A 57671-nucleotide genomic window follows, 5' to 3' on the forward strand; every position below is an offset into this window, starting at 1 on the left:
TTATTTTAAATTGAGGGCGAAATGTTTCTAAATCAGAAGATTTTTTCTGCGCTTGTATTAAAAGGGCAGAAAATTATAGGTTTATTCAAAAAGCATTCAAGCAAAACATTTACCTTTTTATTTGCTGTTAGTCTCAGTTTGAGTTTGATAATTTCTGCTTGCTCTCCAAATCTTTCGGTAATTTCTGCATCTATGCCATCATTTAGCATAGGTCAAGATCCAGAAAAGGTAGTTCGTATTGGTCATCAGAAGTTTGGCTCTCTCAGTCTTTTAAGGGCAAAGGGAGATTTGGAGAAAAACTTAAAATCAATGGGTTTATCGGTGCGATGGAATCAATTTTCAGCTGGGCCACAACTATTAGAAGCTTTAAATGCTGGTCGGCTTGACTTTGGTCATGCAGGAGAAACGCCTCCCATATCTGCTCAAGCAGCTGGCGCACCTCTGCTTTATGTTGCCAGTTCACCTCCTAATCCCAAAGGTGAAGCAATTCTAGTGCCAAAAAATTCTCCAATTCGCAATCTTGCTGATTTAAAAGGCAAAAAAATAGCCTTAAATAAAGGCTCAAATGTCCATTATTTAGTTGTACAGGCATTGGCAAAAGCTAATTTGAAATATACCGATATTGAACCAGTGTTTATTCCTCCAGCTGATGCTAGAGCAGCATTTGAACAAAAAAAGGTTGATGCCTGGGCGATTTGGGACCCATACTTTGCTGCTGCTGAACAAGCTACAGGGGCGCGAATACTTACAGATGCTACAAATATAGTCGAAAATCGGGAGTTCCTTTTTGCTTCTCAAACCTTTGCCCAGAAGCATCCTGACCGCCTGAAAATCGTTTTAGAGGAAATCAAAAAAGTAGATGAATGGGCAAAACCTAGACCAAAAGAAGTTGCACAAATACTCTCACCTTTAATTGGAATTGATGCAGGTGTTTTAGAGCAGGTAGCAAAAAGAAGAGCTTATGGCTTAGAACTTATTACCCAGGAAGTTGTTGCTTATCAACAAAGGCTTGCTGATACTTTTTATGGTCTGAAATTGGTTCCTAAAAAAATTGATGTCAGTCAAGTAGCTATGGTGTCCGATCGCAAGCCTAATTAAAACTGTTTACAAGCTACATAAGCGATGGGCTAGGCTCCGCCGTAGGCGATCGCATTCTTACAGTTATAGCTAAAACACTCAAGGAGTTGAGTATCAATGGAACTATTTTGGTTTATTCCAACCTACAGTGATGGGCGCTATCTCGGAACAGCAACAGGAGGGCGTGCTGCTACCTATCCATACTTGCGTCAAATTGCTCAAGCTGTGGATCATCTAGGCTACACGGGTGCTTTACTTCCCACAGGACGCTCATGTGAAGACGCTTGGATTATCGCATCATCCTTAATATCAGTAACTCAACAGATGCGTTTTTTAGTGGCGATTCGCCCTGGTTTGTCGTCTCCTGGCATGGCAGCACGGATGGCGGCTACACTTGACCGCGTATCCAATGGACGCTTGCTGATAAACGTTGTGACGGGGGGCGATCCGGTGGAATTGGCTGGTGATGGAGTTCATCTCAACCACACAGCCCGCTATGAGTTGACAGATGAGTTTTTATCGATTTGGCGAGCAATTATGACTGGTGAAGAAGCCAACTTCAGTGGTGAATATTTCCAAATCAAAGGCGGCAAGCTACTTTTTCCTCCTGTACAAACGCCCTATCCTCCTTTATGGTTTGGCGGTTCATCACCGATCGCCCAGCAAATTGCAGCTAACCACATTGATGTGTATCTGACTTGGGGAGAACCACCGCAACAGGTAGCTGAGAAGATTAACGCAGTTCGGAAATTAGCTGCCGAACAAGGTAGAACTTTACATTTTGGGATTCGTTTGCATGTGATTGTGCGTGAAACCGAGAGCGAAGCTTGGGATGCTGCCAATGATTTAATTAAGTATGTTGATGAAGAAGCGATCGCCAAAGCTCAAAAAGTTTATGCTCGTTTAGATTCCGTTGGGCAACGCCGCATGACGCAACTGCACAGTGGCAGTCGTGAAGGATTGGAAGTCAGTCCTAATCTCTGGGCAGGAGTCGGACTGGTGCGAGGTGGCGCAGGTACAGCCTTAGTTGGAGACGCTGATACTGTCACCGCACGGATGTTGGAATACGCCGAATTGGGAATTGAAACTTTCATCCTTTCGGGATATCCGCATTTAGAAGAAGCTTATCGAGTAGCTGAATTACTTTTTCCCCGCTTACCACTTCAGATACCTACTACAGCACAACAGCAAGTATTAAGTCCTTTTGGTGAAATTGTCGCCAACCAGGATTTTCCTAAGCAACAACGTACCGCAGAAGGAGCTTCAAAATGAAAAAAAATCGATTTTATCAACTAGGGTTTCGGCAGCTAAAACCTTGGATTTTGCCGATTGTTCTAATTATTCTTTGGCAATTACTAGTGAAATCTGGCTGGCTTTCTACAAGAGTATTGCCTGCCCCTTCAGATGTAATACTTGCAGGATTTCGTTTAGCCCGTTCCGGGGAACTATGGCGAAACTTGATTATCAGTACAATCCGGGCTGTGATTGGGTTCTTGCTGGGAGGTAGTATTGGCTTTGGCTTAGGATTACTTAATGGATTGGCTCGTCCAGCAGAGGAGTATTTGGACACCTCAGTACAGATGATTCGGAATATTCCTCACTTAGCGTTAATCCCACTCGTAATTTTGTGGTTTGGCATTGGCGAAGAAGCTAAGATTTTTCTTGTGGCATTGGGAGTATTCTTTCCCATCTATCTCAATACCTTTCACGGAGTTCGCACAGTTGATCCAGAATTGATTGAAATGGCGAAATCTTATGGCTTACGCGGCTGGTCTTTATTTAAGCGAGTCATCTTCCCAGGCGCATTAGGTTCAATTATTGTTGGTCTGCGTTATGCCTTGGGAATTATGTGGCTAACCTTGATTGTTGCTGAAACTATCACACTCGACTCTGGCATTGGGTATATGGCAATGAACGCTCGTGAGTTTATGCAAACTGATGTGGTTGTCTTGAGCATTTTGCTTTATGCCTTGTTGGGCAAGTTAGCAGATGTCGCTGCCAAAGCTTTAGAAGAAAAATGGTTAAGGTGGGATTCTAACTACCAAGCTACTTAAAGTTTAGCTGGCTGTAACAAGGCAAAAGTTTGGAAGCAAAAATTTAATATCCCCTACTCATTTTTCATTCTTTGTTCATAACGGTTACTTATTATTCAAAATTCTGTTGTAGTTTTTAAAGAGGTTTGTGAAGATGGCACCCTTACAAGGCGCAGAGGTAAAAGTTATGGGTCTGACAAAGACCTATGGTAATAATCAGGTATTGCAGAGTCTCGATTTAGAGATAGCACCAGGAGAGTTTATTGCGATCGTTGGACGCAGTGGTGGCGGTAAAAGTACACTTTTACGGATGATAGCTGGGTTTGAAAGCCCTAGTGACGGTGGAGTTTTAATTGACGGGGAGCCATTGCGTGGGCGTAATCGCAACGCACGAACAATGTTTCAAAATGCTCGCCTATTACCGTGGGACAATGTTTTAAGGAATGTGGGATTAGGATTGAACAAAAAAGACTGGCAGCAAAAGGCAGAGAAGGCACTAGAGCAAGTAGGTTTAAAAGAACGAGCTAAGGATTGGCCATCTGTCCTTTCGGGAGGACAAAAGCAAAGGGTGGCACTTGCTAGGGCTTTAGTGAGAGAGCCGCGCTTACTAATGTTGGATGAACCCCTTGGTGCTTTGGATGCGATGACTCGCATTGAAATGCAGCGATTAATTGAAAAAATCTGGCAGGAACAAAAATTTTCGGCGTTCTTGATTACTCATGATGTGGATGAAGCAGTAACGTTAGCCGATCGCATCATTCTTATTGAAGATGGTCGAGTCACAATGGATCAGCGCATATCGTTACCACGTCCTCGCAAACGCAAAGACCCAGAATTCCTCACTCTGGCAGAAGAAATCTTAGAGCGCGTTATGGGTGATGAAGTAGGTCTAATTAATGGGGAAACAGAAAAAGTTCAACAGCTAGCTAGCACACACTAAGGAATGCGATCGCAACCGGAAATTGCACGATTAAATCCACCCTATCTAACTTAAAAGAACCTATGAGCCAGTCAAAGAGTTCAGCAAATAATAAGAATTCAACTGCTACCAACAACACAACATCAGCAGAATCTCGCAAGACAAAACAAGCAGCAGCAAAAATTACAACTGAGTATGCCGAGGAAATGGCACCTGAAAAAATCGTTGTAGATGAGCCACCGCCTAAACCAGACTATCCTCGCTACCGAGTTCATCCCGGACAGCCCATCACCTTGGCTAATTTCGATCCAAATGCCTCTGAGGACTATAAGAAAAAGAAGCATATCGAGGAAGAACTGGAAAAGCAGCGTCAACGGTTGCAAAATTTGCAAGAACGGTTATACGCTGAACACCAACGTAGTTTGCTAATTGTGCTGCAAGCGATGGACACCGGGGGTAAAGACGGTACTATCAAACATGTATTCGGTGGTCTTAACCCACAAGGCTGTCAGGTTTGGTCATTCAAAAAGCCCAGCGATGAAGAATTAAGCCATGATTTTCTTTGGCGCTACCACCAGAGGGCGCCACAACGGGGGATGATTAGCATCTTCAATCGCTCTCATTATGAAGATGTGTTAATTGTACGAGTCAAACAGCTAGTACCGGAGGATATTTGGCGCGATCGCTATCAATTAATCAATGAGTTTGAGCATATGCTGACACTCAATAACATTGCTGTTATCAAGTTTTTCCTTCACATTTCTAAAGACGAACAAAAGCGACGCTTGGAAAGTCGGTTACAAGACCCAGATAAGCATTGGAAGTTTTCCAGCAACGACTTAAAAGAGCGGGTACTCTGGGATGACTACCAAGCGGCATTTGAAGACATGATTAACAATTGCTCGACTGCTCATGCTCCTTGGTATGTCATACCTGCAAACAATAAGTGGTATCGTAACTTAGTAGTAGCTCGAACGATCGCAGACACTATAGAGGCAATAAACCCACAATTTCCATTAGCAGAAAAGGGTTTAGAAAATATTGTGGTTCCAGATTAAGCATGAGAGCGATTTTTTTCGGGGGAGATGGGGCAAGAATTAACCAAGGGGTTTAAATATTAATCATCCCAAAAACCTTGAAACTTGGTAGATGCAAGTTCGGTGTAACGAACAGTATGCTGAATATTTTTATGCCTCACATAACTCTGAACTGTTCGGCTATCAATAACTCGAACTCGATTCCCCAGATAATAAATAACCTGTTCCATGCCCATATACTGCGGCATGGAACAGATAAGCTCGCAATTTTTGGAGCTTGCATTTAGTGCTGATGAAACATTAATAGCGATCGCTACATAGCTAAACTAAAATCAGCCATTATCGTCTAATAGACTCGGTGCTGTTTCGTCGGAAAGAGTAGTAATGATGTCTCTCAATGGGCGATCGCGATCACACTCTTCTGGTGTCTCCTTACCCAAAGAGGTATCTTTCACCAAGCGGTAAACATCAGCTGCGCCGTAAAAAATCCGTTCAGTCAGACCTAACTCTTGAAAAGTTTCGGCAATCTCTTCCATTTCCCCTATCCAACGATGTGCTTTTGGTGTCATGGATGGAATAGAACGGGTGAGAATTGCAGCAAGTTCTGGTTGGCTACTAGATACTTCGTTCCATAGTTGCTCATCCAAGCCTAAGCGATGGGCAGCAATCAATAATTCTGTACTAATCGCTGTTAGTCCTTTGGTGAGGGCGGCGTAAGACATTTTCAATCCAGAAGCCTGACCAATTTCATCGCCAATTACTCGGATATCCAATCCATAATTTTGCAATTGTTGCAATTCATCGGCCTGTTTTCCTGACGCATAGATGCGCGTGCGACCGGGAACTCTGGGAGGTGGGCCAATGATTGAAGCATCTACAAAAGTTGCCCCAGATGATTCGATAATTTGGGCAATACGTTTTACCTTTTGGGGTGCGATCGCATTACCATCAACATAAAGAATCTGTTTACCCACATTACTTATCACCTCAGCTACAAGATTCGCTATCTCTGCTGCGGCGGCAGGGACTAAAACTGATAACACCAGATCAGATTCAATTACCAATTGTGTGAGGGAACCCACATCTTGGATATTAGCTGCGGCTGCTAATTGCCGAGTTCGTTCACTGCGATCATCTAGGGCGGCAATAGTCTTCAATCCATTTTGATTGAGAACAGATGCGATCGCCTGCCCCATGTCACCTGGACTTAAAATACCAACTGTTTGGATTTGCATGGAAAGCTTGATTGTTATCTGATATGAAGCTTTTAACTAAATACGCTGATTTTGGTGATCGAGTTATCCGAAAAATACAGTAAGTTGGTAGAGTTATCGTACTTGTCTAAATAGCAACTTATCACAAATCATTCCAAGGAAGCAAGCTACCCGATGACTCAAAAAGCAAATGTATTTCGATTTGTCCTAGCTTTCGTTGCTGGATTTGTGGCTGTGCTGGTATTTCACCAAGGCTTGCTGGCATTGCTTCATGCAATTAACTTTGCACCTCGTGCACCTTATCAAACCACTCCGACACTACCCTTTGGTATACCGCAATTTCTATCAGGTGCTTTCTGGGGAGGAGTTTGGGGTTTAATTTGGGCTACTATTACACTGCGCTGGCAAATAAATAAAAGTTATTGGTTAACTGCGCTGCTTTTTGGCGCTGTTGCACCCACATTGGTAGCTTGGTTTGTAGTTGCACCATTGAAGGGTTTACCCATAGCCGGAGGTTGGAAGCTACCAGCGATGATTACAGCTTTATTAGTTAACGGTGCTTGGGGACTAGGAACAGCTTTATTATTTAGTTGGTTTAGGAGAAAGCAAGTATTGCAGTGAAAGCAGTAATCAGACTTGTCAATGAAAACGATGTTCTACAAATGCTGGCAATTTATGAGCCAATCGTGCGGGAAACGGCAATTTCCTTTGAAGTAGAACCACCCACTCAAACAGAGTTTCAACAGCGGATTAAGAGTTATCAACAGCAGATGCCTTGGCTCGTTTGCGAAATTAATCAAGAAGTTGTAGGCTACGCCTATGCTAGACCCTACCATACCCGTACTGCTTACCAATGGTCTGTGGAATCATCTGTGTACGTCAGTGCAAATTATCGCAGAAAAGGAATTGCTAAAGCCTTATATACTTCTTTGTTTAAATTGCTGCGACTCCAAGGATTTTATAACGTTGTGGCCGCGTTGGCGTAGCCCGCCGTAGGCATCGCTTTACCCAATCAACCCAGTGTGGCTGTACATGAAGCTGTTGGGTTTTCAACTGTAGGTGTCCTACGTCGAGTTGGGTATAAATTTAGTCGGTGGCACGATGTTGGATATTGGCAATTATCTCTCCAATCAGAGCAATCTTTTTTGACTGATGGCGAATCTATAAATCCACCTCTTTATGTGTCAGAAATACAGAAATCGCCTTTGTGGGATGAAGCATTAACAAATGAACTATTGCTGCTGCGAGTTTAACTGATACAGCTTTTAAGACGTTAAATATCACGTTATTGAATTGGATAAAGCAATTTTTTTTAGCAAGGTTAAATTAATGGGAAGTTTTCTAAAACGCTCTGAAACCGAAATAGCAAAGCAAATTTATACAGTTTCACATCTAGTTGGGTCGTTTCAACTTCGCTCTGGACGAATATCAAACGAATACTTTGATAAGTATCAATTCGAGGCAGATCCAATTTTACTTAATGCTATTGTTAAGCAGATGCTTACTCTTATTCCAAGTGATATCAAAGTACTTGCAGGTCTCGAACTTGGTGGCATTTCGATAGTGACACTCTTATCTCACTACTCTGGTTTACCTACTGCTTTTGTGAGAAAAGAAGCGAAAAAATATGGAACTTCCCGATTAGCTGAAGGTGTAGAGATTAATAATCAGAAGGTGCTGATTGTAGAGGATGTAGTAACTTCTGGTGGTCAAATCATTATCTCAGCCAATCAACTGCGTCAACTTGGCGCTCAAATTGATTACGTACTCTGCGTTATCGACCGCGAGGAAGGTGCTATTGATAAACTCTTAGCGGAAGGTATTACACTGCTTTCTCTACTCAAGCGGAGTGATTTTCCTAATTAATATTTAGGTCATACAAAAAGTGCTGTTACTGTTACCGAAAGAGGAGTTATGACTCAAGAATTATGGACAGAAGTTGATCGTTACATCACTGATTTGCTTGTGCCTGCCGATCCCGTACTGGATGAGGCGCTTCAGGCTAGTGATGCAGCTGATTTACCACCACATCATGTTTCGCCGAACCAAGGTAAACTGCTCATGCTATTAGCCTTAATCCATAAGGCACGCACTATTCTGGAAATTGGTACGTTAGGTGGCTACAGCACAATCTGGCTTGCTAGGGCATTACCTACCGATGGTCGTTTAATCACCCTAGAGTCTAATCCGCAGCACGCTGAAGTTGCCCGCGAGAATATAAACCGTGCTGATCTGGCTCATCTTGTCGAGGTGCGCGTTGGCCGGGCAATAGAGACACTGCCGCAACTAGCTAACGAGGGATACAATCCATTTGACCTGATTTTCATTGACGCAGACAAGCCAAGCAACCCAGAATATTTTGCGTGGGCGTTAAAGCTTTCCCGGCGGGGCAGCCTGATTATCGCTGATAACGTTGTACGCAATGGATCTGTAATTGAGGCGAACAACGATGATCCTAGTGTTCAAGGAGTACGTCGTTTTAATGAGTTACTCGCATCTGAACCGCGTGTGAGTGCAACAGCCATCCAGACTGTGGGTAGCAAAGGCTATGACGGTTTTGCGATCGCACTTGTGACATCTGACAATTAGCAACCTTCTCCAAACTGCTTAACTAAGCCGTAGTTTCAATAAATCTATTCAAACCGAAATATGTCAGACATTGCTGATTTTTCTGCTTCTCAACTGTTATCGCTATATCACGATCGCCAGTTATCACCAGTTGCAGCAACCAAAGCTGCCCTAGAACGGATCAATACTTACAATAGCTCAGTTAACGCCTTTGCGATCGTAGATGAAAACACTGCTTTGGCTGAAGCCCAAGCCTCAGAAGTGCGTTGGTTAAATGGAAATCCCCGTGGCTTAGTGGATGGTATACCTTTTACCGTCAAGGATTTACTATTAACCAAAGGTTTACCAACGCGCCGAGGGAGTAAAGCGACAATCTCCCATCAACCTTGGGAAGAAAATGCACCTGCGGTGGCTCGTCTGCGGGAACAAGGAGCAGTTTTGTTAGGAAAAACCACAACCTCTGAATTTGGTTGGAAAGGTGTCACCGATAGTCCACTGACTGGTATCACCCGCAATCCTTGGAATACAGATTTGACTCCCGGAGGAAGTAGCGGTGGTGCTGCTGTTGCTGCTGCATTGGGCATGGGAACACTGCATCTCGCTACAGATGGTGGTGGATCATCAAGAACACCGGCTGCGTTAACAGGTGTGTTTGGTTTCAAACCGACTTTTGGACGTGTTTCTGGCTACCCATCAGCCCATACTGGATCATTGTTTCATGTTGGCGTTTTGGTTCGTACCGTCACTGATGCCGCACTCACATTAAATGTTGTCGCCCATTCTGATGTGCGTGATTGGTATGCTTTACCAAATGACAAACAAGACTATACTTCTGATTTAGACAAGGGTGTAGCCGGATTGAGAATTGCTTACAGTCACAACTTTGGCTATGCTGAGGTTGATGCAGAAGTAGCTGCTTTAGTTAAAGCCGCAGTTGATGTTTTTGCTAAACTCGGTGCGATTGTCGAAGAGGTCGATCCAGGTTTTGTAAATCCTCGCCCTATTTTTCAAACATTTTGGCAAGCTGGTGCAGCTAAGTTATTGCGTGGCTTTAGTCCAGAACAACAAGCTTTAATTGAAGAAGGTTTGCAAGCTATAGCCAAAGAAGGCGATCGCCTCACCTTAGTAGAATATCTCAGCGCCCAAGATGCTCGTGAAGCATTGGGACGTCACATGCAAATATTTCATCAAAACTATGACTTATTACTTACTCCCACCTTACCGATAGTTGCTTTTCCTGTTGGACAAAATCGGCCTCAATCATCTATTGATCATCAGCACCGAGATTGGACACCTTTTACATATCCTTTCAACCTTACACAACAACCTGCTGCATCTTTACCTTGTGGCTTCACCAAAAACGGTTTGCCTGTTGGTATACAAATTGTCGCTGCAAAATATAAAGATTTACTGGTATTGCAAGCAGCTAAAGCTTATGAAAGTGTTTTTCCTTTCATCATGCCGTTAAGAGCAAGTCATCTTGCAAAAGTCGGGGTAAAGGGGAAGGTGGGGCCCGTCTGGGGATAAGGGGTAGGGGAAAAGGGTAAAGAAACTCAAAATCCTTTCCCTTTAACATGCATCCTTTTCCCTAAGAGTGCAAAAATATATTTTTGCAAGAGACTCCATGAGCTGCGCTCACAAGGAACAATGAAAATGATCTTGGAACGATTTTGCGTTGTTTCAACCTCTATTTTCAAGGCAGGTCTAATGTATTGTCAATTTTTTCAGGCTTAATGTTCACTGCAAATGCTCAGGGCTTGATTTCTGCCGGGAGTATAGCAGCATATTCTTCAGGAGTAAGTGTTACATCCTTGACATTAATCTTTTTAGTGATGAATTTTTGCTTATAGAACAAGTCAGATATCTCTTGCTGTCCTGCTATAACCTTATCGGTAATCGGTCTAATGCCAAAACGCCGACGCTTGACTATTGTTTCTAAGGTTGGTAAATCAAGCTTGGTATCACGCCCGACAATTTCGGCAACTTCTCGCGTATTTGCTTTAGACCATTTGCCTAATTTGTGGACTTCTTCAAGGAGAATTTTTATTACTTCAGGGTTCTCTTTCACAAAGCTACGTGCAGCTATCCAATAACCTCCTTGGGTTGAAAGTCCTTTAGCATTACGAATAATCCGAACTTTTTCCGTTTTCTGAAATATAGCCAGGTGGGGGTCACCTAGCACAGCTGCATCAATGCTCTTACGCGATAATGCTGCGCGAGTTTCTGGTGCTATCAGATTGAGATGTTTGACATCTTTTAGCTCTAGTCCTCCTTCTTGTAAAGCTTTAACCACAAAGTATTGACTAGCAGTAGCTCTTTGGAAGGCAATTCCCTTACCTTTTAAATCAGCTATAGTTTTGATCGGGGAGTCTTCCCGTACTACGATCGCCGAACCTTCACCAGTACCTGGTATAGTATTAGCAAGAAGAACAAAAGGAATACCAGTGGCTTGGGCAAATATGGGTGGAGTTTCACCAACAGCACCGACATCCAAACTGCCCACATTGATTGCTTCTAAAAGCTGTGGCCCAGCTGTAAATTGCGCCCACTGCACTTGAATACCCAAGGGATTCAAGCGTTTCTCTAAAACTTGTCTACTTTTGGTGATATCCGCAGCAGTAAAATAGCCAATTCTTAACACTTTTGTCTTAATGCCACTAGGAGCTGCAACTGCTGCCTTCTCTCGTGTATCTGGTGCTTTACAACTTACTAAAGTTGTGGAGAGAGTAAATACTCCAGCTACTAATAAAATTAGAAAGTTGCGTTTTCTAGATATTGCTACCATGATGTATTACCAATTTTCTGGGGTTTAAAATACAGGCTTTAATTAAAAAACTGATTTTGGAATGATGTAAAAGTTGAAGACGGGAAATTTTTTATTTTGCGGTTAGACTCTGTTTACTAACTCTCTTATCTAAAAAATCTACTGTAAGTCAGTCGACTTACAGTAGATTGCGATTGCACGGACTTTACCACAAGCTAATTTAAAAATCAAGTAGCAAGGATGACGGTACTATTGATGCAAGTGGTAAAAAGAAAGAAACAATAGGTGTGATACTAGCGATCGCAGTTTACACCAGACTAGTTTGGAAGAAGCGATTAGCAGGGCGCGCGAGACCGAGATTTTCACGCAGCGTTGTACCCTCATACTCTTTGCGGAAAATCCCACGACGTTGGAGTTCTGGCACAACCTTGTCAACGAAATCGTTCAACCCTTCAGGAAGAAAAGGGAACATGATGTTGAAGCCATCAGAGCCTTCCTCAAACAGCCATTTTTCCATCTCATCGGCGATGGTTTGGGGTGTGCCCACAAAAGCCAACCCGCCGTAACTGCCAACGCGTTGAGCTAGTTGTCGAATAGTCAAGTTCTCACGTTGGGCTAAAGCTATTACTCTTTCTCGTGAAGAGTGACCAGCGTTAGTCAGTGGGATTTCTGGCAAGGGGCCATCGGGATCAAAACCCGAAACATCGTAGCCAAGGGCACTATTGAGGCTAGCGATCCCACTGTCATAATGTACTAGGCTGTCTAAATACACACGCTTGGCCTGTGCCTCAGCGAGGGTTTCCCCCACAACGACTAAAGCACCGGGAAGGATTTTTATGCTGTCTGGGTCACGTCCGATCGACTGCGCCCGTCCTTTGATGTCTGCAAATAAAGCTTTGCCGGCTTCCAAATTACCAGCAGGTGCAAACACAGCCTCGGCGGTTTCGGCAGCTAATTGCCGTCCGGCTTCGGATGCACCTGCCTGAACGATTACCGGCCAGCCTTGGACAGGTCTGGCAATGTTCAATGGCCCTCGCACCGAGAGATATTTTCCCTGATGATTCAGAACGTGAAGCTTTTCGGGGTCGAAATAAATCCCTGCTTCTACGTCCCGAATAAACGCATCGTCAGCAAAGGAATCCCAAAGACCCGTGACAACATCATAAAATTCTCTAGCCCGCCGATAGCGTTCATCATGCTCTATCTCTTCTTCTAATCCAAAGTTGAGCGCTGCGTCTGGATTGGCTGTGGTGACGATGTTCCAGCCAGCGCGACCGCCACTAATATGGTCGAGAGACGCGAAGCGACGAGCGATGTGGTAAGGCTGGTCGTATGTTGTGGAAGCAGTGGCTACCAGCCCAATATGTTCGGTGACACTGGCGAGGGCAGAAAGTAGGGTGAAAGGTTCAAAGGATGTGACAGTATGGCTGCGCTTCAGTGCGTTGATTGGCATATTCAGCACCGCTAAGTGGTCAGCCATGAAGAATGCGTCAAACTTGCCTTGCTCTAGTTTCTGGATGAATTGTTTTAATGCCGGGAAATTGAAATTAGCGTCAGGCAAAGCGCCAGGATAGCGCCAAGCGCCTGTATGTATGCTTACCGGGCGCATGAAAGCACCTAGTTTTAATTGCTTCGATTTGCTCATTAGTCCTCCGTATCAAGTTTAAAATTAACTTGAACCGTATTGAATTAATTGCACCAGATGTTTATTGCTTAATTTTGGATTTTAGATGTCTCTAAAATCCAAAATCTAAAATTATTACAGTTGCCGCACTAATGGCTGACCATCTTTGACTTCACCAATTAAAACTAAATCGACACAGTTAACAAAGATGCCATTTTCCAGAACGCCAGGAATGTTATTCAATGTCTTTTCTAGGCTGACTGGATCTTCAATAGAGTCAAATCTGACATCTAAGACAAAGTTCCCTTGGTCAGTGATTACTGGCCCAGCTTTTTTTACACCCATACGGAGTTCTGGTTTGCCACCGAGTTTTTTGATGGCATTGGTAACAGGAGTAATTGCCATTGGAATCACTTCCACAGGCACAGCGAAACTAGAACCTAAGCGGTCTACTAACTTGCCACTGTCTACTACGACGATGAACTGTTCTGCTAGGTAGTCTACGACTTTTTCGCGGGTATGTGCTGCACCACCGCCTTTAATCAAATTCTTCTGCGGATCGACTTCATCTGCGCCATCAATGGCAATATCAATGTGGTCAATAGCATCTAAGGTGGCGAGAGGGACACCATACTGCTTCGCCAGCACTTCTGACTGAAAGGAGGTAGGTATACCAATGATATCTTTGAGTTCACCAGACTTGAGGCGATCGCCCAAAAACTGAATCGTATATGCTGTAGTTGACCCCGTACCCAACCCGACAATGGAACCCGACTTTACTAGGGCGGCGGCGGCTTTGCCAACTTCTTGCTTCATCAACTTTACGGGATCTGCTGCTGTCATTCCCAAAACTCCTGAAAAACTGACTATAGTCCATAGTAGTGGGCGGATAACGCCAAAACATCAAAGGTAAAAAACAAGTTTTTGCTGATTTCTACTCTCTTGATGATGGAAACCAGCTAACGCACTACCTAGCGGGAGCAACATTGCCTAGCCCAAATCCGTCATTAATTAACTGAGATTAAATTTTGCGTTAACCTCAATAACGTAGTTTTTTTAATTCACGTTAGTAGTTAAAAGTGCTTATCATGATGCGTCAGCTTTCAATTACTCTCTCTTTAATGGCACTCCTGCATAGCTTGCCAGCAATTGCTCAAGTACCAGAATCTACTTCTGAAATACCAGCTGATTCCATTCAACAGGTAACTGCTGTCAAATGGATGACAAACTTTCCCGATGGTAAATTTTATCCAGAAAGGTTATTGAGTCGGGCAGAATTAGCTTCGATTATGGTAAAAGCATTTCGCCTAGATAAAAGAGAAGCTGTTACCAAAGAAAATTTAACTATTCCAGATGTTCCTCGTTCTTATTGGGCATTTAATGATATACAGACAGTTCTAAAAACTGACATTATGAAAGGCTATCGAGGCAATGAATTCTTCCCTAATCAAAAGGTAACAAGGGCAGAAGCGCTGGCTATTTTCGCTCAGGCTTATGGTGTATTTCAATTTCCTGATGCCGCTGTGAATGAGATTCTGGCTTCACATCCAGATGAAAAGTCTATCCCAACTTGGGCTAGAAAAGCGATCGCTACAGTGGCTACTGAGGGATTTCTAAATACAGATCCTCAAGGCAATATTTCTCCATTAAAACCCGTAACCCGTGGGGATATGGCTTATGTATTGAGTAAATATTTGCAACGACAACAGCAACAACCCGAAACACCAGAAGTTCCGATAATTCCAAATAGCCCACAATCTCCTTAGCTAGACTTTATCAAGCCAACGTACTCAAAATCAGTTTTGGCCAGGATTCCTATACTTGTCTCGAAGTTGACGAAGATATACGGAATTAGACTGTGTTGGTTGCTGCAACACATTATTCCCATAATTAGTTTGTGGTAGTTGGGTCGGTTGCTGCAAGCCATAATTCCCATAATTAGTTTGTGGTAGCTGGGTCGGTTGCTGCAAGCCATAATTCCCATAATTAGTTTGTGGTAGTTGGGTCGGTTGCTGCAAGCCATAATTCCCATAATTAGTTTGTGGCAGTTGGGTCGGTTGCTGCAAGCCATAATTCCCATACCCTACAGGGTTTGTGGGTGTGACAACACTTTGACTTGGACTCTGGCTAGAGTAAGGTACAGTATTACTTGGTGCTGCATTAGGCACTACTTGACCGTTATTTAAATTAGTGTAGGTATTGTAGGGATTTTGCGGTAAGTTCGTACCCGTAGTTAACCCATTATTAGGAACTACTTGACCGTTATTTAAATTAGTGTAGGGATTTTGTGTTAAGTTCCTACCCGTTGACGTGTTGCCTGTCCCAGCAGTTACTCCAGTGTTTGGTAGAGAATTCTGACTGGTTAAGCTATTGATGGGTGGCATTAAGGTTGTTCCTGGAGTGGAGACTTGCCCTAAAGCATTTGTCTGAGTTGCAGTGTTACTACTGAAGCTAGACAATTTCTGGTTTGTCGATTGATTAAGCGCTGCTTGCAAAGGGTTGATAGAGAGAGAATTTTGATTCTTATTAGTTTGATTAGTGAATCCAACACCCAGGCTAGAAGATGTTTGGTCTGCCCCTGTTGGTTCAGACACCGTATTAAAGGTTTTAAGACCTAGAAACGGGTTACTACTATCAACTGTTCCAGTACGCAATAAATTGTCTGCTTGTTGGACAAAGGGATTTTTCGCGGTTGGGGAGGTGTCGCCGTTAACACCTAAACCAGGATTTAATTTGGTATTATTAGCAGACTTTTGTTTGTTAATTACATCATCTAATGAGCCTTTGGTCTTTTTTGCGTCAGTCTTTTCTTCAGGCGCATTTGCGTTTAATGAGAGAGTTGCTTGCTCAAAGTCATTAAATAAAACCGGTAGGTTATCAATATCTGCTGCAATAGCTTTGTTTTCTTCAGACAGGGAGGAATCAGCAGACTTTTGTAAAACGACTGGTTTTTTTTGCTTATAAACGAAAATATCTGGGTTTGACCAGTATTCCCAGGTTGCTAGCCCAACTACAGATAAAAAAATCGCAGTTCCCCAAAAACCAGGTCGCCCTAGATTCCATAACCTGGCTTTGAGATAGCGTAAGTAGGCGGGAGGATAATGACGATGTGGCATGGGATTTGGTTGGTAAGTGAGATTTACTATAAATTGGTAGAATTTGACAGAAGAGGCATTACTGTTTGATGCTTTTATTGCCTGGGAAGGAAACGTCTCAACTAAAGTTCGATTGTGATTTCATCGTAACTTCTCAAGAAATTATTAGTCATTAGTAAGTCAAAAATTAACTAATGACTATTTTAAACTAAACGGTTTAGTCTAAAAAGTAATTTATTTTGAGTATTTTAGCTGCGATCGCGCCAGTTTCCATTTTTGTTATCTTGATTTTCTACAGGACTAGCCGACAGATTAGCAGAGGTGGCATCTCTGCGGTGGCTGGTCGAAGCTCCAAGCTTCGTCCGATGCTGTCTTTTTTCCTACACCCTATACCCCACATCCCACACCCAACTTCATGACCGCTAATGACTAAAGCGATCGCCAAGTCTATTTTTTATACCTGATAAAACTTGATTTATCAGGTATAACTGTACAGACGGGCGATGACGCTCTTTGAACTCCTTCTTTGAATTATGATATACAAACTCCCTCAACAAAGGCTGTTGAGATGGATTGCATTGTTCTTAATTGGAACATTTTTGCAATTTTTGTTTTACATCCCGACACCAGTCTTATCTCAAAATTCCAATAGCTGTAGCAATATTACAACCCCGCTTACATCTGAAGAACAAACTTATGCTCGTGCATCTTGGCAGTATTTTGTCAAAAATTATCAGCCAGCAACGGGATTTACCAATTCTACTGGGGGTTATCCTTCAGGTACACTCTGGGATATGGGTAACTACCTGATGGCATTGAATGCTGCACGATGGTTGAATCTTACCGATCAAGCAGACTTTGATTCCCGCCTCAATAAGTTTTTGACGACTCTTAGCAGTCTGAAGTTATTTGAAGATGCCTTGCCCAATAAAGTCTATAATGCAGCCACAGGACAGATGGTTGATTATGGCAACAATCCACTAGAGCGAGGTATTGGTTGGTCTGCTTTGGATGTTGGGCGAATACTGGCTGCGTTTGATGTCATCCGTACCTGTCATCCTCAATATAATGACTGGCTCAAAGGAATTGTAGCGAAGTGGCAGGTGGCGCGATCGCTCAAAGATGGACAACTTTTTGGCGCTACTGTTCTCTCTGACAACAAAACCTTACTAGTGCAAGAAGGACGACTCGGTTACGAAGAATACGGCGCTAGAGGTTATCAACTTTGGGGTTTCTCAGCACCCAAAGCTATTGCTTTAGAACCGTTTAAGTTAGTTGAAATTAACGGTGTGCAAATCCCTGTTGATAGCCGTGACTTTCAAAACACCAACGCTAATAATTACGTTGTGAGTGAGTCGTATATCCTTGATGGGATTGAATTTGGCTTGCAAGGTGAATTAGCTGAATTTGCTGCCAGGGTTTTAGATGTACAAAAACGGCGTTTTGATACCACAGGTCAATTAACTGCGGTAACAGAAGATAATATCGACCAAGCACCTTATTTTCTCTACAACACCGTTTACGCCAACGGTACAAACTGGGCAACTATTACCGATGCCAATCAACCTTATCCACAGTTTCGCAGCCTCAGTACAAAAGCTGCTTTTGGCTGGCGCTATCTGTTTCCAGAGAATGCTTATGCGCAAAAAGTTTTTGATGCAGTCAAGGATCTTCGCAGTCCTGAAGATAGCGGTTACTATGCTGGGATCTATGAAGAATCAAAACAACCCAACAAAGCTTTGACAGGTAATACTAATGGGTTAATTTTGGAGATTTTATACTACAAAGCTAAGGGAAATCACCCGTTAATTGCTTCCACTTCTGCGAGTGTGTCTAGTAGCAAGCCTAGTGAAAATGCTTCTTCAGCAACACCCTCAAATCAACCTAATACTACAGGCAATCCGAGTGAAAATGCCTCTGGTGCAACACCTGCAAATCAACCGAATTCTACTGTTACGACTCCAACTGCAACCCCTGCGGATACTTCTAAACCTACAGAAGTAGCTGTTGCACCTATTCCACCAGTGGATAGTCCCCAGCCATCATCTAAACTGAAACTAGATCGATCGCTAACGCCTATTGAACGGCGCTATGCAGATGCGGCTTGGCGATACTTTCAAGCGAATTATCACGCCAAGAGTGGGCTGATAGACGATCGCAGTGATTTTAAAGGTGCAACCCTCTGGGGATTGGGAGATTATCTCGCAGCACTCCATGCGGCGCGATCGCTCGATACAATTACTCCCAAAGAATTTGACCAGCGCACCCGGCATCTCTTAGCAGCCTTGACAAAGTTACCGTTATTTGCTGGAGAATTGCCGAGTCGGAGTTATGATACCAGAACTCTCCAACCAGTCGATTATGGTGGTAATCCAGTTCCCGAAGGAAATGGTTGGTCAGCTTTAGATTTGGGTAGAATGCTGGCAGCGCTTTACAACTTAAAAAGCTGTCATCCAGAATACACGGCTGCTGTAGATAAAATTGTCCTGGATTGGTCATACTTGCGTGTGGTGCGCGAAGGTATTCTTTCTAGTGCCAACGTTACCAAAGAGCAAGATGGGCGATATCTCACCCGCGTTAACCCCGAAACCCGCTTGGGTTATGAGGAATATGCCGCTCGTGCTTTTCAATTATGGGGGTTTAATCTTGATCGTTCTGCTGTTGGGGGTGAATATCGAACTGCCTCAGTGGAGGGATTGAAAGTTCCAATTCAACGCCATCGCACAGATACTAATTCCAAAAACCAATACACAGTTAGCAATCCTTTTGTACTCTATGGATTGGAGTTTGGATTAGATCCAAAAATGCGATCGCTCTTTGAACCAATTTTCCAAGCACAAGCTGAACGTTACCGTCGCATCGGCACCCTCACAGCCTCAGCCACCACCTTAATTGATCGTAAACCTTACACTGTCCACAGTACAATTACTGGACAAGGGGAGTCTTGGGTAGCTTTAGGAGATGATGGTCAACCAGTACCAAAGGGGCGATTGGTAAGTACAGCAGTAGCTTTTGCCTATAATGCCCTGCTTCCAGACAATAAGTATAGTCAACAGTTACAGGAAGGAACGACTGACTTATATAATCCACTAATTGGATTTTATGAGGGCTTCTATGAAACCACTGGCAAAACAGCAGTTGGTTTCACCAGCAGCACCAACAGTATGATTTTGCAATCCTTGCTATACAATGTGACAAATCGACAACCCTTAATTCGTCCGATTACCACTATGAAATCTCTTTGGTGGCAGACAGTTACCAAGGGAAATTCTGGGCGAGGTCTACCAAACAGCGCCACACAACAAACCAAGTTAACTTCTGATAGTTCTGGAAGTTACTGGGTTTCAAGTGGTCAAAATACTCACCTAGTAACTGGCACAAAATAACATAACCGGAACCCTGATTTTCAGATAGGGGCAATTCATAAAACATTGGTGTCAACTTAAGCTCAAACGCTTATCTCACAAGCGTTTTACCCCCTTATAAAGGCTACGGTGTACACACAAGTCGAATTACCCCCCTCAATCCCCCCGATGTATTGGGGGGAAGCCGAAAATCGAGTTCCCTCCCCAATACATACGGGGAGGGTTAGGGTAGGGTAACGCAGATCGTGATGGGAAGCCAGAGAACTGAATATCACGTTTTGACAAGGGTTTTACGTTAAGTTGACACCAATGTTCATAAAATTGCCCATACAGTGTGTAGTTTTGCATAAGTCCTAGTAATACCAAAATCCTTGTAGAGACATAGCACTGCTACGTCTTTACATCCAGATTCATAACTCAAATCAGCAACACCAATTTTGGTTTGGTTGAGCAAAAGTTGTTAATCGCAAATTTAACTAGGGAATACTTATTTTGATGAGGATGCAGATACATTAACTATTGGTACAAAGATGACTTCAGTTTCTCTAACAAACTTTCCTGGTAACAGCCGCTCATTACTCAAAAAAAGAACGCTGTTATTTCGTTATTTAGCAGAAATCAATTTAATTTTTGGTATTTGGTATTTGCAATGGCGCATCACCCATTCGATCAATTTTGATGCCCTCTGGATTTCTATTCCTTTGCTGATAGCAGAGATTTACAGCTATTTCGGTGGCGTAATGTTTGTAATTGGGTTATGGCGACCTTTAGTTAGACAAGTTAAATCTCTCGACCAGATGACCCCACCCATACCCAGAGCCGACTGGCCAACAGTGGATGTGTTTATAACCTGCTATAATGAGCCGCCGGAAATTGTCGAAGAAACTGCCAAAGCTGCTCTGGCAATGGATTATCCGCCAATCAAGTTACGCGTTTATGTGCTAGATGATGGGAACTCGGCTGATATGCGAGCGATGACAGAGAGATTGTGTATTGAAGATTTGCAGTCAGCACAATTACAGCTAGAAGCGGAACGGATTGATGCAGAACATTCTGGTTTGTTGGAACGCTTGAAGCAGCTGGAAAATCTGACATCTAATACTCAAGCTGCCGAACAATGGCTGCAAACATCAGAATCAGTGGTGAACCAGCCTGCGGCTGGATTTGTACAAAGTTTGCGATCGCTGATTCTTTGGCTACCTCCGACTCATCAAAATATTCGCGATCGCTTAATTACCGAAGGGAAAGCCTTAGAAGAAGCGATTCGTAAAAAAGAACTAGAACTAGTTGAACTCGCTCGTTTTCGCTACATTGCTCGTCCCAAAACGCCTGGCGTCGCACATCATGCGAAAGCAGGCAATATCAATTACGCAATTTTTTCTGGAGAAACGGCAGGAAATTTTATTGTTACTCTAGATGCTGACCACATTCCCAAGCGAAATTTTATCAAGCGAGTTCTGCCTTATTTCTATACCTATAATCTTTCAACAGGAAAATACGACCAGAATCAAATTGCTTTTGTACAGACCCGCCAGGATTTTTACAATATTCCTCCAGGCGATCCTTTTGGACATCGAGCAAATTTATTTTACGGGCCACTTCAACAAGGTAAAGATGGCATGAACGCTGCGTTTTATACTGGCACAAATGCGATCCTCAGACGTGAAGCATTAGTTAGTGTAGGACTGCAAAATTTTGCTGATGAATTTGCCAAAGATAAAAAACGTTTAGATGAATTTGATTTAGTTGGTGGGGTATCCAGTAATAGCATTACGGAAGATATGAATACAGCCATGCGTCTGCATAGTGCTGGCTGGAAATCTATTTATCACAATGAACTTTTGGCAGAAGGTTTAGCCCCAGACGATCTCAGTTCTACTCTTAAGCAGCGGCTACGCTGGGCACAAGGGACTATTCAAGTGCTAGTGAGGGAAAATCCATTGACAAAATCAGGGCTAACCTTTTGGCAAAGGTTGCAGTATTTTAAGACAATGTATAGTTATTTTTCTGGTTTTGCAACTCTGGTTTTTATTTCTTGTCCAATTATCTATTTTTTTACGGATATTGTTCCAGTTAGAAGCTACGGCCCTGACTTTGCTGTACACTTTTTCCCAGCTTTTATTATTAACCGTCTAACTTTCCTTGCAGCTACTTGGGGCATTCCAGCTAGAGAAGTTTGGCGCTCCGAACAATATGCGATCGCTTTATTTCCTTTATTAATCCAAGCTGTATGGAGTGTGTTTACAGGACAAAAACTCAATTTTCAAGTCACACCTAAACAACGACAATCTGGGATTTATCTCCGGCTTGTTTGGCCACAGTTGCTTGTTTTTATCCTTACCATCTTGGGGATGTTATGGAGCCTTTATCAATTCGCAATTGGTCATTTAAATAATCCTGAAGTTCACCTGCTTAATGGTGCATGGGCTATCTATAATTTATTACTTTTGTGGGCTATTATCGGTGCATCTGTTTGGCAGCCTCCAAAAGAGGTTTAAGAGGTAAATAGGAGGAGTGAGCAGAGGCAACAAGGAGAATAACTACTAACTTATAAATCCAGTCTAGAAAGAAAACAGCTATGAACACTTATTCAGACTCAAAAAACTTTGGTCAGCGAACTGTCTTAACAATTTATGCTCATGCTGATGATGAAGTTCTACCTGCTGCTGGTACTCTCAGTCTGATGTCCAAGGCTGGATGGAATGTTCGTTGCTTAATTTTGACTGATGGCGGTCTTTCGAGTTCGCCTGTTAAGGGTACACGTCATCAAGAAGCAGATGCGGCTGGTAAAATCATCGGTGCAACTTACGAGTTTCATGCTCTTGAGGAGTGTAATTTCTCAACACAAGCAGTGATTAAAGTTACTGAAGAAGCTCTTGGGCGTTGGCAACCGGATCTGATTATTACTCACGCACCACAACCTGAAAAATATGGACATAGAGATCATGAAGTGTGTGCGATCGCAGTTTCTAATGTTGCTACCCGCAAAAATATACCCTTGTGGTATTCAGCACCACCTGTTTTTTTGCGGGGTTTTGAACCCAACTTTTTTGTGGATATTACGTCTGTAATTGAAGAAAAAGTTGCAGCTATAGGTTGTTATGAATCGGAGTTAAATAAAGCATTTATGCAACTTGATGCCATACTTGTTCTGTCTCGCTTTTGGGCACGAGAGTTAGGTCAAAAAGATGGTTATTTTGAAGCTTTTGAAATTTCTCGGCAGTGGGTTGATGCAAGCTTTTTTACGGCGATCGCAAATAATACTAATCAGCAAATAGTAAAACAAAGCTAATTGCAGACTTTATCTATTGCGGTTTGCATTAAGTCAATGCCAAAATATAACCACATAGTTTTCAAGCCAAATAATCGGAAAATAAAACCATGCATTTGAATGTAAAAGTACTAGAATTATCTGGAATTTTAGATGGCATTAGAGGTAATCAGCTACGTCGTGAAGTTAGCGATATTCTGGCAGATGGAGCCGATATTTTGTTGCTCGATATGAAAGAAGTAAAGTTTATTGATAGCTCTGGCTTAGGTGCTTTAGTATCAGCAATGCAAATGGCACGAACTTCTAATGCTAAACTCTTTGTTTGTTCTATAAGCGATCAAGTCAGGATGTTATTTGAACTGACTAAAATGGATAGAATTTTTCAAAGCTTTGCCGATCAAGATGAATTTAATCGTCAAGTATTGGCAATACAATAAGCTATTAAACAATCCAAAATTAAAGATGCATTTTTGACTCTTCTAACCAAAGTTAACTTTGACTAAAGATAAGTCATCATCAAGATTATCTTGAGTATTTAAGGTAAGAATCTTCGCTAATAGTTGATTGAGGTTACAGGTATTCTGATTATATTTGGTTAGTAAGTCAATGAAAGCATCAATCCCCCAAATTTTACCATTTGACTGATTAATTTCATAAGCACCATCACTAAAGATGTATAAAGTGCTGTTTTCTTCGACCTCAAAAACAGCATCCTCAAATTGAACTTCAGGCAAAAAGCCAATTGGTAAATCTAAAGAATTTAGCTGTTTAATTTCGATGCTGTTTATGGAGGTATTAGATAATAGTAAAGCGGGTGGATGTCCCGCGTTGGCATAAATGAGTTGACGTTTAAGGCGGTGATAAACTCCATACCAGATTGTAAAGTATTTATCACCGTGCTTACTCATTTGAAAGGCATGATTGAGTGCTATTAGGACTTCACTTGGTTGACAAAAATTAGTGTTTGGTAGAGATTGCGATCGCAAAACATTTTGTACGGATACCGATAGGAGGGCTGAACCCACCCCATGACCAGATACATCTAACAAATAAATTGCCAAATGATCCTCGTCAATCCAATAATGGTCGAAGCAATCACCCCCTAGCTGCGCTGAGGGAATAAACAGATTTTCTGTAGTTACTGCTCCTACAAGCGGTGAGGGTAAAAGCGATCGCACATAATCAGCAGCCTCAGCTAATTCTGCTTCCAAAATTTGCTTTTGAGTTTGCAAATCCTGATTTAGTGTCTCCAAAGCTTGCTTTTGACTTTGTAAATCCTGATTTAGCTGGTGTAACCTTAGCCCTGCTCTTACTCGTGCTTTCAATTCATTCATCTCTATTGGTTTGGAGATAAACTCATCCGCTCCAGCATCAAGTCCCTTAACTCTATCTTCCTCCTCTCCTCGAGCTGCTCCCCTAGCCGTCAATAAAATAAAAAAAGTAGTTGCTAATTCTGGATCTGTTTTAATTCGGCGACACACTTCTAGCCCATCTACCTGGGACATCATCCAGTCACAGATAATCAAAGCCGGATGTAGTAGTTGTGCTTGTCTAATTCCTTCTTCGCCATTGCTTGCTACAGTAGTCTCATAACCCTGCTTTTGGAGTGTACTTTTTAGTACAGCTCGTACTGTTGGGTCATCATCAATAACCAGAATTTTAAACATAAATACAATTTATTAAGTAAAATGTTCGGTAAATAGTTGCTTTAATTTAAGTTATATGCAATTTAGTTTTTAATGTATAGTAAAAATACTCAAATTAAATAAAGAATTAACGAATATGATAATTTAAAAATATTTTCTTATTTAAAAAGTGAATCATAAAATTTATCTCAAAGTCAATACAGACCTGACAGCTTCACCTCAAGTTTTGTCTTGGTTCGAGCAGATGAATCAACCACCTATTCCCCATCAAGAAATTTGGTGGCAGTGTCAAACACTTTTGATAGAAGGCTTTACTAACATTGTTGAACACGCCCACAAAAATTTGCCTATTGAAACTCCTATTGAGATAGAAGCTGTGCGGTTAGATGAATATATAGAAATTCGCATCTGGTCTCAAGGACAGCCTTTTGACTTAGAGCATAAATTACGGCAAACATCTGAATTTGAGAATAACGATCGAGAACGCGGACGTGGTTTAAAAATCATGTCCACCATTGCTGACAAGTTAAGTTATGAGGCGACAGCAGATAATCGTTACTGTTTATTTATGATTAAATATTATTAATTATTTCAATGATAAAAGTGGGAAATTAAGAGTTAGGAGTTTGCATTAAAAACTCTTGGATGCGTTTAACAAAGTCTTCTAACTCCAAGATTAAGTTACTAGTACCTCGACGCTCTTGGTTGTAAGCTAATTGTTCCAGTTTTTCTGCTACCAGATGCATGGTTGTAATTCCCATATTGGCACTAGAACCTTTAATCTGATGACCTTGGAGTACTATTTGCTCAAAGTCATGATCTGCGATCGCTATTTTAATTAACTCTAGACGAGGTTGAATATCCTCAACAAATATTTGCAGTAGTTCCAATTCAAATTCTGGGTTATTTTCTGAGAGTTGGTGCAAGCGTTCCCAATCAATTGGGAGGTTAACTGAACCTACATCTGTTGTACAAACTGTTTGCTCTGTGGCAGGTGTTTCTTTTGCTTCTAATATCACATTTCCCCAACGCTCTAGCGTCGCCGCCAAATTTTCTTTGATTACTGGCTTGCTCAAATAGTCATCCATTCCAGCATCTAGACACATTTGTTGGTCTTCTCTCATCGCATTAGCTGTCATTGCAATTACCACCGGACGATAACCACTGGCAAAGTAGTTTTCTTGCCAACGATGAATTTCTTTTGTGGTTTCTAAACCATCGAGAACTGGCATTTGGCAATCCATCAGAATTAAATCGTAGGGAATTTTTTCTAATAGCTGCAAAACTTCTTGCCCATTCCCAGCAACATCAGCACTATAACCCAGGCTTTTGAGTTGCTTCAAAGCGACTTTCTGATTCACCAAATTATCTTCGGCTAAGAGAATTCTTAATTTGTGGGAGTTAGGAAGTGGAAGCTGCGAACTAGAATAATAGTTGCGGTTGTTTTCAGAATTTTTCAGTTTTAAATCCTGACTTCTAACTTCTAACTCCTGAATTTTGACTTCAGACTCCTCTTCCATCTGTGTTCCTAAAATAGTCATGATGGTATCGAGGAGCCGCGATGGCTTAACAGGTTTGACTAAATAAGCTGCAAATCCTATTTTTAGCGATCGCTGGATTTCATCGCGTTGATCGGTAGAGGTAAGCATAATCAAAGGTAGCCCCGCGATTGCTGAATTTGCTTTAATTTGTTCTCCTAAAGTCATGCCATCTACTTCTGGCATGTGCATATCAATTACAGCTATGTCATAGAAATTTTTTTGCTTGGCAGCCTCCTGAATAGCTTTGAGAGCAGTAGTAGCCGAAGCAGCCTGATCCACCAGCATCCCCCAACGGGTAGCTTGATGGTAGATAATTTTGCGATTTGTAGCATTATCATCCACCACTAACAAGCGCCGATTGAGCAAAAGTTCGCGTTCGCCTTCTAAGGAAATAGAGTCAATTTGTTTGGCGAGAGTTACTTCAAACCAAAACTTAGATCCTTTTCCCAACCGACTTTCTACACCCATTTCTCCTCCCATCAAGCTTACCAGTTGCTTGCAGATGGCTAATCCCAAACCTGTCCCCCCATATTTACGGGTGGTGGAAGCATCTACTTGGGTAAATGGCTTAAAGAGTTTGGATTGATCTTCTGGGGTAATGCCAAGACCGGTATCTACGATCGCAAAATAGATGGTGGCTGTAGTCAGAGAAAGCGATCGCAATTCTGCTCGTAATACTACCTCTCCCTTGCTGGTGAACTTGATCGCATTGCTAATCAGGTTCATAAGAATTTGTCGCAGACGGCCAGCATCGCCTTGGAGCTGGGTAGGGACGTTGCTATAGATTAATCCTGCAATTTCTAATCCCTTATGATGAGCTGAGGGAGCCAATAATTCCAACACCTCTTCTACACAGGTAGATAAGTTAAAGTCTAAAGTTTCTAGTGCCATTTCCCCAGCCTCTAGTTTGGACAGATCCAAAATTTCGTTGATCAGGCTTAACAGAGCATCGCCACTAATGCGAATTGTCTCCATAAAATCCCGTTGCTCGGAATTTAGAGGAGTTTCTAACATTAAGCCTGTCATGCCCAATACAGCATTCATTGGAGTCCGAATTTCATGGCTCATGTTGGCCAAAAAGGCACTTTTGGTTTGAGAAGCTAATTCAGCTTGGTGACGAGCAATTTCGAGTTCTCGTCGTTGTTGAGTTTCTGCATCTAACATTTGGGCTTGGGCTAAGGCAATACCTACTTGGTCAGCTATTTGCCGTAAAAGATGAGTTTCAAAGCTAGACCATTGGCGAGAGCCGCCGCACTGATGGACAATCAGTAAACCGCAGAGTTCTTCTTTGACGAGAATGGGTATGACTAAATTACACTGGACTCCAAATTGTTGCAGTAATTCGAGATGGTTTTTTTGGACTTCAGCTATATCCAAGTCTGCAAGCCCCAGATTCGGTTTTTGACGGTACTGTTGTAGATAGTACTGCTGGATATATTCGGCTTGAAAGTAAGCATTGACTAGCTCTTTCTCTTTAATTGCTAGCCAGCCAGAAATTACTGCCTCAACCACGGTAGCTCCAGAGCCATCTGCCTTTGGCTGATAAATCAAAACTCGGTCACTATGGAGAATTTTTTGAACCTCGGTGACAGTGATTTGGAGAATTTCTTTGATTTGCAAAGACTGACGAATTTTGAGGGTGATTTCAGTAAATAGTTGCGATCGCAAGTTTTGGCGTTGGAGTTGTTCTTCTGCCTGCTTGCGCTCAATAAACTGCCCTACTTGCTCACCAATCAAATTCATGACTTTTGCCAAATCTGGGTCAGCTTGCTGGATTTCATGACTAAAGCAGGTAATGACACCGATGATTTTTTTACCACTACAGATCGGAAAACCAAAAGCTCCGTGCAGTTCTGCTTCGGCAGCGATTTGAGAGCGAGTGAAACTCCGATCTTTAACGACATCAGCGATCCAAACAGGTTCAAGACTAGCCCAGACACGGCCAGGCAGCCCTATTCCTAGTGCAAATGTGGTCTGCCGACTGAGGATGTCAAATTCTTGCATCTCAAAGGAGATTTTGTACCATGTATTTAGCAAGGACAGTAGATTTGCTCGTTGATCTAGCATCCAAAATTCACTAAAATCCCATCCCAAACTTTCGCAGATTCCTTGCAATATTTGGGGCATGGCTTCATTGATTGTGGTTGACTCTGCTAAAATCCGGGTTGTAACATACTCTGCTTTTAGATGCTGTTCAGTTCGTTGACGTAAGCGAAGTTCTTCGTAGACATCGCTGATGTCAATACCTGTGGCAACGATGTATTCAACGTTGCCCTCATAGTCTTGCAAGGTAGTGTTAGTCCAGGCAATCAGCCGCCGACTGCCATCCTTAGTTACCCAATAGTTTTCGTATTCTTTGGGCGCTTCACCAGATCGCAACTGCTCAAAAACTGCTTTAACTGGCTCGATTTCTTCAGGAAGTAGAAACAGATTCCAGAAATGCCTTCCTTTCACCTCATCAAATGAATAACCAGTAATTTGTTCACAAGCTTGATTGAAGCGAACAATTTGCCCTTTATGGTCAAGAACTATTACCAAAGCGCTGGTTGTATCAAGGACTGCTGAGATAAAGTTGCGTTCTTGATTCAGTGTTTCCTCTGTTAATTTACGTTCCTTTCCCTCACGATAAATAAAGTAGTAGACCATAGCCAGAATCAGAAAACTTAGGCAAATAGCGATCGCAATTGTCAAAATCGCGTTTTTAGCACTGGTTTTTGCAGCTTGTGACTGCTGTTGAAGCAACCTTTTATCCTCATTCTTTATCTCATTGATGATCTTGCGGATATCATCCATGAGATGTTTTCCTTGATTTGTCTGGATTACCTGCAACGCCGCCTCGAATCCCTGGTTTTGACGCAGGTATATAGTTTGCTTAAGTATGGCAAGTTTTGCAGCTATCAGCGGTTCAAGGGTTGCGAGCTGCTTTTGTTGATTAGGTTGATCTGCGATTAAATTCTTCAGTTTTATAATTTTTTGATCGATGTTTTCAACTACTGCTTGATAAGGTTCTAGATAACTTTCTTGTCCAGTGAGGATGTAACCGCGTTGTCCAGTCTCAGCATCTTTCATCTCGGACAGTAATTCTTCTAGTTGATTGATTTTCTCTTGGGTTCTTTGTACCTGATTATTTGTATCAATCAATATGCGTGTATTTTGATAAGAAATAACGCCAATCAAAACTAAAATTGCCGATGCTAACCCAAACCCTCCGGCTATTCTTTGAAAAAATTGTTTGCGCGTTTTCTGTGCCTGTTTACGTGTATCATTTGCCAATACCAAACTTGCCAAACTGCGCCGCATTTCTAGTTGCTTGATTACGTGGCGACCGAGAATCCGTAATGCTTCAACTTGTTCTGGAGAGAGGTTTCTTGGTACACGGTCAATTACACAAAGTGTTCCTAGTGCATATCCTTCAGGGTTAGTCAGCGGTACACCAGCATAAAACCGAATATTTGGGTCAGAAGTGACTAACGGGTTTGTCGCAAACCTTTCGTCAACTGTTGCATTAGGTACAACAAAAACTTCAGGTTGCAGAATAGCATGGGCGCAGAATGCCAAATCGCGGGGTGTTTGTAGGGCATCCAGACCAACTTTTGACTTGAACCACTGACGATTAGTATCAATTAAGCTGATTAAGGCAATGGGAGTTCCACAAATATATGAGGCTAAACGGGTAAGATCATCAAATGCTGCTTCCGGACGAGTATCGAGTATTTTATACTCCAAAAGAGATTCGATTCGCTGTGTTTCGTTATTAGGTAATGGTGCTTTCATTCTTCAGGGTTATACCATTTTGGATTTAAAAAAAGAATTTAAAATTCAGAATTCAGGAGTCAGAATTCAGAAGACAATTGATACAGCGGTTCTCAGTTGAGTGAGGTACAAGAACCCCACCCCCAACCCCCTCCCCGCAAGCGAGGAGGGGAATATGATGTACCTCATGTGATTAGTAAACGCTATAGTCAAAGTTTATAATTTGAAGAAAATAAAAAAATCAAAAATATATAGCAGGCTTGATTGTAGATTCATTTTGAATTCTGCATCCTGCCCCCTGCCTCCTAAAATTTGACCCGCAACTGTCCTGTGAAGGAATTACCACCGTAGGCGCTTCCCCCGGTTTCTTGATTGCGGACATTACTAAAGCTATAGCCCAAGTCTGCTTCTATACTGGGCGAGAGTTTTACAGTACAGCGCGTTTGATAGGTATTGGCGTTGTCAAATTCTCCTTTAAGCCGCTGCCGGCCTAAATTGGCAGCGAGGCGACAGCGTAAGAAATTAGCAATATTTCCCTCCCAAGCTACCTCACCGTTATAAACTAGAAAATCTGGTGGAGAAAAATAGCCGCTTGTGCGTTCTAAATCGCGATCGTAACTCCAAGTGAATAAGTTAGCTGCCAAAGAAAATTGTCCGAACTTGCGCTCTAACCTACTAAAAGACTGCACCTCGGAATTACCATCGTTGTAACTACCCAAACGCAATGATGAAAATAAGCTGGTGTCACGATCAATCTGCCAGTATAAATCAGGCCCAAATCGCCAAGCAGTAATTTGATTGTCTAAAGTTCGAGCATTGGATTTATAAGGCCCTTGTTCTAAATTACCTGATATTATTACTGCCGATAGCAATCGACCTGATGACGAAACTCGTGGCGGCGAAATGGGAGCATCCACCTTAACATTGAGATTGATAGCTGTGGGTAGACGATTGAACACATCGACTCCGGCTGCTGTTTGTAGAGTCACTTGTCCAATTTTTCCTTGCCATCCAACTTGCAAGGGAAAATTGGTAATTGATTCAACACCGCGTTGCTCAAAGAAGTTAAAACCTGTCTTGAAAAATATTTTATTGCCATTTCTCAATCGAAACTGAACTGTTGGCTCAAGGAAAAAATTAGTTTGACCAAAGTTGTCTGTGTCATAGCGATAGTCCGTATGAATACTTTCCAGAACTGCATCCGGCGTTTTTGCTTCGGTGGGTGTTTTTGGTGGGTTAGAATTCTGCTGCGGTGGTTCGGGTAGCGATGGTGGGCTAGAATTCTGCTGTGGTGGTTTGGGTAGCGATGGTGGTAATCGCAAATCAGGATTGAAGTTTTCGGGCGCCGCCAGCAAAATAGGTTTTGGCTTTAATCGATAGGGGATTGGTTTTGAGTATTGTGCTGACTCAGGATTTACTTTGGTAACTTGCTCAGTCAATCCTAAAGGTGATTTCCAGGTCTGATGTGCTTGGGCTGCTTGTAATTTAGCTTCTGATAATATCCAAATACCTACGCTACAGATTACTCCCAATTGAATCTGTAGGCATCCCAAAAAAAATACAGCATACAAACTATATTGAGAAACAAAGAGATAAGGTCTAAAACTATTTGCCATCGGTCGATACTACATTTATAAATGAAAAACTTGCTGCCAAATAGTTTTCTGGCTGCTAGCTGATGTATTCGAACTGGGATTATGATGCCCATAATCGATGCTTGTTAAGACATAGGAAAGGCAAAAGGTGTAAAGACGTTAATTTGGCGGGATATAGAAGTTCCCAAGTGCATAAAGTACATATCAAAACCTCACCCCAAACCCCTCTCCTTGGTGAAAAGAGGGGTTGGAGGTGAGGTTAAGCTGTAGCTGATTCTGATTAGGGAACGCTAGACATCTTGCAAAATTTACTTTTGCAAGATATTGGGGAAAGGTTAAAGGTAAAGGGAAAATTCCATCCTTTTCCCTTTACCCCTTCCCCTTTACCCCACTTCTGCAAGAAGTCTGCTATATTCGAGTGGATATTTACTGTGATTTTGACAAACTACCAACAGTCATTGTTGAGTCTGCTGTTCCCATCTCAGAGTTTTCAGTATTGTCAACCTCAAGACTTCGGAGCAATTCTCGAATTACATCTGTTGCTGGTCTTCCTGTGAGAGTACAGTATTGTTCAAGTTTCTTCATTTCCTCAGTTGTGAGATTTACTGTAAGTCGTTTAACAGCCCATTTTTTCTTCATAATCCTCTTTTATCTTGAATATGTTGCTTTTCTCGAAATCACCAAGTCATTACGATTACTCCCGTAGTGCATAGCCTACACCACGGGCTGTATGAATCAAACGTTTTTCATTATTTTCTTCTAACTTAAGCCGCAAATAACGAATATATACTTCAATAATATTAGAATCACCCATGAAGTCGTAACTCCAAACTTTCTCTAAAATTTGATCTCTAGTAAATACTTGACGGGGATGTGAAAGGAGATATTCTAATAAGTCAAATTCTTTTGCTGTTAACTGAATGCTTCGTTTTTCCCGAAATACTTCATGAGTGCGCCTATTTAAGCTTAAATCTTCAAATTGCAACAAATCCTCGTCTGTTTCTTGCGTGCGCCGGAGATAAGCGCGAATTCTAGCTAATAGTTCCTCAATACTGAAGAGCTTAACTACATAATCATCGGCTTTGCATCTAATCCGGCGACGCGATCGCAAGTTGAAAATAAGCAGACGAAATCGACACTATTAATTAACCACAAACAGCGAAGGGGACTAATGCTAACTTCAACCTATTGGTTGATAGCCTCTAGATATGGCCGCGGTTGGTGAAAACCCTGAAGTGAAGCATCGACGATCAGGCAAACTTCGATATGCATACCATCAGGATCGGAAAATGACAAGTTAAGTACTGGCCCAAGATCGGCGATCGCGCCATCAGTCACGCCCCGATCTATGAGTTTGCGGCGGATAATCTGGAATGCTGATTCTGTTGGGGCATTCAAAGCTAGGTGGTCGATGTGTCCTCGTCCAAACATATCCGGCAATCCAGAACTATGAATATTATTAGATATCTCTGCTGCGTGAAGCACACTCTGCGATCCAGCTAGCAGAAGTGCGTGACGAAAGGCTGGGGTCGTCTCTTGGAAGATTACTGGCATCTCGAATACATCAGTATAGAAGTCGATAAAGCGGTCGATGTCTGCTGTCACCACTGCAACATGGTGGATACCTGATACAAGGCTCATGGTGTTACTCCAGTTAGATTGTGCAATTTCCTTTCTATGAATAGGGGGCGATAACTTCTCTACGAGACGCCTTAGTGAAGCGTTCGCGATCGTGCGGTTGGTCAAAATCAACGATCGGCCCCTTCGGCACAATTTGATTTGGATTAATATCAGTCATGCTCATGTAATAGCCGCGCTTGGTATAGTCTAAATTGCAAGTCGCTTTGAACTCAGGACGCTGATATAGGTCTAGTAGATAATTCCAGAGATTTGGATAGTCGATAATTCGCCGCAAGTTACACTTAAAGTGACCGTAATACACCGAGTCGAACCGATACAGAGTAACAAACATACAAATATCGGCTTCGGTGAGTTGATTGCCACATAAATATCGTTGCTGGCTCAGAATGGCTTCCCATCGATCTAAACTCTCGAAGAGTTCAGTTACCGCATCTTCGTAGGCTGCTTGTGAAGTCGCAAAACCAGCGCGATATACACCAGCATTGATTGGCAGATAAACTGCATCAATCGTTTCATCAATCTGATGCTGTAAGTCGCGTGGGTATAAGTCTATTTTTTGTGTTGCCAATTCCCCAAACTCTACGTCAAACATCCGCATGATTTCGCGAGATTCGTTATTGATGATTGTTTGAGTTTGCTTATCCCACAACACCGGAACGGTAACTCGTCCTGTGTATTTGGGAGTGGCTTTCAGATAAATCTCTTGCAAATATTGAGTGTGATTCACCCAGTCAGGAATAGCTCCCGGTGCTTCAGAAAACATCCATCCCTTGTCGCTCATAATCGGATCGACGATAGAGACTGAGATGGCATCATTCAAACCTTTGATTTCTCGCATAATTAAGGTGCGATGCGCCCACGGACACGCCAAGGAAACGTAGAGGTGATAGCGCCCTGCTTCTGCCTTAAACCCACTAGAACCATCAGCAGTGACGCGATCGCGAAACGTTGTTGGCGTTTCCTTGAACTTACCGCTAGGATCTGATTTATTCCCATCGGTTGTCCATTTGCCTTCGATCATCATTCCTGACGGCATAACTTCCTCCTAACACTAAAGCGTGTCTATAAACTTTTGAGGATTACTTCAGCATTACGTCTTTCCTTTTCTGAAAGATTTTAATTTCTTAAAAATTCTTGACAAAATCGACTTTGTAGATAGATCACGGTTTCCCGTATCAACTCGCTGTCGCCAACCAAGCACGCAAAACCTCTGCCACTGTCCAAGCTTGGGCAATGCATCCCCGTGGAGTCATCGGGGCATCACCATCAAAAATTTCGCTGAGATTACCAACACCATGCGCGTTAAGATGATTAGCCATTGGTTCCAAAAATTGACGAGCCTGTTCGGGATTTTTGTAGACGCGCAGGTGTGCTAAGACGAACGGCCCTAATAACCAACCCCAAACGGTTCCCTGGTGGTAAGCTCCATCACGTTGATACTGATTGCCGCCGTATTTACCCTGAAATTGAGGACGATCGGGGGCAAGCGATCGCAACCCATAAGAAGTCAGCAGCGATCGCCCGCAAGCTTCCACCACACCCCTTTGCTGGGTAGGTGTGAGCGGACTTTCTGGTAATGACACAGCAAATATTTGATTAGGACGCAACGCTGAATCATCACCATCAGGACTGTCTAGAACGTCATAGCAATAACCTGTCTCATCATTCCAGAAGCGAGAAAATCTATACTTTGCCCGGTCTGCCATTGCCTCATATTCTTGGTGTGGTTTACCAAGCTGACGGGCAAACTTTGCCATTGTCCGTAAAGCATTGTACCAGAGGGCATTAACTTCAATCGGTTTGCCAATTCGCGGCGTAACTACCCAATCGTCAACTTTGGCATCCATCCAGGTCAGTTGTACGCCTGCAACACCTGCATAAAGTAAGCCATCGGCGGCATCGAGGTGGATGTTGTAGCGTGTACCGCGACAGTGCCAATCAATGATGTCTGCAAGTATGGGAAAGAGTTCACCAAGCAAGGTATCATCGTCTGTAGCGCTATAGTAGGCGCGGACTGCCTCAAAGTACCAGAGAGTGGCATCGACTGTATTATATTCTGGTTGCTCACCTGCATCAGGAAAGCGATTAGGCAGCATTCCCTGGTCTACGTATCTGGCAAAGGTGCGAAGAATTGAGCGTGCTACCTCTGGGCGACCAGTGGAAATTGTCAAACCAGGTAGACTAATCATCGTGTCGCGTCCCCAGTCGCTAAACCAGTGATAACCAGCGATGATGGTTTTGCCGTAGGGGTCTTCTGGCAATGAGCGATCGACAATAAACTGGTCAGCCGCTAGTACTAGGTGGTTGATCCAATTAGGTGATTCCTTAGTTTTCAGGGGTCGATTAGTTTTCCAAAATCCTGTTAACTTCTGCTCTTGAACGCGACGTAACTTTAGTGCCGCTTCACCATTGAGATTTGGTTGTTTTTCTGTGCTGGCTACAAAGGCGTAGGCGTAGCCCGTCGTAGACATCGCTTCCCCAGGATTCAGTGTAACTTCAAAGGTGGCAGCGTGGAGGTGGTCTTCTTTATCTCTCAATCCCCGATAGCGTTCAACTGCTAAGTCAAAGCCATGGTACCAATCGTGGACGACAGATACACTAACACCTGAAACGCTGCGTAGCTTGCCGCCGTAGGCATCGCCTTTAGGTGAATCACTCAGTAAATATAGTGGTACAGCACCCGGATAAGCAGTTACACAAATCCCCTGTTCCACCTCCTCAACAGACATCTGCCAACCATTGCTTTGAGTGTCGCTGTGATAATCGCGGTAGTTGACTATTGCTTTGAGCGTCAACTTTAGCGGTTGGGTGGCACGACGCAAAGTATACTGGACATAAGTTGTGTTCGCGCCTTGTTGCATCCACACGCGTTTTTCTAATAAGGCATCGGCAACAGCAAAACACCATACAGGAATTGTACCTTCCAGAGAAAAACGTTCAATATGCTGATAACCGTGGGGACTGACAATACCATCTGCCCAACGATTGGTGTCTAGAGAATAAGAGCGATCGCCATACAATACAGTTTCATCTAGTTTTGTCAGCATTAAGGTACGACCCAGAGGTGGTTTCAATGCTGCTACCAGTAGTCCGTGATAGCGGCGAGTCAATAAACCAGCCACAGTCCCAGAGGCGTAACCACCAATACCGTTAGTAACTAACCACTCCCGCGATTCTGCAATGTCAAGATTGCCGCAGATTTCCCGCCCAAATTCTATACACATAAGTCACGCCACTTTGCTCTAAATTCAAAATTAACGATCGCCATCATGCTTTTCTCTCTGCGTTCTCTGTGCCCCTACGGTTTAAAAGTAATTTCTTAAACCACAGAGGCGCAGAGAACACGGAGAAAGGAGGAATTATTATCCCAAAATTTTACCCAGCTTGAAAGGGTTACTCTAACTTTTATTAGATTGGAGATTGATCCTCAGTTATTTGAGATTCATTTACTAGAGGGTTGAGGACAACTTCATTAGCAACACTATCAGGTTTACGAGCACGAATTGCTGGACGCGATCGCCTGTAACCTGCTCTTTCAGCTTTTTGATGTTCGTAATCAATCAATCTGCCATAATATTCATGCTTGCTTAAATTCATCGATAAGAAAATATGCTGGCGAATATTACCAAAACCTTTGCGGTTAAAAAACTTTAATGCTGAAGTATTGGTGGGATCGGTATCTACCAGCATAAACCGCGCCCCATCTTCAATCATCCGCGCGACGACTTTATCAACCAACTTATCTGCAACTCCCCGCCGCTGGAACTTTGGACTAACTCCCAACCATAAAATGTATCCATAAGTCCAGGATGCTTTGGTAATGATCGTTCCCAAAATGAATCCCGCTAATTCTCCGTCTGTTTCAGCCACAAGGCAATATTCTGGATCGGTGTTGTAAAGTCCAATCACCTCCCATTCATCCCAGGTGCGGTATAAATAAGGATATAAATCGCTGGTAAATAACCCTTCTCCCAAGTGGTAAATGGGAGCAATGTCATCAATTCCTAATTCGCGCACATAAATGGCTTCAGTTTCGTCAAAGCTTGACATAAATTTAGAAGTTGTAATTTCTGGCGTTGCATAATGGAGGGATGAATCGAGGTGTTCTACTGTGTATTGTCCATACTGTGAGTCTACTGAGATTAGAAAAAACGGTAAACGAAGAGGTAAGCAAAATCACATTTGTGTAAGCTGTGGTCGTCAATTTATCGATGTCTATAGTCCACCAAAAGGATACTCAGATGAGATCAAACAAGACTGTTTAAGGTCATACGTCTCTTGTCTTGGGATTTCGAGCGATCGAGCGTGACAAGGGAGTTCATCATACAACCGTAATTTATTGGCTAAAACTTATTGGCGAAAAACTTCCAGATGCACCGCCAATTAAAGAGATACCATCCGTTGGAGAGTTAGATGAACTGGAAACCTTTGTAGGTTCAAAAAAAACAAAATTTGGTTGTGGACGGCAGTAAATCACTTTTGTGAAGGAATTTTAGCTTGGGTTTTAGGAGACCATAGTGCAGAAACATTTAAACCTTTGTGGGATATTGTTTGCTGCTGGCAGTGCTATTTTTATGTTACCGATGGATGGAAAGTTTACCCCAGTTTTATTGAGCCAGGCGATCATATCGTTAGTAAAACATATATTACCAGAGTAGAAGGTGAAAATACACGTTTACGTCACTATTTAGCACGCCTACATCGAAAAACACTTTGCTATTCCAAATCAGTGGATATGCTTAAGTACTCCATTCGTTTATTACTACATTATTTAGAGTATAGAGAAGTACCTGTATTTGCCTAAATCATCCCGCATTTATGCAACGCCTATTTTTTATTAAAATATAAAAATTTTTATTCAATATCTCTTAACTTTCTTAACTTTCCTTGCGTATTTATTAACATTTAAAAAAAAATATAAATATGTATATGTTTACTGGTAATATACGCTAATAGCGAAATTTACAAAATTAAAAAGGTGCAATAAATCATGGCTGGATACTCACGGATTACTCACAGAGAAAATGGTAATGTGCTTGATGGTAAAGGTTCTGATGACACAGTATACCTAAATGCGTGGAATGGAGGTGATTATCAACAGTGGAATTTTGAAGAATTAGGAGGTGAATGGTATAGAATTACACATAAAGAAAGTGGACGTGTACTTGATGGTAAAGGTTCTGATGACACAGTATACCTAAATGAGTGGAATGAAGGTGATTATCAACAGTGGAGCTTTGAAAAATTAAATGATAATTGTGTAAAAATTATACACAAAGTAGATAGACGTGTGCTTGATGGTAAGGAAGACGGCATTATATACCTAAATGACTGGAATGGTGGTACTTATCAACAATGGTTCATCGATCCTCTAGAATAACGAACCTATTGTTAGTCATAAGTTAAAAGTGAGTTATCCATTAATGCACACGACTGGATTTATGATAAATTAATATCCAATTGTGTGTATTAATGGATAGTTATTTTATGCTTAAATACTCAATTCGCTTGCTACTGCATTGCTTGAAGTATAGAGAAATACCTGTATTTAGTTAATTCATCCCGCATTTATGCAACGCCTAATTTCTTTATACCCCTATTGGATTTTACAAACATCCTCTAATGTATAGGGTTGAGTGAGACTTCTTGAATGCTATCAAAATTTGGCAATGAGTCTTTTACTGCTTCTTCAGGAGCTTGTGTGCGCTCGCACCGTTTGGCAAACTGACAATAATCACAGGTTTTACTACCCTCCACTACTTGAGGAAACTGCTGGTTATTTTGGTAATTTTCCAGCCAATTAGTTAACTGGCTTAATAGTTGATTAAGTTTCTTTGCTGTTAGTGTGTGTTGAGCAGTATTGTAATTAAATTTAATATTTTGCGGTTTGCCCTCAGATTGGACAAACCAGTAAGTCATGGAAATCTTTTCTGGCAAATAGTCGCTAGTTTCTGCCAATACATACAGATAAAGGCGTGTTTGCCAGTTGGATTCTAACTTGCGTTTATTGGGTGGTTTAGGATAAGTTTTCCAGTCGAGGATCTGCGCTTGTTGGTTATCTGCAATCAATAAATCATAGACAACCGTCAGCAAATAATCCTGAACTTGCAGAGTTCGGTAGTGTTCGCTTTCACGGAAAGTTTGATTATCAGATGCAGCCGTTAAAATTTCTGGCGCTGCATCAGCAAAACCTAGCATCCAGCTTTGCAGTTTAGCATCTGCTTGCAGGAAACTATCAATTGGCAAACCCATTTCTCGCTGCTGCATTAGCAGGTGAAAACGACTACCCAAAGTTTGCCGTTCTTCTTGTTCTGGATTTGAGGGCGAATTGAGTTGTTCTAAGTAGGTATGTTGAAATTTACGCGGACAAGCTTCTAGTAAGTTAAGTTGTCCTTGAGACAGTCGCAGTAGTTGAGTGGGAGTTGACAGCATTCTTCTATTTTAGAAGTAAATTATAATCTGCAACTCACCGAAATAGTGCTGAGTGCTGAGTAACGAGTGCTGAGTAAAAAAAGAATTAGGTAATGCATATTTAATTTTCACCAGATGTTTAGTACTCAGCACTCCTGAAAGATAGTTCTCACATCTGCTATTTCAACTCGTCTTTATCTACCTCATCCTGGCGATCGGAATGTTTACTTTTTCCTTGGGACTTGATTGAGCCAAAGCTATAGGCTATAGCTATTTTAACGATGTCAAAATATGCCGGGTGATTAGCTTTATTAACGATCGCCAAAGAAATTGACCCTGCCACTAAGATTACTAAAAGTGGCGAAAATGTTTCTACCCCAGAGCCGTTGTTGTTAGACATGATACGATCTCCAAGTGAAAAGTTACGAAGCCTTTGGCTGACCTTCACTCAGCTAAAGGCTATTTATGGTCAGTATGAGTCTTAACCCCAAGACTCGAACATCATGGCGATCGCAAATAGACAGACTAGGAAAATCGCTATCTTCGCAACCCATGACCGTAGACTTGCGGATAAAAGCATCCCAACGATCGCATTTACCCCAAAAGTGTGAGACACAACAAAGGCTATTCCCAGCCCCAGCAGCCCCAGCAGAAAATATTTGAGTCCTATACAAAACCACTTGAACAACAGATTATCGTTATCTTTGAGACTGGGTTTCATAGTTTTTTCCTGTTTTGATTGAATCTAGGTAGCAGTTTGCGCTCCCCCGACCACACTAAGGAAACAGCGAATCTCCACAGTTTTGCTCCCACCAAGTCAAGGTTGACAAAAGTCCTACTCCTGAATGGAGTGGGAATATCAACAAAAGTGGTTTTGATATTTGCGGCTTATGAAAAATTAAGCTCTTTGATGAATTACCAGGGCAATCTGGATATCAAAAATTAGGCGTTCAATGCGCGTAACATCACAGAACGCGCACTACGCGCATTGAACCCTCGAAATTCCTACAGGCAATTTGTATACTTGCCTTTTTCAGAATTTGCAGTTCCAGTCTTTGCCTTTATGTCTTACTCACTAAGTTTCTTTAATTCACCCGTAACCTTACTAAGTCACCGTGGTTTCTACTGTTAAACTCACTATAAAGTAACTTAGTTACTTAGGTCAAGGTAAACTATAAAGAAAATTATCTAAATAACATAAGATACGATAAAAATCCCTGAAATATCTAGCTAAAGAGGGAAAAGGAAATCAGAAAAACTGTCCCCTATTCCCTGTCCTTTGTCCCCTTCGTCAATGAATGCTCACTTTTTGCAGGAATCTTGACTCACATAGTGAGATAACATTGGTGTGTAGTCTGTCTTTGTGTGAGTATGAGTGTCATTCCCGAAAAGGTTCTTTTGGCTTTAGCCGAAAAACGGTGCTTGTCTAACAGCGAGATCGAGGTGTTTTTACACGCTGTTCATGGACAATCGCCAAATGCGATCGCGAAAAAATTGGCAATCAGTGCCGAAGCAGTACGCAAAAGATTGAGCGAAGTTTACAAAAAATTTCATGTTACTGGTAGCGGCCCAGGTAAGCTCACTAAGTTACAGCAAGTTATAGAATTTGAGTATCAAGCATCTTCACAGACTGAGAAATCCATTATCCAAAACCGTCAAGATTGGGGTGAAGCGCCTGGTGTCTGCTTTTTTCAGGGAAGGATAGCAGAATTATCTCAGCTAACGCAGTGGCTCATTAAGGATAACTGCCAACTAGTGGCAATATTGGGAATGGGTGGAATCGGCAAAACTGCTTTATCTGTGAAACTGGCGAAGGAAGTTCAGGAAAATTTTGAGTACTTGATTTGGCGAAGTCTCCGCAATGCGCCACCTGTTGCAGAGATGTTAGCGAACTTGATTAGATTTTTATCTGATGACAAGGAAACAGATTTGCCAGAAACAATAGATGCGAGAGTAACACTGCTGATTCATTATTTACGAGAGCATCGTTGTCTTGTGGTATTTGATAATACAGAGACAATTTTACAATCAGGCGATCGCGCCGGACAATATAAACAAGAATACGAAGATTATGGTCAACTACTTAGTCGAGTAGGGGAAGAACCACATCAAAGCTGTTTAGTGCTGACATCTCGTGAAAAACCAAAAGAATTTGCTTCTTTAGAAGGAGAAGCATCACCAGTCAGAACATTATCGTTAATTGGCTTAGGAGAAACAGAAGGGCAAGAAATTCTCCAAGATAAAGGATTATTTGGCTCACCACAGGAATGGGCCAAGCTAGTTGAAAAATATTCAGGTAATCCTTTGGCGTTAAAACTAGTTTCTGAGCCAATTCGGGAGTTATTTGGTGGTGATATTGCTGCTTTTCTAGCTGAAGGAGAGATAATTTTTGGTGATACCCGGAATCTACTAGACCAGCAATTTGAGCGCTTGTCAGAGATCGAAAAAGAAATAATTTATTGGTTAGCAATCAAGCGCGAGTTAGTTTCTCTAGACGAATTGCTCAATGATATTGTGCGTCCTTTGACCAAAAGGGAAGTGATGGAAGCGCTGGAATCTCTACGGAGGCGATCGCTAATTGAACAAAGAACAGCACTTTTCACCCTCCAGTCTGTGGTAATGGAATACATAACCGACCAACTTATTGAACAAGTTTGTCATGAAATTACCACTAATAATATTAGACTATTTATGAGCCATGCTTTAATGGCAGCTACGGCCAAAGATTATATTAGAAATACTCAGATTACCCTGATTATCAAACCAATAATAGATAGATTATTAATTATTTTTAGATATGCTAAAAATATTGAACATCATCTATATCAAATTTTATTGTCCCTGCGACAAACTCCCCAAACAGCAGGATATGCAGGTGGAAATCTATTAAATATTCTTTGTCAATTACAAACTGATTTTAGCGGCTATGATTTTTCTAATCTGACCATTTGGCAAGCATATTTACAAAGTGTGAATTTGCATCGGGTGAATTTTGCCAATGCTGATTTAGCTAAATGCGTTTTTGCCGAAACATTAGTTAGTATTTCGTCAGTCGCATTTAGCCCGAATGGAAAACTTTTGGCTACGGGTGATGCTGATGGCAAAACTTACTTGTGGCAAGTTGATGATGGAAAGCTACTTTTTACCTGTATTGGACATAGCAGCTGGGTAAAATCAGTTGCCTTCAGTCCTGATGGTCAAATTTTAGCTAGTGGCAGTGATGACCAAACAGTGAAATTATGGGATATTCATGATGGTAAATGCCTGAAAACCTTGCACGGACATAGCAATTGGGTCAGGTCAGTTGCCTTTAGTCCCGATGGTCAAACTTTAGCTAGTGGCAGTGAAGACCAAACAGTGAAGTTATGGAATGTCCACATCGGCAAATGTCTGATAACTTTGCAGGAGAACACCAATCGAATTATGTCAGTTGCTTTTAGTCCCGATGGTCAAACTTTAGCTAGTTGCAGTGAAAAGCAAACAGTAAAGTTATGGGATGTTGGTGATGGTAAATGCCTGAAAATTTTGCAAGGACATAGTAGTTGGGTAAGGTCAGTTGCTTTTAGTCCTGATGGTGAAATTTTAGCTACTGGCAGTGACGACCAGACGGTGAAATTATGGGATGTTCGTGATGGTAAATGCGTGAAAACCTTACAGGGACATACCAATCGCGTCTGGTCGGTTGCCTTTAGTGCCGATGGTCAAACTTTAGCTAGCGGTGGTGACGACCAAACGGTGAAATTATGGGATATCCGTAATGGTAAATGCCTGAAAACCTTCCAAGGGCATACCAATCGAGTAAGGTCAGTTGCTTTCAGTCCTGATGGTCAAACTTTAGCTAGTGGTAGTGAAAACCAAACAGTGAAGTTATGGAATGTCCAGGATGGTAAATCCTTGACAACCTTGCAGGGACATAGCAATCGCGTAAGATCAGTTGCCTTCAGTCCCGATGGTCAAATTTTAGCTAGCGGCAGTGAAAAGCAAACAGTGAAATTATGGGATGTCCGTAACGATAAATTTCTTAAAATTTTGGAAGGGCATAACAGTTGGGTACGTTCGATTGCCTTCAGTCCTGATGGTCAAATTTTAGCTAGTGGCAGTGAAAAGCAAACAATTAAATTATGGGATGTTCACACAGGGAAATGCCTCAAAAAATTGCAGGAACATACCAATCGAATTAGGTCAGTTGCTTTTAGTCCTAATGGTCAAATTTTAGCTAGCGGCAGTGACGACCAAACGGTGAAGTTATGGGATGTCTACACCGGAAAATGTCTCCAAACCTTGAAAGGGCATACCAGTTGGGTAAGATCGGTTGCCTTTAGTCCCGATGGTCAAACTTTAGCTAGTGGCAGTGAAAACCAAAGAGTCAGGTTATGGGATATTTATACAGGAGAATGTCTCCATATTTTGGAGGGACATAGCAATCGGATCAGGTCAGTTACTTTCAGCCCAGATGGTCAGACTTTAGCTAGTGGTAGTGATGACCAAACCGTGAAGTTATGGGATGTTTTCATGGGCAAGTGCTTCACAACCTTGCAAGAACATACTAATCGAATCTGGTCAGTTGCCTTTAGTCCCGATGGTCAGACTTTAGCTAGTGCTAGTGAAGACCAAACGATAAAATTATGGGATGTCTATAATGGCAAGTGCCTTAAAACTTTGCAGGGAGCTAATTGGGTAAAGTCAGTTGCCTTTAGTCCCGATGGTCAAACTCTGATTTGTGGTAGCCAAGATGAGACAATTAAGCTTTGGGATGTATCGACGGGTGATTGCCTAAGAATACTGCGATCGCCACGACCCTACGAAAAAATGAATATCACTGGGGTTACAGGGTTAACCGCAGCGCAGTTAGTGACGCTCAAAGCTTTAGGGGCAGTGGAAAATCCAGAGCAAAAATAAAAGGTAAAAGAATGAATTTTGCCTTTTCCTTCATCCCTTTACCTTTTTTATGTACCTGATGCTTATTTCATGTTAGCCCTTGCGTCCTTAACTGCGGCAAAGAAAAATAATCCTGTAAGTGGAATGCTTAATACCAGGATAATTGCCGTGGCTGTGAAACCAAAATCTGGTTGTCCGTAACCGAGTTCAAAAATCGAACCGACGGCTGCGATCGCACTTACACAAGAACCGCCCAGAAATAAACTGCTTTTTGGAGTTAAATACACTACTGCCCCCCTATGCTATTGGTTTCACCGCTTGATACGAGAAGCCATTCTTAGATAGCTCCTGGGCTAAAGTCAAGGAGTTTTCTACACGGTCTACAAATACCACGCCGTTAAGGTGATCCATCTCGTGCTGAATGCAGCGTCCCAGAAGGTCATTAGCCTTCAATGTCCGGGGACGACCGTACTCGTCTTTATAAGCGATTTCCACGACTTCGGGGCGCTTTACGTCTAAATATACGTTGGGAATACTCAAGCATCCTTCTTGGGCAACAGAGAGGTCGCGGCTGACTTGTTTAATAGTGGGGTTAATCAACACCAAAGGCTGATTAGCTGCGTTCTCTGGTTCCAGATCGATGACAACTAGTTGTTTGTGAATTCCCACTTGGGGTGCAGCCAAACCAATGCCATCTTTGCTGTACATAGTTTGCAGCATTTCGCGCACTATTTGGCGAAGTTCGTCATCAACTTTAGAAATCCGCTTTGCAGCTTGACGCAGCACGCGATCGCCTAAATAATGAAGTTCCAAAGGTGGATTTTTTAACTTTTTTTTCTCGACAGCAATTTCAGAGGGCATGAGTCTTGATAGCTAGATGGTGAAAATTCCTACTATTTTCATTCTATCAATCTCAGTTAGAGGATGTTTAAAAAGTCCTGGAGTATACCAAAAACCCATCTGCCATTTCTCTTTTTGCTTGCCTAACGGCAGGCTGATGCCAAGAGTGAGAGGCTGGGAAAACCTTATTTTATCGTCAGGAAGGTTTGCTAGGGGGTTATGTCTCCGAGGTTGTATTGTTAGCAATAATACTTTTTAAATATCCCCTTAGACGTAGTACCAATCTCCAAAATAATTATTGTGAAGTCACGTTGCACCATACTTGGAGCGATCCTTTTATCGAGGCTGACATCATTAAACAGTACTTTTAAATGTGAAATCGATTGTCAGTCGTTTACCAGCCTATTTCTGATTCTTATCTGATTGCAACTAGGATTTCTATACAATTTTTGTTAGTAAAAAGATTTATCCAATCAATTTGTTATTGATGGAAACCTATATTTAGCAATATTTTCTAGCATCTTCACCACATTCATTGACTAAATATAATAAACACTTAAAACGAAGAGTAACTATCTGTTCGTAAAGAGGGTTCAATTTACATAAAGGTGGAATCTGAAACAGAGTCCGACCGAAAACTTTAACAGTTCTTGCAAAAGGGCAATTGGAAGGAATTATTTTGCACAATAGTCTGGCTAGATTAGAATTATGTATTTCTACGGACTCAAGCTGATAGCGGATCTGGTTTAAGAAGCTATTGTTCAAATTGGCTTTATTTAAGAAGTTCATGGTTCAACTTTCCTTTCATCAATCTGTTTCTCCCTATCAAATTACTACGATATCCAGAGAAAAACATAGTATAAATACCAAACTATTTTCCTACTTTTTTGAGGTCAGTTTAAAGAACCGTAGAATTGCTGATAAACCAGAAGAGCTAGCCAATTATTATCAATAACTGTTAGAGGCAATAGTGAGTATATCTGTGGCAAATGGCATAAAGAGCGAGTAAATGGTCAAGGCAGCAAGAAGACAGAAGAAGGAAGTAGCAATAGATAAAAGCTGATATATTGGCAAACTTTACACCATTGACTATAAATAGTGGTGTTATTGACGTAAAAACGCAAAAGCTGAACTTAATGCTTTGGCGTTAAGTTCAAATTTTGAGGTGATGTGTGTTTAAATCTTTCACGAAACTTGACTATCTGCTGAAAGAAACTTTCCTCGGTTTATTGCGGGGAGGTTGGATGAATTGGGCCGCTGTCAGTACTGTGACGGTGTTACTGTTTTTATTCGGTTTGAGTTTGCAAACCTCTTGGCAAGTCGAAAAACTTCTCTATCAGTTTGGTAGCCAATTAGAAGTGTCAGTTTATCTCGAACCAGATACACAAATCGAAAGTATTGAGCCACTCATCGCCAAAATGCCAGAAGTTGCGGCGATAAAAACCATTACTAAAGAACAAGCTTGGACTAAGTTAGTTAAGGAAATGAGAATTTCTGATATTGAGGGTGCTACCCAGCAACTAGGTGAGAATCCTCTGGTTGATGAGATGAAGGTGAAAGCACGTAATTCTCAAGTTGTACCAACCTTAGCAACACAGTTGGCTAAATTACGAGGAGTTGAGACGGTGCAGTATGTCGATGAAGCAGTTAAACGCATTGCCCAGTTGCACCGAGGACTGAACTGGATTACTTTAACAATTACGATTATTCTGACTTTAACAGCGATCGCAGTGACTACCACCACAATTAGGCTGATTGTCATGGCGCGTCGCCAGGAAATTGAAATTATGCAACTAGTGGGAGCGACTTCTGTTTGGATTTACCTCCCGTTTATTTTACAAGGAATTGCCTTTGGTTTGGTTGGTGGTGCGATCGCTTGGAGTTTCATTTCTGTGATTCAACAGTTTCTCGGTAAGTTGCTAGTCAATCAACCTGAGTTTATCCAAGTCATCACCAACAGAGTGCAACTCACTCCAGCAGAAATTTTATTATTGCCCCTGATTCTTTTAGGTTTCGGTGCAGCTGTAGGATTAATGGGGAGCTTATTTGCTGTCCGACGTTTTGCTAAAGGATAGTCATTGACAAATGACAAATGACAAATGACAAAATCACAATGGGAATGTTTTTTGCAGAATCTCGGTGTTTGGGAAGGTTCATTTACGAATTTTTCTCCCCAAGGAACATTTTTGAATGATACTCCTAGTTGTCTTTCCCTAGAACATTTGAACAATAGCCAGAAAGTGCGCCTAACTCTGAGCCGTTCGGGACAAGATATAATCAGAGACTTTAATACCGTGGGAGGGGGTCTGCTGTTTTTTGAAAACGGTTCATTTTCTGAAGGTTTAATCCAGCTAGGGCCATTTTCCGAATTTGGTGGAGAACTCGCTTTTGTTCATGAAAATCGCCGCTTACGTTTGGTACAACTGTTTGATAGTACCGGTCAGCTAAAGGAATTAATTTTAATTCGAGAACATCTCGCTGGAACCCCAGCAACAGAACGTCCAACTTTGCAGATAAATGATTTGTTGGGAGAATGGCAAGGTCAAGCAGTAACCATATATCCAGATTGGCGATCGCCTGATACTTACTCTACAACCTTGAAATTACAACTTGATGATGCTGGGCGATTAATCCAAAGTAGCTCTTTTGCAGAACGCACAATTACCTCAACTGCTTCCATCAAAGGCCCGATTGTTCTCTTTGACCAAAACCCAGAAAAGCAGGTGCAAGTATTATTTTTACCAGATGGCGCTTCTGCTACATCACCTGTAAAAGTGCAGTTACGCCAACCATTTTTTATGGAAGCAGGTTGGTTAATCCAGCCAAACCTACGCCAAAGGATGATTCGCAGCTACAACGAGAAAGGTGAATGGGTTAGTTTGACTTTAGTTACTGAAGAAAAAAAGCTTTGATCTAGCGGCTTGTCGTCAGAAATCGCTCTATTCTAACTAAATTTTGCGATATAAAGTTGTACTCAATTAACATTAGCCTCAGAAATAACAGTCACACAGGCATTTACTAAGGGTAACAACGGCCCTAGTTGCTCTTGTCCATTCACTGCTAAATCGCTGTGACACAAATAAACTCTCTCAGATACACGAGAGAGCAAATCTGTCAAAATTCTTTGCAATCGTTGTTCTTCTGCCAATTTTTCATCTTCTGCTGTCCAAGGTTCGCCTAATCTATCTCGGAGAAAAAATGGCGCACCAAACAAAGTCGCTGCACCACCTTTCGCCCATAGAGGTGAACCAGCATCCAGCCAAAAATGCCACTGGTGCGATCGCCTACTAGATCGATATTGAAATATAGTTGCTAAGGTAACAGCCTTTCTCGCTCCACCAATGGGGCGCACTGGGTAAGGGTTGGCGGTAATCGTACCCCGTCGCAGTAATTGAATGAATTCAATAATAGTTGTATGAGGCGTTGTTTCAACTGGGGCAATTTGTCGTAACCTGGTGTCAATTTCCCAGTAGTGTTGGGCGGTTTCTAATAATTCCCGTAATGCTGCTAGTTGTTCGTAGGGAAGATTACTACCATTCCACAAAAAGCGCTGAATTGCTCTGTCTAAAAGAGAAATGGGACTGGGAATTAACCGCAGTTCTTGCTGCGATCGCTGCTGTTCTAACCACTCTAATATTTCACTATAGGCTGTAGTCGCTGCATAGCCGATTCGATCCCAGCGCTCGAAGGCTGACACTGGTAGCAAGTTGGGGCGATCGGGATGGGGTACAAAGCAGTAATCTGCAATCAAACCAGCACGTACCGGGTCAATGTGAGTGCTGAGTTGGGAGTGCTGAGTGCTGTTAGCGGTAGCGGGGCGTTCAGCCCGTGAGGAGTTAGGAGTTAGGAGTGTGGCGTTTTCTGGTGGTTGTTGTTTTCTGCTCAATACAACCAGCATTTCTGCGACGGCATCCCGGTCTACGAGGCGACCCAAGCCGGGATAAACTAGTGCCAGCATGGTGAGTAAGGCGCGAATCACGGGCGAACTAATTAGGGGACGTTGGTCATTGAGCGATTCTACCTGGATATTTTGCTTGACGAGGATTTCTACTAGAGTATAACGAGCGATCGCATCTAAACCTGGTGCAATAATCGCCACTTCTTCTGGTTGCACTTGCTGTGATTGGATGGCATTAGCAATTACCTCTGCTGTTTGTCGCAATAATTGGGCGCGGGAGGTGGTTTGAATTGAATGCACTGTTTTTGGTAAACTCAACATTACCATCGGTTCTGTAACCAATTCCACCATCTGTTTAGTCAGTTGCTCGCTCAGAGACTCTGGAGGCGGCCCATTCAAAATTTCTACCCGACAACGTTCTGCTAACCCCTCTAGGTAGTTAGGATCTGCTCCCAATCCCAATCGCACCGCACCGTCAGGATTGTAACTAAATGCGCCAACTGCACCTCGATCTAATAGCAATTCAAACAAAAGACGCGCTACGCTGGGATATTCATCAACATCATCCGCCAATACTGCCTGATAGCGTTTAGTTAGGTGCTGCTGATAATTGCGATCGCTTAATAAGTGCTGACTATAAAGTTCGGTAATAATCCCATAAGTAAGTAACCCCCTCTCTAAACACCAATTACGCCAATCTAGCAGCAAAGATGCCAAAAATTCCGACTCTAAAGTTGTAGTATTTTCCCCCAAACCTTTGGCCAAAATCTGGGCAATATCTTCGCAAGGTATACCACTGTAAGCTGCTAATTGTAATAAGTCCAAGATGCGACGCACCAAGCGAGATTCATTCACTCCTGCAAGACGTAAAATTTCTTCGTCTAATTGCGGACGCCAAAGTTTGGTTGCTAACTCTTGCTCAGTTTCTGGTCGCAATCTTACCGGAAACTGTGCTTTCAGCTTCAACGAGTTAATCAGCAACGGCCAAAATAAAATGACTTCATCCTGAAAAAAACCTAGTGGCGTCTTGGCACGAACCGGATATTTACCCAAAGTGGAGGTAACAATTATATCTCCTAACTCTCGACGATTATCATCATTGGCAGCTAAAACTAAAACTCCCGGCTCTGTTTGTTTAAGATATAAAAATTCGGGTACATGACCAGTTTTTTTACGTCCTGTTTTTTTCGTATAAAATGATTCAGTATATTGTTTTTCTGATGTTACCCAATTACAAAATTGCTCTACTAAGCGAGCTGTCTTACCACTGCGGCTAGTGCCAACAATCCAAACCGAATGAGAAACCACAAACTTTCTCCTTGTAGATTTGTTAGTATACCTCGTGCGTTAACTTAAGGTTAATAGTCACCAAATAATGCTGAATGATTATCTGCAATGAAAAACTCTGTTTTTAGTCAAAAAATTTATTCTTTCTTACTTGCTGCTTATCGATGGTACTTACAGACTCCTGAACGTTCTTTAGATGAAGCTTATGATGCAGCATTAAAGATTCAGGAAATAGAAGATAAGCATTTCAATGGTAATAAAATAGACATTGACTCAGCCATGTACAGTAACAGCGTGATGGATTATTTTGAGTCAGACCTCAACAAGCTATTAAAAATTGCCAGGATGCGGCTGACGGAGTTTAGAGGAAGCCGCTGGTTTTTAAATGAAGAGAATCAAAAAGCTGCCCAAAAAGCAGGTATAGAGTATCTAAATCCTTCTTTAGTTTTAGAAAAGCTAAACTTTATCGATCAAGTTATATCTAAATACACAACTAGCTCCGATAAAACACCTTCCAAAGCTTTAGTAGTACAACCTCCAAATTTACCAGTTAACTCTGTCACATCTGACGAAAAATCTTTGCTTGTCAATACTCCACCATTACCACCCAAAATACCAAATCAAGACTTAAAAAATAAACCCAAAGTCAAGAGTAAAACCGATACAATGGGTGTTTTACCTCGCTCTATTTTAAGTACTATCAGTCGTCTGCAAGTTGAATTAGACCCCAATTCGGAAGAAGAAGTAATTCAGAGCTTTCGTCAAACTCAGAAAAGAACAATAATATCTATCAGGTTTATTTTACTATTAATTATCATACCACTTTTAACGCATCAAATAGCAAAAGCTTTTGTAGTCGGCCCAATTATTGACAGATTCAGAAGTACTCAGGAAATGCAGATATTTATCAATTCCGAAATGGAAGAGGAAGCCCTTGTAGAATTACAAAGATTTGAAGAAAAACTCAAGTTTGAAAATCTCATTATCAAAGCCCCTCCACTGTTACCTGAGCAGATAGAGACTGAAATGAAAAATAAGGCAAAAGAGATTGCTGAAGAATTTCGTCACGAAAGCTCTGGTGCTATCAAAAATGTTTTTGCAGATATGTTCTCGGTGGTTGCTTTTATCTGGCTTTTGTTAGTCAGTAAGCCTTCTATTGCTGTAGTCAAAGTTTTCTTTGATAATATTGTCTATGGACTTAGTGACAGTGCGAAGGCATTTATCATTATTTTGTTTACTGATATCTTTGTAGGATTCCACTCTCCTCATGGCTGGGAAGTACTTTTAGAAGGAGTATCACGCCATTGGGGATTACCGGCAAATAGAGATTTTATCTTCTTATTTATCGCTACATTCCCAGTGATTTTAGATACTATATTTAAGTATTGGATCTTCCGCTATTTGAACCGGATATCGCCTTCTGCTGTTGCCACTTACCGTAATATGAATGAATAGGGAATAGGGAATAGGGCATTGGGCATTGGGTAAAATTTTTGGTGTTTGATTTTAGAATTTGAGCGAGGTGGAATCATCTTAAAAATTTTTAGTTTTAATGAAAAAGACACTTACTGGATTAGGAAAGTTTAACAAAATTATCGCCATCAGTTTACCTGTAGTTTTGTCAATTTTACTGGTGCGGATGCAATCTTTGACTGATCGAGAAGTCATTTCACCAGAATGTCAGGTGATAAAGTGGAATATTCCAGTGTCCTTGACTGCTGAAAATCAAGATGCATTTCCACAAAAGCAAAAATTACCATTAATCCAAAGACTACCAATTACTTGTTGTGAAAGTGATACCTCTTGTTTGGATGAAGTAATTTATGGAAAAATACCAGAGAAAAAGGCACTGATCGGTGCGATCGCTCGCAGTCTCCAATATCTGCAAACAGCTAATGCTGCGGCTGCTTATCAAAACTATCCGGTGGCGGGAATTACGCGCGATCGCGTCATCAAAAGCTTGCAAAGATTCCGCGAACTCCTATTAAAAACCAATTCTGCCACAGAATTACATCAAGCCATCGAGCGGGAATTTGTTCTTTACCAGTCAGTCGGTAAAGATAACCAAGGTTCCGTTTTATTCACCGCCTATTATGAGCCACTTTACGCAGCCAGTCGCGTCCCGACAACAGAATATCGCTATCCTGTTTATCGCTTACCCCCTGATTTCAACTCTTGGACTAAGCCTCATCCCACACGCGAGGAGTTAGAAGGAGCAGATGGTTTACAAAGTGCAAAAGGGAAATTACGAGGATTAGAGTTGTTTTGGTTTCGCGATCGCCTCGAACCATATTTAGCTCAAATTCAAGGTTCAGCGAAACTTCAGCTTCCCGATGGTACTCAAACCACAATCGGCTATGCGGGTAATACTGCTTATAACTACAAAAGTATTGGGCGAGAATTAATAGATGATGGCAAATTACCGCAAGAAGGTGTAACTATGCCAACTATTCTCGATTATTTCCAAAAGCATCCCCAAGAATTAAATATTTATATTCCGCGCGATCGCAGCTTTGTTTTTTTTCAAGAAAATCACGGAAAGCCAGCTCAAGGTTCGATCAACGTACCATTAACAGCAGAGCGTTCTATTGCTACAGATAAATCTCTCATGCCTCCTGGTGCTTTAGCGTTGATTCGCGCTTCTATTCCCTTTGTTAATCCTACCGGAAAAATGCAGGAGCGCATTATTAGCCGCTATGTTCTTGACCAAGATACCGGAGGTGCAATTAAAGGTGCAGGTAGAGTGGATTATTTTTTAGGTACTGGAAAAATCGCAGGCGATCGCGCTGGTGTTACAGTCAGCAATGGACAATTATTTTATCTCTTACTTAAGTCCAAAAATTAAACACACTCGCATTTTAATACTAAAATTCCCGACTTTTTTAGATAAGTCAGGAATTTTAGGCTTTTGGCGTAAATGAAACACCCCTGACGCAGGAGCGTCATTACGAATTACGAATTACGAATTACGCTACTAGGCTTCCAAATCCATTTCACCATCATCATCGTCATGATCGTAAGGGATATCATCAAGGTCTATCATTTCGGAAATTTCTTCTACTTCAGTTAGATACTCAGATTCTTGATGTTCGCGTTCGATTAGACGACCAGTTGACTTCAGCCATTCCAAGAGAATAAATTCATTACTTGTACGAATTACAGGCGCTCGCTGGTTACGAGGTTCTTCACGCAGAGGACTTATAGGCATAAGAAAAACTCACTTTAAACTACAGGTTAGCGTACAAAAACGTCAAAATTGTACATTAGGGTTAAAAGTCTTGTATGACAAGTCTTTTTTCAACAGACAAAATATGACCCATTGAAGTTTTGTCTCAAGTCCATTTAGCTACTTACCATTAAAATGTCACAGTGTCAGTTTTAATAATAAATATTTCAGTGGATGCAATATATATTACAAAGCATTTGGTACCTTAATGAGAGTTTCATACATATCAGAGGGTAATGCAGACAGTCTATTCGCTACAGCGACTGCATCAGCTAAGTTACTAAATTGACACCGGACTATTTCTTGTCCATTTCCTGAAGGAAATCGTTTCCTAGCTTTATTAGATACAGCACAAATAATCGCTAAAGCTTTGGCGAACCCGTCTTTTGTCAATATTCTTTCTTGAGCGAACCCTTCAACAGGGATAAGACAAACCTCAAATCGATAGCCCGGTCTAGGAGAAACAGCTATGTCGATATATGGTTTATCTTCTTTTCTGATTCGGCGTAAATATTTGGCTGTTAAATTAGTGTCATGCAAATCAGTCCCAAGGGCGTAAGTAAAAAAGCAATCTTCTGTGAGGGATTCAGGACGAGTAATTATATCCGTAGGCATAAGTTCTAGTAGTATCGGTATGTTGTCTGCATGTGTAACACACTATACTTGTCCGTTCTTCTTAGCACATTTTTTGACAGTTAGATGTATCAGTGTCAAGCGAGACATTGAAATACATTTTGACTAAAATTTCATTTTTTGAAATACTTGTGACATCAAACACCTTCAGAATCAAAGGGTGTAGAGATTTAGATTCGGAGAGGGGTCTATATAGTCAGTTACATAACCGAAAATATTTCTCAACATAATAGAATCATAACATAGGTGACGCCAAATCCTGCGATCGCTTCTCCTGACAGCATCGGTGAATCCCTAAAAGCGATCGCGATCGCAAACTATCTGAATATTTATTTATACTTATCTACTTATAAACTGAGTAAGAACTGCTACATTAACGTAATTATGGAGAAGCTTAAATATATTTTGGGAATTTAGAGCTGTTTGAAAAACGATTTTTATGGCAATTTTATTTCTTTTTTTAAAGAAAAATCTGAAGCTTTCACTTAATATTTAGTTTTGATTATTAAGACTTTTTAGAGGTTTTAATCAGTAATTAATATACTTTATTAATTACTTGACAAACTGCACACTATTAAAACTTAGTCTGAATTTATAGTTTGCGGCTATTTATCTCAAAGTTGTGGATTTTTCAGCGTTTTTTGTGTTTGTCACGACATCAAAAAAAATAAATAGTGGTTTATGCTACCTAACGAAATCATTAATCGTGCCATGCACGTTATTGACTCAGTGCTACTACGGTTTTCGTAGTGTAGGTAGTAAAAATAGACTTTCTGAGTCCTTTTCAAATAGGGCTATACCAACCAATATTTCCGGCATTTTCTCACTGGTGTTTAAGTTAACAACTTATACCAGTCTTAGATAAAACTGCGCTCAACACATAAGTTAAAGCGTAGTAATATCTCGTAGGTTAAGGAGTAAAAACTAACACATATAAGATGTTGGAATCTTGGATTGCGTCCTTCAAACGCCACTTGCTTCTCCCTTGGAGTCAAAGGAGGGTCTGGCGTAGCTTGCTTAAACGCAGAAAAGCTGGAAAACCCTTATACATCTGTGGTTTTCAAGCCGAGATGTGTAGTAGCAATCACTTTTTAGATTGGTATTAGCCATGAGTAACAGCGATCGCAAAACCCGTTAGAACGAGCTACGATTCCGTCTCTACTAAACTTTTTTGAGGTATTCAATGAACAAGATTAATCTGTACAAACAACACCAGACCAAAAATCAGGTATTGATTTTTACTTCTTTGACTGTTTTGGCTTCTTCATTATTACTACCCTTCCAACAAGCCTTTGCTGCAACATTGACTACTGTTGTAAATTTCAACGGCACCAACGGAGCTAGGCCAGAAGCTGGTGTACTTAAAGGTAACGGTACTGACAACAATCTTTATGGAACTACTTCTGCTGGTGGCACTTCTGGCAAAGGAACTGCATTCAAGTTAACTCCTACTGCTTACACTACTCTGACCACACTGATAAACTTCACTGGAACCTCTGGAACCAACAAAGGGACTAATCCAGTTGCTAGATTATTCCAAGCAGCCGATGGCAATTTATATGGGGCAACCTTTGTAGGTGGTACAAGTGACCTCGGTAGTGTGTTTAAGTTGGCAAAAACAGCTTTTACAACCCTGACAACTCTTGCAAATTTCACAGGTACTAATGGGGCTAACCCAGCAGGCCGACTGATTACAGGTACTGATGGCAATTTGTGGGGGACAAGCTCTACAGGTGGGGCCAATAATAAAGGAACTATATTCAAGGTTTCGCCTACTACCGGGGCACTCACCACCGTCGCAACCTTTAGCGGTACTAATGGAGCAAATCCATTAGCAAGATTGCAACTGGCTAGTGATGGAAACTACTATGGCACTACCTCTACCGGGGGAGCAAGTGGTAACGGAGTTGTGTACAAGTTAACTCCCGCAGGAGTACTGACTCCATATAGCTTTAGTGGTGCTAATGGGGCAAATTCGCAGTCTGCATTAATTGAATCTAGCGGATTCCTCTACGGCACTTCTAAACTGGGTGGAGCCAACAATAAAGGAGCTGTATTCAGGGTTCCACTCGGTGGCGGTACACCCGTTTTAGTTGCTAGTTTTAATGGCACTAATGGGGCCAATCCAACGGCTGCACTCATCAAAGCAAGCAATGGTAACTTCTATGGCACAGCTTCTGCTGGTGGGGCAAATAACAAAGGAGTTATCTATCAGCTGACTGGGGCAACCATCACCGGCTTAATTAGTTTCAATGGCACTAATGGGGCAACGCCAGAGTCCACGCTAATTCAACTCTCGAATGGTGATTTTTACGGTACTGCCTCTTTTGGCGGTACTTCTAATCTAGGAACTGTGTTTAAGTTTGTAATCTAGTTCCAAATCTAATCGGCGTGTAGAAAATGGTAAAACGTACATTTGAACGTTTACCATTTTTCTACAATCGATCTAAACTTTTCAAGACAGGTTATTTGAATTTCGGTGACTCAATAAGCTAACGCCCCTACATATTGCACTATTTTCCGTGTAGACCGTAATTAGTCATTAGACCTCTTGCAAAAATATATTTTTGCACTCTTAGGGAAAAGGGAAAAGGTTAAAGGGAAAGGATTTTGAGTTTTTTACCCTTTTCCCCTGCCCCTTATCCCCAGAGGGGGCCCCACCTTCCCCTTTACCCCAACAAATGCCAAGAAGTCTATTAGTCATTTGTGTTTACCAATTGGACTTTGGACAAATGACTTAGGACAACCTCACCAGTTGATGTGCAATCTTATTTGCGTAACAGCTTACTGTTTCATATCATGTTCGCTCTGAAGAAGCCTAAAGAGCCAAAACTATGCTTGGTCTGCCCTAAGAGCAAGTCTACGGTCTACATACAAGTCTGAAATATTTATAGTAGCTCGCTCAGATACTTGTGAGGTAAAAAAAGTCAAGGCTTTGAAGTTGGTTGCTTGAGGCTATCTGTATGAGAAGATTGATACAATTCTCAAAGTCGAGAGGACTATACCAGTTCAATCTCGATATTTGCAATCCAGCTTCTTAAATCAGAGAAATTTGGTTTTAGATAAATCTTAATATCATGTTAACTTAACTTTAGAATACTGATGTAGAATATAGAACTTTACTACAGGTTTATAATTTAATTAATAATGAATGATGTTAAAGCATGTTGAATTAGATTGGCTGTAAAATTCTATACAATAATTAGTTATAGTACACATAGGAAAATTAGCAAATGTTTAGACAAAGTTCTCACAAGAGAAACTTTTTCAAAGCTTTAATTGGTAGTGCGGCGAAAGAATCTCACAAGGTAAGACAGGCATTTAAATCCTGTCTGACCATTCTGCTTGAATCTGT

50 protein-coding genes and 2 pseudogenes (1 of these 52 running past the window's edge) are annotated in these 57671 nt (G+C 41.7%); 27 read left to right on the forward strand and 25 right to left on the reverse strand.

The window, feature by feature from the left end; genetic code table 11:
* Positions 1-32: 32 nt before the first annotated feature.
* Positions 33-209 carry a hypothetical protein gene (locus tag RMY16_RS11220; RefSeq protein ID WP_322736423.1) on the reverse strand — a complete coding sequence of 59 codons (177 nt, stop codon included), beginning with the start codon at positions 207-209 and terminating at the stop codon, positions 33-35.
* On the opposite strand from RMY16_RS11220, the gene RMY16_RS11225 reads away from it, so the two are divergent.
* The 5 genes from RMY16_RS11225 (at position 193) to RMY16_RS11245 (ending at position 5087) form a co-directional block, all read left to right on the forward strand.
* The gene (locus RMY16_RS11225) at positions 193-1098 is read left to right on the forward strand and encodes a sulfonate ABC transporter substrate-binding protein (protein WP_322736424.1); all 906 of its coding nucleotides are present in this window, start codon (positions 193-195) and stop codon (positions 1096-1098) included. The genes RMY16_RS11220 and RMY16_RS11225 overlap by 17 nt on opposite strands.
* Before the next feature lie 96 nt (positions 1099-1194).
* The gene (gene ssuD, locus RMY16_RS11230; RefSeq protein WP_322736425.1) at positions 1195-2349 is read left to right on the forward strand and encodes an FMNH2-dependent alkanesulfonate monooxygenase; all 1155 of its coding nucleotides are present in this window, start codon (positions 1195-1197) and stop codon (positions 2347-2349) included.
* Positions 2346-3131 (forward strand): aliphatic sulfonate ABC transporter permease SsuC, encoded by a 786-nt coding sequence (ssuC, locus tag RMY16_RS11235; RefSeq protein WP_322736426.1) that lies wholly within the window; start codon positions 2346-2348, stop codon positions 3129-3131. The genes ssuD and ssuC overlap by 4 nt, the downstream gene beginning before the upstream one ends.
* A gap of 133 nt (positions 3132-3264) precedes the next feature.
* Positions 3265-4050 (forward strand): ATP-binding cassette domain-containing protein, encoded by a 786-nt coding sequence (locus RMY16_RS11240; RefSeq protein WP_322736427.1) that lies wholly within the window; start codon positions 3265-3267, stop codon positions 4048-4050.
* Between the two features lie 62 nt (positions 4051-4112).
* The gene (locus RMY16_RS11245) at positions 4113-5087 is read left to right on the forward strand and encodes a polyphosphate kinase 2 family protein (RefSeq protein ID WP_322736428.1); all 975 of its coding nucleotides are present in this window, start codon (positions 4113-4115) and stop codon (positions 5085-5087) included.
* Positions 5088-5146: 59 nt separating this feature from the next.
* Here the strand turns inward: RMY16_RS11245 and RMY16_RS11250 are convergent, their stop codons facing one another.
* Complete coding sequence (locus RMY16_RS11250) at positions 5147-5296, reverse strand: hypothetical protein (RefSeq protein ID WP_322736429.1); 150 nt, start codon at positions 5294-5296, stop codon at positions 5147-5149.
* A gap of 102 nt (positions 5297-5398) precedes the next feature.
* On the reverse strand, positions 5399-6301 hold the full coding sequence (locus tag RMY16_RS11255) for an NAD(P)-dependent oxidoreductase (protein WP_322736430.1): 903 nt from the start codon (positions 6299-6301) through the stop codon (positions 5399-5401).
* Between the two features lie 153 nt (positions 6302-6454).
* Here RMY16_RS11255 and RMY16_RS11260 point away from each other — a divergent pair, with 153 nt between their 5' ends.
* The 6 genes from RMY16_RS11260 to RMY16_RS11280 all read left to right on the forward strand — a co-directional run bounded on the left by RMY16_RS11260 (position 6455) and on the right by RMY16_RS11280 (position 10375).
* Positions 6455-6901, forward strand: coding sequence for a hypothetical protein (locus RMY16_RS11260; protein ID WP_322736431.1), 447 nt, complete (start codon positions 6455-6457; stop codon positions 6899-6901).
* Complete coding sequence (locus tag RMY16_RS33015) at positions 6898-7266, forward strand: GNAT family N-acetyltransferase (RefSeq protein WP_416211661.1); 369 nt, start codon at positions 6898-6900, stop codon at positions 7264-7266. The genes RMY16_RS11260 and RMY16_RS33015 overlap by 4 nt, the downstream gene beginning before the upstream one ends.
* A gap of 36 nt (positions 7267-7302) precedes the next feature.
* The gene (locus RMY16_RS33020; RefSeq protein WP_416211662.1) at positions 7303-7533 is read left to right on the forward strand and encodes a GNAT family N-acetyltransferase; all 231 of its coding nucleotides are present in this window, start codon (positions 7303-7305) and stop codon (positions 7531-7533) included.
* A gap of 76 nt (positions 7534-7609) precedes the next feature.
* Positions 7610-8146, forward strand: a complete 537-nt coding sequence (gene pyrE / locus RMY16_RS11270; protein WP_322736432.1) for an orotate phosphoribosyltransferase — start codon at positions 7610-7612, stop codon at positions 8144-8146.
* 48 nt (positions 8147-8194) lie between these two features.
* A complete protein-coding gene (locus RMY16_RS11275; RefSeq protein WP_322736433.1) occupies positions 8195-8869 on the forward strand; it encodes an O-methyltransferase in 675 nt (224 codons plus the stop codon).
* 60 nt (positions 8870-8929) lie between these two features.
* Positions 8930-10375: an amidase gene (locus RMY16_RS11280; RefSeq protein ID WP_322736434.1), complete on the forward strand. Its 1446-nt coding sequence runs from the start codon at positions 8930-8932 to the stop codon at positions 10373-10375.
* Between the two features lie 223 nt (positions 10376-10598).
* Here RMY16_RS11280 and RMY16_RS11285 read toward each other — a convergent pair whose 3' ends face one another.
* From RMY16_RS11285 to rpiA, 3 genes are all read right to left on the reverse strand, one after another.
* On the reverse strand, positions 10599-11633 hold the full coding sequence (locus tag RMY16_RS11285) for an aliphatic sulfonate ABC transporter substrate-binding protein (protein ID WP_322736435.1): 1035 nt from the start codon (positions 11631-11633) through the stop codon (positions 10599-10601).
* Between the two features lie 286 nt (positions 11634-11919).
* On the reverse strand, positions 11920-13257 hold the full coding sequence (locus RMY16_RS11290; RefSeq protein ID WP_322668430.1) for an LLM class flavin-dependent oxidoreductase: 1338 nt from the start codon (positions 13255-13257) through the stop codon (positions 11920-11922).
* Between the two features lie 114 nt (positions 13258-13371).
* On the reverse strand, positions 13372-14079 hold the full coding sequence (gene rpiA / locus RMY16_RS11295) for a ribose-5-phosphate isomerase RpiA (protein ID WP_322668431.1): 708 nt from the start codon (positions 14077-14079) through the stop codon (positions 13372-13374).
* Positions 14080-14327: 248 nt separating this feature from the next.
* On the opposite strand from rpiA, the gene RMY16_RS11300 reads away from it, so the two are divergent.
* Positions 14328-15002 carry an S-layer homology domain-containing protein gene (locus RMY16_RS11300; RefSeq protein WP_322736489.1) on the forward strand — a complete coding sequence of 225 codons (675 nt, stop codon included), beginning with the start codon at positions 14328-14330 and terminating at the stop codon, positions 15000-15002.
* Positions 15003-15032: 30 nt separating this feature from the next.
* Here RMY16_RS11300 and RMY16_RS11305 read toward each other — a convergent pair whose 3' ends face one another.
* Positions 15033-16352, reverse strand: a complete 1320-nt coding sequence (locus RMY16_RS11305) for a hypothetical protein (protein WP_322736436.1) — start codon at positions 16350-16352, stop codon at positions 15033-15035.
* A gap of 512 nt (positions 16353-16864) precedes the next feature.
* Between RMY16_RS11305 and RMY16_RS11310 the strand changes: the two genes are divergently transcribed.
* From RMY16_RS11310 to RMY16_RS11325, 4 genes are all read left to right on the forward strand, one after another.
* Complete coding sequence (locus RMY16_RS11310; RefSeq protein ID WP_322736437.1) at positions 16865-19717, forward strand: DUF3131 domain-containing protein; 2853 nt, start codon at positions 16865-16867, stop codon at positions 19715-19717.
* Positions 19718-20226: 509 nt separating this feature from the next.
* Positions 20227-22194, forward strand: coding sequence for a glycosyltransferase (locus RMY16_RS11315; RefSeq protein ID WP_322736438.1), 1968 nt, complete (start codon positions 20227-20229; stop codon positions 22192-22194).
* Positions 22195-22274: 80 nt separating this feature from the next.
* A complete protein-coding gene (locus RMY16_RS11320) occupies positions 22275-22988 on the forward strand; it encodes a PIG-L deacetylase family protein (RefSeq protein ID WP_322736439.1) in 714 nt (237 codons plus the stop codon).
* A gap of 89 nt (positions 22989-23077) precedes the next feature.
* Positions 23078-23404, forward strand: a complete 327-nt coding sequence (locus tag RMY16_RS11325) for an STAS domain-containing protein (RefSeq protein ID WP_322736440.1) — start codon at positions 23078-23080, stop codon at positions 23402-23404.
* Between the two features lie 42 nt (positions 23405-23446).
* Here the strand turns inward: RMY16_RS11325 and RMY16_RS11330 are convergent, their stop codons facing one another.
* Entirely contained in the window at positions 23447-24634 is a 1188-nt protein-coding gene (locus tag RMY16_RS11330) for a PP2C family protein-serine/threonine phosphatase (protein WP_322736441.1), read from the reverse strand.
* A gap of 148 nt (positions 24635-24782) precedes the next feature.
* Here RMY16_RS11330 and RMY16_RS11335 point away from each other — a divergent pair, with 148 nt between their 5' ends.
* Entirely contained in the window at positions 24783-25199 is a 417-nt protein-coding gene (locus tag RMY16_RS11335) for an anti-sigma regulatory factor (protein WP_322736442.1), read from the forward strand.
* Between the two features lie 25 nt (positions 25200-25224).
* Here the strand turns inward: RMY16_RS11335 and RMY16_RS11340 are convergent, their stop codons facing one another.
* The 8 genes and pseudogenes from RMY16_RS11340 to RMY16_RS11375 all read right to left on the reverse strand — a co-directional run bounded on the left by RMY16_RS11340 (position 25225) and on the right by RMY16_RS11375 (position 37193).
* A complete protein-coding gene (locus RMY16_RS11340) occupies positions 25225-29928 on the reverse strand; it encodes a response regulator (protein ID WP_322736443.1) in 4704 nt (1567 codons plus the stop codon).
* 284 nt (positions 29929-30212) lie between these two features.
* Positions 30213-31523, reverse strand: coding sequence for a hypothetical protein (locus RMY16_RS11345; protein WP_322736444.1), 1311 nt, complete (start codon positions 31521-31523; stop codon positions 30213-30215).
* Between the two features lie 405 nt (positions 31524-31928).
* Positions 31929-32141, reverse strand: coding sequence for a CopG family transcriptional regulator (locus tag RMY16_RS11350; RefSeq protein WP_322736445.1), 213 nt, complete (start codon positions 32139-32141; stop codon positions 31929-31931).
* Positions 32142-32196: 55 nt separating this feature from the next.
* Positions 32197-32609, reverse strand: a pseudogene (locus RMY16_RS11355) (response regulator transcription factor); the annotation flags it as partial.
* A 78-nt stretch (positions 32610-32687) separates the two neighbouring features.
* Positions 32688-33143 carry a VOC family protein gene (locus RMY16_RS11360; protein WP_322736446.1) on the reverse strand — a complete coding sequence of 152 codons (456 nt, stop codon included), beginning with the start codon at positions 33141-33143 and terminating at the stop codon, positions 32688-32690.
* A gap of 34 nt (positions 33144-33177) precedes the next feature.
* Positions 33178-34179, reverse strand: coding sequence for a glutathione S-transferase family protein (locus RMY16_RS11365; protein WP_322736447.1), 1002 nt, complete (start codon positions 34177-34179; stop codon positions 33178-33180).
* A gap of 139 nt (positions 34180-34318) precedes the next feature.
* Entirely contained in the window at positions 34319-36367 is a 2049-nt protein-coding gene (locus RMY16_RS11370; protein WP_322736448.1) for an amylo-alpha-1,6-glucosidase, read from the reverse strand.
* A gap of 184 nt (positions 36368-36551) precedes the next feature.
* A complete protein-coding gene (locus RMY16_RS11375; RefSeq protein WP_322736449.1) occupies positions 36552-37193 on the reverse strand; it encodes a GNAT family N-acetyltransferase in 642 nt (213 codons plus the stop codon).
* 61 nt (positions 37194-37254) lie between these two features.
* On the opposite strand from RMY16_RS11375, the pseudogene RMY16_RS11380 reads away from it, so the two are divergent.
* Positions 37255-37947 (forward strand): annotated as a pseudogene (locus tag RMY16_RS11380) (IS1 family transposase).
* A 186-nt stretch (positions 37948-38133) separates the two neighbouring features.
* On the forward strand, positions 38134-38523 hold the full coding sequence (locus tag RMY16_RS11385) for an RICIN domain-containing protein (protein WP_322736450.1): 390 nt from the start codon (positions 38134-38136) through the stop codon (positions 38521-38523).
* A 239-nt stretch (positions 38524-38762) separates the two neighbouring features.
* Here the strand turns inward: RMY16_RS11385 and RMY16_RS11390 are convergent, their stop codons facing one another.
* The 3 genes from RMY16_RS11390 to RMY16_RS11400 form a co-directional block, all read right to left on the reverse strand.
* The gene (locus RMY16_RS11390; RefSeq protein WP_322736451.1) at positions 38763-39575 is read right to left on the reverse strand and encodes a PD-(D/E)XK nuclease family protein; all 813 of its coding nucleotides are present in this window, start codon (positions 39573-39575) and stop codon (positions 38763-38765) included.
* A gap of 157 nt (positions 39576-39732) precedes the next feature.
* Complete coding sequence (locus tag RMY16_RS11395; RefSeq protein ID WP_322668447.1) at positions 39733-39954, reverse strand: hypothetical protein; 222 nt, start codon at positions 39952-39954, stop codon at positions 39733-39735.
* Positions 39955-40035: 81 nt separating this feature from the next.
* Positions 40036-40275, reverse strand: a complete 240-nt coding sequence (locus tag RMY16_RS11400) for a hypothetical protein (protein WP_322736452.1) — start codon at positions 40273-40275, stop codon at positions 40036-40038.
* Positions 40276-40925: 650 nt separating this feature from the next.
* Here RMY16_RS11400 and RMY16_RS11405 point away from each other — a divergent pair.
* Complete coding sequence (locus tag RMY16_RS11405) at positions 40926-44453, forward strand: NB-ARC domain-containing protein (RefSeq protein WP_322736453.1); 3528 nt, start codon at positions 40926-40928, stop codon at positions 44451-44453.
* A 62-nt stretch (positions 44454-44515) separates the two neighbouring features.
* Here the strand turns inward: RMY16_RS11405 and RMY16_RS11410 are convergent, their stop codons facing one another.
* The 3 genes from RMY16_RS11410 to RMY16_RS11420 all read right to left on the reverse strand — a co-directional run bounded on the left by RMY16_RS11410 (position 44516) and on the right by RMY16_RS11420 (position 46061).
* Positions 44516-44719 carry a hypothetical protein gene (locus tag RMY16_RS11410; protein ID WP_094351396.1) on the reverse strand — a complete coding sequence of 68 codons (204 nt, stop codon included), beginning with the start codon at positions 44717-44719 and terminating at the stop codon, positions 44516-44518.
* Positions 44720-44729: 10 nt separating this feature from the next.
* The gene (gene def / locus RMY16_RS11415; RefSeq protein WP_322668450.1) at positions 44730-45293 is read right to left on the reverse strand and encodes a peptide deformylase; all 564 of its coding nucleotides are present in this window, start codon (positions 45291-45293) and stop codon (positions 44730-44732) included.
* A 480-nt stretch (positions 45294-45773) separates the two neighbouring features.
* Complete coding sequence (locus tag RMY16_RS11420; protein ID WP_322668451.1) at positions 45774-46061, reverse strand: Mo-dependent nitrogenase C-terminal domain-containing protein; 288 nt, start codon at positions 46059-46061, stop codon at positions 45774-45776.
* 383 nt (positions 46062-46444) lie between these two features.
* On the opposite strand from RMY16_RS11420, the gene RMY16_RS11425 reads away from it, so the two are divergent.
* The gene (locus RMY16_RS11425; RefSeq protein ID WP_322668452.1) at positions 46445-47347 is read left to right on the forward strand and encodes an ABC transporter permease; all 903 of its coding nucleotides are present in this window, start codon (positions 46445-46447) and stop codon (positions 47345-47347) included.
* A 24-nt stretch (positions 47348-47371) separates the two neighbouring features.
* A complete protein-coding gene (locus tag RMY16_RS11430; protein WP_322736454.1) occupies positions 47372-48184 on the forward strand; it encodes a DUF3598 family protein in 813 nt (270 codons plus the stop codon).
* 62 nt (positions 48185-48246) lie between these two features.
* On the opposite strand, the gene RMY16_RS11435 is transcribed toward RMY16_RS11430, so the two are convergent.
* Complete coding sequence (locus RMY16_RS11435) at positions 48247-50478, reverse strand: recombinase family protein (RefSeq protein ID WP_322736455.1); 2232 nt, start codon at positions 50476-50478, stop codon at positions 48247-48249.
* An 87-nt stretch (positions 50479-50565) separates the two neighbouring features.
* Between RMY16_RS11435 and RMY16_RS11440 the strand changes: the two genes are divergently transcribed.
* Together RMY16_RS11440 and RMY16_RS11445 are read left to right on the forward strand one after the other, a co-directional pair.
* Positions 50566-51912: a proton extrusion protein PcxA gene (locus RMY16_RS11440; protein WP_322736456.1), complete on the forward strand. Its 1347-nt coding sequence runs from the start codon at positions 50566-50568 to the stop codon at positions 51910-51912.
* A gap of 97 nt (positions 51913-52009) precedes the next feature.
* The gene (locus RMY16_RS11445) at positions 52010-53302 is read left to right on the forward strand and encodes a murein transglycosylase A (protein WP_322736457.1); all 1293 of its coding nucleotides are present in this window, start codon (positions 52010-52012) and stop codon (positions 53300-53302) included.
* Between the two features lie 129 nt (positions 53303-53431).
* Here the strand turns inward: RMY16_RS11445 and RMY16_RS11450 are convergent, their stop codons facing one another.
* On the reverse strand, positions 53432-53665 hold the full coding sequence (locus RMY16_RS11450; RefSeq protein WP_292745509.1) for a DUF3134 domain-containing protein: 234 nt from the start codon (positions 53663-53665) through the stop codon (positions 53432-53434).
* A gap of 204 nt (positions 53666-53869) precedes the next feature.
* Positions 53870-54298: a hypothetical protein gene (locus RMY16_RS11455; protein ID WP_322667994.1), complete on the reverse strand. Its 429-nt coding sequence runs from the start codon at positions 54296-54298 to the stop codon at positions 53870-53872.
* Between the two features lie 264 nt (positions 54299-54562).
* On the opposite strand from RMY16_RS11455, the gene RMY16_RS11460 reads away from it, so the two are divergent.
* From RMY16_RS11460 to RMY16_RS11470, 3 genes are all read left to right on the forward strand, one after another.
* Positions 54563-54733 carry a hypothetical protein gene (locus RMY16_RS11460; protein WP_322736458.1) on the forward strand — a complete coding sequence of 57 codons (171 nt, stop codon included), beginning with the start codon at positions 54563-54565 and terminating at the stop codon, positions 54731-54733.
* A gap of 766 nt (positions 54734-55499) precedes the next feature.
* Positions 55500-56690 carry a choice-of-anchor tandem repeat GloVer-containing protein gene (locus RMY16_RS11465; protein WP_322736459.1) on the forward strand — a complete coding sequence of 397 codons (1191 nt, stop codon included), beginning with the start codon at positions 55500-55502 and terminating at the stop codon, positions 56688-56690.
* Positions 56691-57549: 859 nt separating this feature from the next.
* Positions 57550-57671, forward strand: the start of a protein-coding gene (locus RMY16_RS11470) for a hypothetical protein (RefSeq protein WP_322736460.1). It continues 499 nt past the right edge of the window; only the first 122 of its 621 coding nucleotides appear in the window; the start codon lies at positions 57550-57552; its stop codon lies beyond the right edge, outside the window.

The sequence above is a fragment of the Nostoc sp. DedQUE12b genome (assembly GCF_034530835.1).
GTDB lineage: Bacteria > Cyanobacteriota > Cyanobacteriia > Cyanobacteriales > Nostocaceae > Nostoc.

Excerpts from the sequence above, each read along its gene's own strand:
- RMY16_RS11465 (WP_322736459.1), top strand. The coding sequence starts at position 55,500 with ATGAACAAGATTAATCTGTACAAACAACACCAGACCAAAAATCAGGTA.
- RMY16_RS11365 (WP_322736447.1), bottom strand. The coding sequence starts at position 34,179 with ATGCCGTCAGGAATGATGATCGAAGGCAAATGGACAACCGATGGGAAT.
- RMY16_RS11275 (WP_322736433.1), top strand. The coding sequence starts at position 8,195 with ATGACTCAAGAATTATGGACAGAAGTTGATCGTTACATCACTGATTTG.
- rpiA (WP_322668431.1), bottom strand. The coding sequence starts at position 14,079 with ATGACAGCAGCAGATCCCGTAAAGTTGATGAAGCAAGAAGTTGGCAAA.
- RMY16_RS11360 (WP_322736446.1), bottom strand. The coding sequence starts at position 33,143 with ATGAGCCTTGTATCAGGTATCCACCATGTTGCAGTGGTGACAGCAGAC.
- RMY16_RS11450 (WP_292745509.1), bottom strand. The coding sequence starts at position 53,665 with ATGCCTATAAGTCCTCTGCGTGAAGAACCTCGTAACCAGCGAGCGCCT.
- def (WP_322668450.1), bottom strand. The coding sequence starts at position 45,293 with ATGCCCTCTGAAATTGCTGTCGAGAAAAAAAAGTTAAAAAATCCACCT.
- RMY16_RS11455 (WP_322667994.1), bottom strand. The coding sequence starts at position 54,298 with ATGCCTACGGATATAATTACTCGTCCTGAATCCCTCACAGAAGATTGC.
- RMY16_RS11260 (WP_322736431.1), top strand. The coding sequence starts at position 6,455 with ATGACTCAAAAAGCAAATGTATTTCGATTTGTCCTAGCTTTCGTTGCT.
- RMY16_RS11225 (WP_322736424.1), top strand. The coding sequence starts at position 193 with ATGCCATCATTTAGCATAGGTCAAGATCCAGAAAAGGTAGTTCGTATT.
- RMY16_RS11330 (WP_322736441.1), bottom strand. The coding sequence starts at position 24,634 with ATGTTTAAAATTCTGGTTATTGATGATGACCCAACAGTACGAGCTGTA.
- RMY16_RS11405 (WP_322736453.1), top strand. The coding sequence starts at position 40,926 with ATGAGTGTCATTCCCGAAAAGGTTCTTTTGGCTTTAGCCGAAAAACGG.
- RMY16_RS11385 (WP_322736450.1), top strand. The coding sequence starts at position 38,134 with ATGGCTGGATACTCACGGATTACTCACAGAGAAAATGGTAATGTGCTT.
- RMY16_RS11400 (WP_322736452.1), bottom strand. The coding sequence starts at position 40,275 with ATGAAACCCAGTCTCAAAGATAACGATAATCTGTTGTTCAAGTGGTTT.
- RMY16_RS11340 (WP_322736443.1), bottom strand. The coding sequence starts at position 29,928 with ATGAAAGCACCATTACCTAATAACGAAACACAGCGAATCGAATCTCTT.
- RMY16_RS11350 (WP_322736445.1), bottom strand. The coding sequence starts at position 32,141 with ATGAAGAAAAAATGGGCTGTTAAACGACTTACAGTAAATCTCACAACT.
- ssuD (WP_322736425.1), top strand. The coding sequence starts at position 1,195 with ATGGAACTATTTTGGTTTATTCCAACCTACAGTGATGGGCGCTATCTC.
- RMY16_RS11300 (WP_322736489.1), top strand. The coding sequence starts at position 14,328 with ATGCGTCAGCTTTCAATTACTCTCTCTTTAATGGCACTCCTGCATAGC.
- RMY16_RS11345 (WP_322736444.1), bottom strand. The coding sequence starts at position 31,523 with ATGGCAAATAGTTTTAGACCTTATCTCTTTGTTTCTCAATATAGTTTG.
- RMY16_RS11255 (WP_322736430.1), bottom strand. The coding sequence starts at position 6,301 with ATGCAAATCCAAACAGTTGGTATTTTAAGTCCAGGTGACATGGGGCAG.
- RMY16_RS11305 (WP_322736436.1), bottom strand. The coding sequence starts at position 16,352 with ATGCCACATCGTCATTATCCTCCCGCCTACTTACGCTATCTCAAAGCC.
- RMY16_RS11445 (WP_322736457.1), top strand. The coding sequence starts at position 52,010 with ATGAAAAAGACACTTACTGGATTAGGAAAGTTTAACAAAATTATCGCC.
- ssuC (WP_322736426.1), top strand. The coding sequence starts at position 2,346 with ATGAAAAAAAATCGATTTTATCAACTAGGGTTTCGGCAGCTAAAACCT.
- RMY16_RS11250 (WP_322736429.1), bottom strand. The coding sequence starts at position 5,296 with ATGGAACAGGTTATTTATTATCTGGGGAATCGAGTTCGAGTTATTGAT.
- RMY16_RS11375 (WP_322736449.1), bottom strand. The coding sequence starts at position 37,193 with ATGTCAAGCTTTGACGAAACTGAAGCCATTTATGTGCGCGAATTAGGA.
- RMY16_RS11240 (WP_322736427.1), top strand. The coding sequence starts at position 3,265 with ATGGCACCCTTACAAGGCGCAGAGGTAAAAGTTATGGGTCTGACAAAG.
- RMY16_RS11395 (WP_322668447.1), bottom strand. The coding sequence starts at position 39,954 with ATGTCTAACAACAACGGCTCTGGGGTAGAAACATTTTCGCCACTTTTA.
- RMY16_RS11325 (WP_322736440.1), top strand. The coding sequence starts at position 23,078 with ATGCATTTGAATGTAAAAGTACTAGAATTATCTGGAATTTTAGATGGC.
- RMY16_RS11420 (WP_322668451.1), bottom strand. The coding sequence starts at position 46,061 with ATGAACTTCTTAAATAAAGCCAATTTGAACAATAGCTTCTTAAACCAG.
- RMY16_RS11280 (WP_322736434.1), top strand. The coding sequence starts at position 8,930 with ATGTCAGACATTGCTGATTTTTCTGCTTCTCAACTGTTATCGCTATAT.
- RMY16_RS11370 (WP_322736448.1), bottom strand. The coding sequence starts at position 36,367 with ATGTGTATAGAATTTGGGCGGGAAATCTGCGGCAATCTTGACATTGCA.
- RMY16_RS11320 (WP_322736439.1), top strand. The coding sequence starts at position 22,275 with ATGAACACTTATTCAGACTCAAAAAACTTTGGTCAGCGAACTGTCTTA.
- RMY16_RS11430 (WP_322736454.1), top strand. The coding sequence starts at position 47,372 with ATGACAAAATCACAATGGGAATGTTTTTTGCAGAATCTCGGTGTTTGG.
- RMY16_RS11390 (WP_322736451.1), bottom strand. The coding sequence starts at position 39,575 with ATGCTGTCAACTCCCACTCAACTACTGCGACTGTCTCAAGGACAACTT.
- RMY16_RS11315 (WP_322736438.1), top strand. The coding sequence starts at position 20,227 with ATGACTTCAGTTTCTCTAACAAACTTTCCTGGTAACAGCCGCTCATTA.
- RMY16_RS11285 (WP_322736435.1), bottom strand. The coding sequence starts at position 11,633 with ATGGTAGCAATATCTAGAAAACGCAACTTTCTAATTTTATTAGTAGCT.
- pyrE (WP_322736432.1), top strand. The coding sequence starts at position 7,610 with ATGGGAAGTTTTCTAAAACGCTCTGAAACCGAAATAGCAAAGCAAATT.
- RMY16_RS11310 (WP_322736437.1), top strand. The coding sequence starts at position 16,865 with ATGATATACAAACTCCCTCAACAAAGGCTGTTGAGATGGATTGCATTG.
- RMY16_RS11290 (WP_322668430.1), bottom strand. The coding sequence starts at position 13,257 with ATGAGCAAATCGAAGCAATTAAAACTAGGTGCTTTCATGCGCCCGGTA.
- RMY16_RS11220 (WP_322736423.1), bottom strand. The coding sequence starts at position 209 with ATGCTAAATGATGGCATAGATGCAGAAATTACCGAAAGATTTGGAGAG.
- RMY16_RS11245 (WP_322736428.1), top strand. The coding sequence starts at position 4,113 with ATGAGCCAGTCAAAGAGTTCAGCAAATAATAAGAATTCAACTGCTACC.
- RMY16_RS11440 (WP_322736456.1), top strand. The coding sequence starts at position 50,566 with ATGAAAAACTCTGTTTTTAGTCAAAAAATTTATTCTTTCTTACTTGCT.